A 55499-nucleotide genomic window follows, 5' to 3' on the forward strand; every position below is an offset into this window, starting at 1 on the left:
AGCGTGTCGCGGTCGGCGCAGTTTCGGAGCTGAACAGGCGCTGGAAGAAGTTGGGCTCTTCCTTGCCGGCCTGGTTGGGGTCGGCATAACGCAGGAAGAACAGGCCTTGCTTGCGATCGCGGTCTTCGATGGTGAAGCCATGGCGATCCAGCGATTGGCCCACACGACGCCATGCGCGCTCAAAGCCCTCGTTGACTTGCAAGCTGTCCGGCACTTCGCTGAGCTTGCGTGCCTGCGGGGCAGCAGCGGCCACGGTGGCAGCACCAGCCTTGGCGCTCGTCGCAGACGGCGTGTTGGCGGCGGCCAGGGCGGCCTTGGCTTGTTCTTCCTTGGCGCCGAGCTTGAGCATCAAGCGCGACAGCATCTCGGCCTCAAGCTCGCGATCGGTGGGGCGCGACTGCCAAGCGGTGTTGTCTTTTTGCGGGCCTGTGTAGACCTCTTGCATGCCGCGGTGGCTGATGGTGATCTCGGTGCCTGTGCCCTTGGTGGAGCGCTCCACACGGGTGCGGAACATGTCCTTCTCGCCGGTGGAGTAGAAGCTGTCAAACACCTTGCCAATGGTGGCGCGCACCACGTCTTGCGGCAGCTTGGCGCGGTTTTCGTTCCAGTTGGTTTCCATCACGCCGACGTCGGCGGCTTCCTTGGTCAGCTCGAAACCGCGCTCTTGCCAGAACTCGCGCAGCTGCGGCCACAGCTGTTCAGGCGTCAGCGAGGTACGCAGCCAGCGATCGGCACCGTCACGCTCCAGTTGCACATCGCCGGCGGCATTCAGCGCCACGCTGGCCTTGGCGGTACCGGCGGCTGCCGTGCTCGCGCCTGCGGCTTGAACTTCGCCCTTCTTTTGGAAGGTGGCTGCGCTCACCACGCCGTCGGCGGTTTGTGTGCGGTTGTTGCGAGCCAACTGAGTCAGGTCGGGCGGCACATCGAGGCCGGCCGTCTGACGGGCGCCGCTGCGGTAGTCCACCTTGTCGGATGAAAAGGTGTTCTCAAACATGCTGCAGCCGGCCAGTGAAGCCACCAAAACCACGCAAGCCAGACGCACCGGAGTGGCCGAGGAAGAAACAAAAGAGGAACGGGTCACGCTAGACATCTCCGAGGGTCGGGCCGCTGCTTAGCGGTCCGCTTTCATGACGGGGCAAAAACTGGATCGGTGGATTAGAGCAGACTGGCGGCCCAAAGACTCAGGCCTGCGTTCAAAGCAGCCCGGCTTCTTGCATGGCTTTGCCCACGAGCACCTGACCGGCTTCTGTCAAGGGGGTGATGGGCAGGCGCATCACGTTCTGGCAACGGCCCAGGCGCGACAGCGCCCATTTGGTTGGCGCCGGGCTCGATTCGCAGAACAAGTTCTTGTGCAGACCGAGCAATTCAAAGTGAATGCGCTTGGCTTCGCTCACATTGCCGGCCAGGGCGGCGCGGCAGAGTTCGCTCATGGCGCGGGGGGCGACGTTGGCGGTCACGCTGACATTGCCATGGCCGCCCAGCAGCATCAAGGCAATCGCGGTGCCGTCGTCACCCGAGTAGATCGAAAAGCCCTTGGGCGCGTGCTTGATCAGATAGGCCGCGCGCTCGATATTGCCGGTCGCTTCCTTGATGCCAAACACGCCCGGCAGTTGCGCGCAGCGCAGCGTGGTTTCGGGCTGCATATCGGCCACAGTGCGGCCGGGCACGTTGTAGAGCATCATGGGGATGTCCACGGCCTCGGCAATCGCCTTGTAGTGCTGGTAGATGCCTTCTTGCGAGGGCTTGTTGTAGTAGGGCACGACGGACAAGGTGCAGTCGGCGCCGACTTCCTTGGCGTAACGGCTCAGTTCGATGGCTTCAGCGGTGCAATTGGCGCCGGTGCCGGCCATGATGGTGACGCGGCCTGCCGCGTGCTCCACCGCAGCGCGGATGACCTCGCGGTTTTCTTCCATGCTGACAGTGGGCGACTCACCGGTGGTGCCGACCACGCAGACGCAGTTGGTGCCTTCGGCGATATGCCAGTCGATCAGTTTGCGCAGCGTGGGGTAATCGATGCTGCCGTCTTCTTGCATCGGTGTCACCAAGGCGACGATGCTGCCAACAAGTCCGTTCATTGCAAGTTCCTATTTATCCGACGATTCTACTCAGGCCAAGGAACTCTCGGTCCGGTCGAGCGTGTAGCGCTGGAAATCCCCATCCGGCGTCTCTCGAACCGCAGCAACGCGCTGCACGAAGCGGGGGTTGACCGCCATCGCTTCAAAACCGTCTTCAAAGGCCACGATGCTGAGCCCAGCGCAAGCGTCCAGCAATTCGCCGGTCTTCAGCAGGAACTCGGGCCGGGCTGGCCGGCCGATGCTTTGCTGCCCTTGCGCAAAGGTTTCATAGATCAACCAGCCACCCGGTGCCACCGCGGCTTTGATGCGCGGAATGAGCGGGCGCCAGAGATAGTTGGTCACCAGCACCAGATCAAACTGACGCTCGCCCAGCGGCCAGGGGCCGGATTCGATATCGGCGGTGATGATCTCGGCCAGGGTTTCCAGCCCGGCGGTGGCCTGGGCATCGATGTCCACACCGGTGACCCTCATGCCCTGGCCGGCCAGGTATTTCACATGGCGGCCGCTGCCGCAGGCCAGATCCAGCGCAGTGGCGCCGGGGCGCATCGCTTGCGCCCAGCGCAACAGCCAATTGGAGGGGGGAGTTGAGGGACTCATCGAGTTCAAAAAAGATTCAGAAACAAGCCCAGATCTGTTCAGACAGTTGAACCATCAGGCCGGGTTGAAGATAGGCCGTAAACACCAGGGCCAGAGCCAGCAGACAGAGGCTCCAAACCAAAAATCGTAGGCCTTTCCCGCGCATATTGTCGCCCTGGGTTTTTAGAGTCGCCAGCTTACAAGGCGGGCGCAGCGCCGCTGGTGGGCCTGACGATGGCTGTTTCGCGCACCGGCAAGTTCACCAGAGCTGCCATCACGCCCAGCGCCACGGCCAGCCACCAGACCAGGTCGTAGCTGCCGGTCGTATCGTAGAGCCGCCCGCCCAACCAGACGCCCAAGAAGCTGCCAATCTGGTGGCTCAAGAACACAAAGCCGCTCAGCATGGACATGTGCTGCAGGCCAAACATCTGGGCCAGCACCGCATTGGTGGGCGGAATGGTGGAGAGCCACAGCAGGCCCATCACGCTGGAGAACACATAGACCGAGGCCGGTGTCAGCGGCAAAACCAAAAACAGCACGATGGCGACCGAGCGCAGGGCGTAGATGCAAGACAGGATGTAGCGCTTTGGAAAGCGTTGTCCTAGAGCGCCGGCGGCATAAGTGCCGAAAACATTGAAGAGGCCGATCAAGGCCAGGGCATAGGTGGCCACCTGCGGGCTTAAACCGTGGTCCTTCAGGTAACTGGGCATGTGCACGCCAATGAAAACGACCTGAAAGCCGCAGACAAAATAGCCCGCCATCAAGAGCTGAAAGCTGCGGTAGCCAAAGGCCTCGCGCAGGGCCTGCATGATGCTTTGCGAATGGCCCTGCGGCGCTGCTGTGCGCGCCGGCTCGCGCAAGCCAAAGGCCAGCGGCACGATGATCAAGGCCGCGCAGGCCAGGATGAACAAGGCGTTTTGCCAGCCGCTGCTGGCGATCAGCCAGTTTTCCACCGGCACCATCAAGAATTGCCCAAAAGAGCCAGCTGCGGCCGCCACCCCCATGGCCCAGCTGCGCTTCTCGGCTGCCACATTGCGGCCGATGACGCCGTAAATCACGGCATAGGTGGTGCCTGATTGCGCAATACCGATCAAGAGCCCGGCGCTGCCGGTGAAGGCCAGGCCCGAGGTCGAGAGCGCCATCAAGACCAGGCCCAGGGCATACAAGACGCCCCCGACCATCAAGACGCGGAAGGGCCCGAAACGGTCCGCCAGCATGCCGGTGAAGGGGCCGGCAATGCCCCAGGCGATGTTTTGAATGGCCAGCGCAAAGGCGAAGGTCTCGCGCGTCCAGCCCCGGTCCATGGTGATGGGTTGCAGCCATAGGCCAAAGCCGTGGCGTATGCCCATGGAGACCGTCACGATCAAGGCGCCGCAGAGCAGCACTTGCACCATGGACAGCCGAGTGCCGCTTGGGTCTGCAGTGTTCTTCATAGGCAGCAATGTAGTCCTGTTCGGATGGGCTTGGCGCGGCGCGGGGCTTAGCTATGGCTGATGACGCGGCCCTGCTTGACTCGCAACTGAATGCGGGTCAAGACCTCCAAATCGTTCAGCGGGTTGGCCGGCAGCAGCAAAAAGCTGGCTTCGCAGCCGGGCTCAAAGCAGCCCAGGCGGCGCTTGGGGAAGAGGGCGTGCGGCGTATCGATGCTGGCAATGCGCAGCAAGGAGGCGCGGTCCAACGCGCCGAGTCCGTCCAGATGCTTCAACTCCGCCAGGGCCGTGCCATTGAACAGATCAGACCCCAGCAGCAGCGGCGTGCCGGCGGCTTTCAGGGTTTGCAGATTTTCAATTTGAAGGCGCCGCACGGCGGCTTGGGTCTCCACCGGCATGCGGAACAAGGTGCTGGCCACGGTGGCGGTGATCACGGCGGTCTTGCGCTTGCTGGCCTCGGCGGCGGCCTCGGGGCTGATGCGATAGGCCTCGGCACTCAGCCCCTCATGGAAGTAGTAGCCGGGCAGATGGGCCAACCAGTCGGCGCCCGATTGCACCGCCAGGCTGAAGTCGGCGGCGGTGTCCACATGGGCCAGCACGCGCAGACCGTCATGGTGGGCACGCTTGGCAATGGCTGGAACCAGCTCGGGCTTCAAGCCCAGGCGTCCGAGTTGCTTGGGGTCGTTGCGCAACTCGGGGCTTTCGCTGCGGCTGATCATCAGCTTGAGCAGATCGGTCTTGCGCGGCGCCACCAGCGGCCATTTCTGGTTCAGCTGTTCGGGCGTGTCGATCAGCAGCAAGGCCTTGTCGGCGAAGTCCTCTAGCTTGGGCTTGGGCGCGCCGGCGCCGGGGTCTTCAGCCAGCAGCTGGGCCAAGGGCATGCCGTCGGAGGATGTGATGCAAGCCGATGTGAACAAAACATCCGGGCCGGGCGCTTGCGCAGCCAAGCTGCGCGCCGCGGCCACACCTTTGGGCTCACCGCACTGCATGGCGGCGTAGAACACGCCGTCGCGCAAGTAGTTGTTGGCGTAGCGCCCCCAGCCCCAGGCGTTTTGCAGATTGTGGTTGTGCGCCTCGGCCAAGGGCGGCAGCAGGAACTGGCCCTGCAAGTCCATGCGCCGCTGTGGCTTGGGGATTTTTTGATTCGTGAACTTGCCGTCTTTGACGTAGAGCGTGCCTTTGCGAAAGCCCTTGCCGTCAAACCACTGGGCGTTTTTCAGCTCCATGGTCAGGGCCGGGCCTGCGGTGTAGCGGCTGGCGTCGCTTTGAGCGTTGGCTGGCGTGGACGCCAGGGTCGTGATGACAAAGACGGCCAAGATGCCGGAGATGCCAAGGAGGTCAAAGAGGCCCGCCCTAGGGCTTCTGGGCACTGGAAATTGTTCAAAAGCAAGGCTCATAAGCTCGTCATGCTAGCGGGTGTTGGGGAGGGGGCCCGGAGCAGCCGCCTAGAATCCCGCCCCATGGCGACCAGCAAAGCATCCTCTTCCTCCTCCAGCAATAGCCCGACCCTCGGCTCCTATGGCGAGGGCTCGATCCGCGTGCTCAAGGGCTTGGAGCCCGTCAAGCAGCGGCCGGGCATGTACACCCGCACCGACAACCCGCTGCACACGATCCAGGAAGTGATCGATAACGCGGCCGACGAGGCCTTGGCCGGTTTCGGCAAGCGCATCGACCTGATCCAGCACAGTGACGGCTCGGTGTCGATTGCCGACGATGGCCGGGGCATTCCCTTCGGCCTGCACCCCGAAGAAGGCGTGCCGGTGGTCGAGATCGTCTTCACCCGTCTGCATGCCGGCGGCAAGTTCGACAAGGGCTCGGGCGGCGCCTACAGCTTCTCGGGCGGCCTGCACGGCGTCGGCGTCAGCGTCACCAATGCCTTGGCTAAGCGTCTGGAAGTGACCGTCTGGCGCGGCGGCGAGGTGGCCACGCTGGCGTTTGAGAACGGCGATGTGGTCGAGGCCGTGGCGGTGCGCAAGGCAGAGCGCGGCGACCGCAAGCAGGGCACGACGGTGCGCGTCTGGCCCGATGCCAAATATTTTGAGAGCGCCGACCTGCCCAAGAACGAGCTGGTGCACCTGCTGCGCAGCAAGGCAGTGCTGATGCCGGGCGTCATCGTCACGCTGACGAATGAGAAGTCCGGTGATGTACAGACTTGGTCCTACAAGGGCGGCCTGCGCGACTATCTGCAGCAAACCCTGATGGCCGAGCCGCTGATCCCGCTGTTTGAAGGCGAGCAATACGCCGGCCGCAGCGAGACCGAGAACTTTGCCGAGGGCGAGGGCGCCGCCTGGTGCGTGGCCTTCACCGAAGAGGGTCAGACCATGCGCGAAAGCTATGTCAACCTGATCCCCACGGTGGCGGGTGGCACGCATGAGTCCGGCCTGAAGGACGGCTTGTTCGGCGCCATCAAGAGCTTTATCGAGCTGCACAGCCTCTTGCCCAAGGGCGTCAAGCTGATGCCCGACGATGTGTTCTCGCGCGCTTCTTTTGTGCTCTCGGCCAAGGTGTTGGATCCGCAATTCCAGGGCCAGACCAAGGAGCGCCTGAACAGCCGCGACGCGCTGCGTCTGGTGTCCACCTATGTGAAGCCGGGCCTGGAGCTGTGGCTGAACCAGCATGTGGAGTTCGGCAAAAAGCTGGCCGAGCTGGTCATCAAGCAGGCGCAAACCCGCCAGCGCGCCTCGCAAAAGGTTGAGAAGCGCAAAGGCTCAGGTGTTGCCGTTTTGCCGGGCAAGCTGACCGATTGCGAAAGCCGCGATCTGCTGCACAACGAAATCTTCCTGGTCGAGGGTGACTCGGCCGGTGGCAGCGCCAAGATGGGCCGCAACAAAGAAACCCAGGCCATCCTGCCGCTGCGCGGCAAGGTGCTCAACACCTGGGAAGTGGAGCGTGACCGTCTGTTCGCCAATAACGAAATCCACGACATCTCGGTGGCCCTGGGTGTGGACCCGCATGGCAAGAACGACTCGCCCGACCTGAGCGGTCTGCGCTACGGCAAGGTTTGCATCCTCTCGGACGCGGACGTGGACGGCTCGCACATCCAGGTCTTGCTCTTGACCCTGTTCTTCCGGCACTTCCCCAAGCTGGTGGAAGCTGGCCACATCTTTGTGGCCCGTCCGCCGCTGTACCGGGTGGATGCGCCGGCTCGCGGCAAAAAGCCAGCCGCCAAGATCTATGCGCTGGACGAGGGCGAACTGACCGCCACGCTGGACAAGCTGCGCAAGGAAGGCGCCCGTGAAGGCTCCTGGAGCATCAGCCGCTTCAAAGGCTTGGGCGAGATGAGCGCCACGCAGTTGTGGGACACCACGCTGAACCCCGAGACCCGGCGCCTGAGCACGATTGCCTACGGTCAGCTCGATTTGGCCGAGACCGAGGTGGCCATCAACAAGCTGATGGGCAAGGGCGAGGCCTCTTCCCGCCGCGAGTTGATGGAGATTCACGGCGACTCGGTGGAAGTCGATATATGAGCACGCCGCGGGTCCATCTGCGTCCGACCATGTTGTCGGACCTGGACTTTGTGGTCTCGGTGGAGCAAGACGGCAGCAACCGCCCCTTCATCACGCCTTGGGAGCGCACGCAACATGAAGGCGCGGTGCGTTTCCCGGACTTTCGCCACTTCATCATCGAGGCGGGACCGGACTTGGCGCGTGCCGGTTTTGTGATCTTTCAAGGCTGCCGCAATCCGCATGGCTCGGTGGAGCTCAAGCGCATCGTCCTGGCACCCAAAGGCCAGGGCCTGGGTCGGGCCTGCGTACGTTTGCTGAAAAAGCTGGCCTTCACGCAGCTGCATGCCCATCGCTTTTGGCTGGATGTGAAGGCGCTCAACACCCGTGCCTTGAAGCTCTACGCCAGCGAAGGCTTTGTGGAAGAGGGCCGTTTGCGCGAAAGCGTGCGGGTCAATTTGGACGGCGCCGATGGCTATGACAGCCTGATCGTCATGTCCATGTTGGACCGCGAATATCAAGCCCGCCTGGCCTTGGGCGAGGAGGGCGAGTGATGTCGGCCCGACTTGCGATCGGTGCTGCGGTGCTGGCTCTCGCCTTGCCGGCGCAAGCTGAGCTTTGGGGTTATGTCGACGCCCAAGGCATGGCGCACTTGGCCACACGCCAGATTGATGGGGCCTACAACCTGGTGCTGGGTGCAGCGAATGCCTCCCAGGGCCGGGTGCCGGGCAAGCAAGACAGCAGCCAGCATTTGCTGACCTGGCTGGAGATCGCCCCTGAGGTCAAGTCGGTGCAGCCCTATCTGCGCGAAGCCGCTGCGCAAACCGGCGTGGACATGGCCTTGCTGAAGGCGGTGATCACCGTCGAGTCGGGCTACAAGCGCAACGCCGTGTCGCCGCGCGGTGCTCTTGGCCTGATGCAAATCACCCCCGTTGCGGCGGCCCGTTATGCCAGCTTGACCGAGCGACTGCGCCCGGCCGAGCAGCGCTTGCTGGACCCGCGCATCAATGTCCTGACCGGCGCGCGCATGCTCGCCGATCTGATCAAACGATTTGGCCGCATCGACGCGGCCTTGGCGGCCTGGAACGCCGGTGAAAGCGCGGTGCGCCGCGCCGGCGGCGTGGTGCCGCCGATTGACGAAACCCAAGCCCATGTTCATCTGGTGCTGGAGCTGTATTGGGCTTTGCTGCAACACGGCATGCCCGCTCAAGCCCAGCATCTGACGATTCACTCTGACAAACCATGACTCAGCAGACCTCGATTTTTGACGCCCCGCCGCCCAGCGATGACCCCGATGCTTTGACCCTGGGTCACTACGCCGAGCGGGCCTATCTGGAGTACGCCCTCAGCGTGGTCAAGGGCCGCGCCTTGCCCGATGTCTGCGACGGCCAAAAGCCGGTGCAGCGCCGCATTCTGTATTCGATGGAGCGCATGGGCCTGGCTTTTACCGGCACGGCTGGCGCCAAGCCGGTCAAGGGTGCCCGCGTGGTCGGTGACGTCTTGGGCCGCTTTCACCCGCACGGCGACCAGTCGGTCTACGACGCCTTGGTGCGCATGGCGCAGGACTTCTCGCAGCGCTACCCGCTGATCGACGGCCAGGGTAATTTCGGTAGCCGCGATGGCGACGGCGCTGCGGCCATGCGTTACACCGAAGCGCGCTTGGCTCCGATTGCGCGCCTGCTGCTCGATGAAATCGACGAAGGCACGGTGGACTTTGCGCCCAACTACGACGGCTCCACCGAAGAGCCGCGCCAGCTGCCGGCGCGCCTGCCTTTTGTGCTCTTGAACGGCGCCAGCGGCATTGCCGTGGGCATGGCCACCGAGGTGCCCAGCCACAATCTGCGCGAAGTGGCGGCAGCCGCCGTGGCGCTGCTGAAGAACGAGAACCTCAGCGACGAAGACTTGTTCAGCTTGCTGCCCGGCCCGGACTATCCCGGCGGTGGTCAGCTGATCAGCTCGGCGGACGACATTCGCGCCGCCTACCAAAGCGGCCGCGGCAGCATGAAGCTGCGCGCGCGCTGGAAGATCGAAGACCTGGCCCGCGGTCAGTGGCAATTGATCGTCACCGAATTGCCGCATGGCACCAGCAGCCAAAAGGTGCTGGAAGAGATCGAAGAGCTGTCCAATCCCAAGGTCAAGGCCGGCAAGAAGGCGCTCAGCCAAGAGCAGTTGCAGCTCAAGGCCAGCCTCTTGGCCGTCTTGGACGGCGTGCGCGATGAGTCCAGCAAGGACGCGCCGGTGCGCTTGGTCTTCGAGCCCAAGAGCCGCACGGTGGAGCAGCAAGACCTGATCACCACGCTCTTGGCACACACCAGCCTGGAGACCTCGGCCTCGATCAATATGACCATGATCGGCGCCGACGGCCGGCCCACGCTGAAGAGCATGCGCCAGATCCTCAGCGAGTGGCTGGGCTATCGCCAGCAAACGGTGCAGCGCCGCACCCAGCATCGCCTGGCCAAGGTGCTGGACCGCATCCATGTGCTGGAAGGCCGGCAGCTGGTGCTGCTCAATATCGACGAAGTCATCCGCATCATCCGCAACAGCGATGAGCCCAAGGCGGCGCTGATCGAGCGCTTCAAGCTCAGCGATCGCCAGGCCGAGGACATTCTTGAAATCCGCCTGCGCCAATTGGCGCGGCTGGAAGCGATCAAGATTGAGCAGGAGTTGAAGACCCTGCGCGAGGAGCAAGCCAAGCTGGAAGACATTCTGGCCAACCCCGGCGTTTTGAAGCGCACCGTCATCAAGGAAATCGAGGCCGACGCCAAGCAGTTTGGCGATGATCGCCGCACCTTGATTCAGGAAGAAAAGAAGGCGATTGCCGAGGTCCGTATCGTGGACGAGCCGGTGACCGTGGTGGTCAGCATCAAGGGCTGGGTGCGTGCGCTCAAGGGCCATGAGATCGACCCCGCGGCCCTGGCCTTCAAGAGTGGCGACCAACTCTATGGCACCTTCCCTTGCCGCAGCGTCGACCCTCTGATCGTCTTTGGCAACAACGGCCGGGTCTACTCGGTGCCGGTCTCGGTTTTGCCGGGCGGGCGTGGTGATGGCCAACCGATTACCACTTTGATCGAGCTGGAAAGTGGCAGCCAGATTGCGCATTACTTCGCCGGTAGCGCCACGCAGCGCCTGGTCTTGGCCGGCACCGGCGGCTTTGGCTTGATTGCCCAGGTGGGCGACTTGGTTGGCCGCCAAAAGGCCGGCAAAACCTTCCTGAGCCTGGAAGGGCAGGAGCAACCGCTGCCGCCGGCCACCGTGCCTGTGGGCGAGGTGGCGGGTGTGCAACTCGCTTGCTTGAGCCTGAACGGCCGCTTGCTGACCTATGCGCTGGATGAGTTGAAGCATCAGCCCAAGGGCGGCCGCGGCCTGACCTTGGTGGATCTGGAAGACAAGGACGCGCTGCTGAGCGTGGCGGCCTTCACCCAGAGCCTCTTGGTGGTGGGCACCGGGCGCGGCGCCAAGCCCAAGGAAGAAGTGCTCAAGGGTGTGGGTCTGGCCAGTTATGCCGGCAAGCGTGCGCGCAAGGGCAAGGCGGTGGAAGCCTTCCAAAAGGTCTTGCGAGTGCTGGCGCCTTGAGCTCGGCTTTTGTGGGGCTGCGCCGGCGTTCGCTGCTGCAAACCGGCTTGGGGCTGAGCCTGCCGCTGGTTTTGACACAGCCCTCGTGGGCTGCGGAAACCTTGGCGGAGCAATGTCTGCGCCTGGAGCAGCAAAGCGGCGGGCAAGTCGGTGTGTTTGCCCTGCACACCGGCAGTCGGCGGCAGTTTGCCTACCGGGCCGAGCAGCGCTTTGCCATGTGTTCGACCTTCAAGCTGCTCTTGGCTGGGGCGGTGCTGGCGCGTATTGATGCGGGCCAGCTGCGCCATGATCAGCGAGTGAGGTTTAGCCCGCGCGATCTGGTGCCGCATGCGCCGGTGACCGGCGCCCTGTTGGAATCAGGCACCTTGTCTGCCTCGCTGACGGTCTTGGAGCTGTGCGCCGCCATCCTGCTGGAGAGCGATAACCCGGCCGCCAACCTCTTGCTGCCGCTGGTGGGCGGCCCGCCGGGCTTGACGCGCTTCTTCCGCGAATTGGGCGATATGGAGACCCGGCTGGACCGCATCGAGCCCGCGCTCAATAGCAATCTGCCCGAGGACCCACGCGACACCAGCACGCCGGCGAGTTTTGTGGGCTTGATGGAGCGCTTGCTATGCAGCGACTTCCTCTCCGAGGCCTCGCGTCAGCAGCTTTTGGTCTGGATGAACGAGACCGAGACGGGCTTGGGGCGCTTGCGCGCCGGCGCGCCGCAAGACTGGCCGGCGGGGGACAAGACTGGCACCGGCGCGAACGGCGCCGTCAACGATGCGGCGATCTTTTTCCCGCCCAAGCAGGCGCCGATTCTGATGGTGGTTTTCATGCGCGGGTCCAGCCGGTCGGTGGCTGAGCTGAATGCGGCGCATGTCGAAGTGGCCAGCCGGGTGTTGGCGAGCTTAATCGCCGCGACTTAGTGCAACAGATGCGATTGCGGTGAGTGAAACACCGCTCGCACTTCACTCAGTCGATAACGACCAGGTCGAGAACGGCCGCGCAGCCAGCTGTGAGTTGAAGTAACGCGCATCGTCGGTGACTTCTTGGCCCAGCCAGGACGGCGACTCGAAGGCCTGAGACTCCTCGCTCAACTCAATTTCGGCCACCACCAGGCCGGCATTGGCGCCGAGGAATTCATCCACTTCCCAGTTCATGCCGGCATGCGGCACGACGCGGCGGACCTTCTCAACGCAAGGGCCGTCGGCCAATTTCAGCAGTGCTTGCGCATCGCTGAGCGGAATGGCGTATTCAAACTCGGCCCGGGTGGCGCCGACACTGGCGCCCTTGATGGTCAGCCAGGCCGATTCTCCGGCGATGCGAACCCGCACCGTGCGGGCCGGATCGCGGCTCAAATAGCCTTGGTTCAGGTACTGGCCGCTGCCTTGCTTCCAAGCTTCGCCTTGCACCAAGAATTTGCGCTCGATCTCGACAGCCATGCTCAGCCAGCCTTCAATCAAGCGCGCGCCATCGCGGCCGCGCATTCGCTGACCAGGGCCGGGCCTTTGTAGATCAGGCCGGTGTAAACCTGCACCAGATCGGCGCCGGCTTGCAGCTTGGCGCGCGCATCGGCGCCGCTCATCACGCCGCCGACGCCGATGATGGGGTAGTTGCTGCCGAGCGCGGCGCGCAGCAAGCGAATCACACGGTTGCTGGCTTCAAATACCGGCCGGCCCGAAAGACCGCCGGCCTCTTCGGCATGCGGTAGGCCCTTGACGGCCTCGCGTGAGATGGTGGTGTTGGTGGCAATCACGCCGTCGATGCCGTTGGCTTTGAGCGTTTGGGCGATGACGCTGACTTGGTCTTCGTCCAGGTCGGGCGCAATCTTCACAAACATCGGCACGCGGCGTTTGGCGCCCGCTTCCAGCTTGAGCTTTTTCTCTTGCAAGGTGCTCAGCAAAGCGTCCAGCGCCTCATCGCTTTGCAGCGCGCGCAGATTTTTGGTGTTAGGGCTGGAGATATTGACGGTGATGTAGTCGGCATGCGGGAACACGCCCCCCAGGCCGATCAAATAGTCGTCGGCGGCGTTCTCGATCGGTGTGGCGGCGTTCTTGCCGATATTCAGGCCAACCAAGCCGCCGGCGGCGCGGAAGCTGTGGGCGCGCTGCACATTGGCCAAAAAGCTGGCCAGACCTTCGTTGTTGAAGCCCAGGCGATTGATCAAGGCATCGGCCTGCGGCAGGCGGAACATGCGCGGCTTGTCATTGCCCGGCTGACCCTTGGGCGTGACGGTGCCGACTTCGATGAAGCCAAAACCCATGGCGCCCAGGCCGTCGATGCAGCGGCCGTTTTTGTCCAGGCCGGCGGCCAGACCGATGCGGTTGGGGAACTTCAGCCCGGCCAATAGCAGCGGGTCTTGCACCCGGGTTTGCGACCACAGGCATTGCGCCGGTGTGTTTTGCAACTTGGCGATGGCGCCGAGTGTCAATTCATGGGCATGCTCGGGATCAAGGCCGAACAAGAAAGGGCGGGTGAGGGCGTAAGGGATCAGAGGCATGGCGGAATTGTCGCATCGCCGGTGGCTGGGGTCTTCCGTGGCGCGGCAGCGACCCATGAGGGCTAGCGTTGATAATCGCGGCAACCCAGGAAAGCCGTGATGAAAAACCTCGACAACCCCGCCCAAGACCGCGAAGTGGGCTCTCGTGATTCGACCCAGGACAGCACCCGCACCGACGACACCCGCATCGGCGCGGTGCGCCCGCTGATCTCTCCAGCGCTTTTGTTTGACGAGTTGCCCGCGCCCGACGCCTCGCTGGCCCTGGTCGAGCAAGCGCGCCGCGACATCAGCCGTGTGCTGCATGGCCAGGACGACCGCTTGCTGGTGGTGGTGGGCCCATGCTCCATTCACGACCATGACCAGGCCATGGACTACGCCCGGCTTTTGAAAGAGCTGCGCGATGAGCTGAGCCAAGACCTCTTGCTGGTGATGCGGGTCTATTTTGAGAAGCCGCGCACCACGGTTGGATGGAAGGGCTATATCAATGATCCGCGCCTGGACGGCAGCTTCCACATGAACGAAGGCCTGCGTTTGGCGCGCAAGCTGCTGCTGGATGTGACGGCCCTGGGCCTGCCGGCAGGCACCGAGTTCTTGGACCTGCTCTCGCCGCAGTACATCAGCGACTTGATCGCCTGGGGTGCGATTGGCGCCCGCACCACCGAGAGCCAAAGCCACCGGCAGCTGGCCTCGGGTTTGAGTTGCCCGGTCGGCTTCAAGAACGGTACCGACGGCGGCATCAAGGTGGCCAGCGATGCGGTCTTGGCGGCCAAGGCCAGCCATGCCTTCATGGGCATGACCAAGATGGGCGCCGCAGCGATCTTTGAAACTCGCGGCAATGACGACTGCCACATCATCTTGCGCGGCGGCAAGACGCCCAATTACGACGCGGCTTCGGTGGCCGCCGCCTGCGAGGCCATGGCAGCGGCCGGCTTGCGCGAGCAGGTGATGGTGGACTTCTCTCATGCCAATTCAAGCAAGAAGTTCGAGCGCCAAATCGATGTGGGCCGCGATGTGGCGGCGCAAATCGCCGGCGGCGATGCGCGCATTACTGGGGTGATGATCGAGTCGCATCTGCAGCCGGGTCGTCAGGACTTGGCCGAAGGTAAGAACAAGGCCGATCTCTTGCCCGGCGTGTCCATCACCGACGCTTGCCTGGGTTGGAGCCAGACCGAGCCCTTGCTGCGCGAATTGGCCGCCGCTGTGCGTGCTCGCCGCAAGGCCTGATCGATTGCACTTGGGGCAGGCCTTTCGAGCCTGCCTGCCCCGGTCTTTCATGCGCGCCCACCATTGGCGCCGCAGTCTGGCAGTTGGCGCTGCCTGCGCCCCGCTTGTCGCATCGCGCTGTTTTGCGCGCTTGCAGGTCCCTAGAGTTCAGTCATCTCAACACTGAAGCCAAGGGACCTCGCGATGAAAGCAAACACCAAGACCGCGTCTGCAAGCCGAGCAGGCAAGCCCGGCCCGATGAAGCAAAGCCTCTTGAGCGCCGGCTTTGGCACGCTGGCGATGGCTTTGTGTGCCGCCGCCGGTTCGGCCCAGGCCATGGACCTGGAACTGGAGGTCAGCGGCCTGACGCAAAGCGAAGGCCGGGTAATGGTGGCCGTGTATACCGACGCCAACAACTGGTTGAAGAAGCCGCTGACGGGCAATAGCGTCGAGGCCAGCACCCAGAAAGACGGCCGGGTGCTGATCAAGCTGCTGGATCTGCCGGAGGGGCTTTTGGCTCTGAGCATCTTTCATGATGTGAACGGCAACGGCAAGCTGGACAGCAATGCCATGGGCATGCCCAAAGAACCCTATGGCTTTTCAAACAATGCGGCCGGCAGTTTTGGCCCGCCCAAGTTCGAAAAAGCGCAGTTCGAGGCCAAGCCCGGCGCTCGAGTTTCAGTCCAGTTGAACTGAGCAGGGGCGGACCATGATGCAAAGACGTGATCTGCTCAAAGCCGGATTCTCTGGGCTCGCCGGGCTGGGCAGCCTGAGTCTGATTCAAGAAGCGCTGGCCCTCGGCGTGGCTTCGCCAAGCTTCAAGACCCTGGCGCCGGAGTTGGCGCCCTTGCAGGGCTTCACTGGCAATGAAGTCTTCGATGCCCGCGACTTGCGCATCGAAGGTCGCCTGCCACAGGGCTTGAAAGGGGTCTATTACCGGAATGGCCCGGGCGTGATGAGCCGCGGCCAAGAGCGCTACAAGCATTGGTTTGACGGCGACGGTTTGGTGCAGGCTTGGACTTTTGGTGAAGGGCGCGTGCATCACAAGGCCCGCTTTGTGCAGACCAAGAAGCTGCGCCTTGAAACAGCGGCCGGTCGTTTCATGGTGCCGGGCTTTGGCACCAGCTTTGCCGACCAAGACGCGCGCGCCGCCGTGCGCAGCGCTGATGATGTGAACACCGCCAATACCAGCGTGATGCTCAATCAAGGCCGCTTGTATGCGCTGTGGGAGGGCGGCAGCGCCTATGAGTTGGACCCGCTCAGCCTGACCACCAAGGGGCCTCGGACGTGGTCGGCGGACATGGCCGGCATGCCTTTTTCGGCCCACCCCAAGGTGGAAGCCGATGGCACGGTCTGGAACTTTGGCAGCCAGGCCGGGCACATGGCGATCTACCAAATCTCTTCCCAGGGCCAGCTACGCAACAGCCGGGTTTTCAAGATGCCGGTGGACTCGGCCATGGTGCATGACTTTGCCGTGTCACAGCGCTTCTTGGTCTTTTTGCTTGCGCCCTTGACCCTGGACATGGAGGCGGTTCGTGCGGGCTCCAGCATGCTCGACGCCATGCGCTGGCAGGCACGTGAGGCCTGCACCGTGCTGGTGGTTGATAAATCAGATTTGGACCGACGCTGGGTTCTTGAGATGCCGGCCGCCATGGTTTTTCACTTTGGCAACGCCTGGGATGATGGTTCGCAGATCCATCTGGACTATGTGGAGGCCCAGGCTTTCCCCCTGATCAATGAGGCCCTGGGTGACATCATGAAAGGCACGCGGCCCAAGGACAAAGTGTCCAGTCCGCGCTTTTTGCGCATTACTTTGGGTGCCGGAGCACTTGGATCGGGGCAAGGCTCGGGCGTCAATGCCGGTCGCATCGAGCTGAGCTCACGTGATGAGTCGGTGGAGTTTCCAGTGGTGGACCCGCGTGTGGTGGCCCAGCGCTACCGGCATGTCTACTACCCGACTGCCATCGACAACGGAGAGCGCTGGGGCTTCAACGGCTTGATGCACCTGGACATCGAGACCGGCCGCCGCGAGCGCTTTTCTTTTGGTGATGAGGTGGTGCTGGAAGAGCATGTGTTGGTGCCCAAACCGGGCAGCAGCCAGGAGGGCGAGGGCTGGCTTTTGGGCCTGGGCTATGACCTCCAAGCCAAGCGCTCCTTTGCCTCGGTGTTTGATGCCCAGGCGCTCAGCGCCGGTCCCTTGGCGCGGGTGTGGCTGCCTTACTGGGTGACCTACGGCTTTCACGGCAAGTTCTATCCCAGCTGAGCCTTGCGCGCGGCCACGGCGGCGCGCTCAGAGTTTTTGCAAATCCAGGCTGGCGACTTGTTCGCCGGCTTGGGGCCAGCGATGCCGCGCTGACTCGGCTTCTTGCTCCTGTGCCGCAGCCAGTTCAGTCGAGGCCGCAGGCTCGAAACTGCCGGTGCCCAAGCCCAGCAGGGTGATCAGGGCCAAGCCGGCAATCCAGGCTTGGGGATCGCGGCTCCAATGAAGCAGCTTGGGCAGCAGATTGGGCAATAGCGCGGGCTGTGGCTTGGCTTGGGGCATCACTTTCCTTGGCTTCGTCGGCATCATCGTCAGCACTCCTTGAGGCTTGCGCGCTCATCGCGTTGGGATGCGAGAACTGTATAAGCATACAGCTGTAAATGCAAACAGTATTTTGATGGCTTGCCGCGAGGGGCCAACACTTCTCTCTGGCCGATAATGGCGGCCGGCCTCGCTAGGCCGCCCCTCATCCCTCAACAGAAGTCCCTTCAGCATGACCCAAGACGAACTCAAGACCCTGGTTGGCCAAGCCGCTTTGCAATACGTGAAGCCTGGCAGCATTGTTGGCGTGGGCACCGGCTCGACCGTGGACAAGTTCATTGACGCCTTGGCCGCCAGCGGCATCAAGGTGGCGGGCGCGGTGTCCAGTTCGGTGCGTTCGACCGAACGCATGAAGGCCTTGGGCATTCCGGTGCTGGACGCGTCTGAGGTCGAAGACCTGGGTGTTTATATCGACGGCGCCGATGAGATCGACCATGCCGGCCACATGATCAAGGGCGGCGGTGCTGCCTTGACCCGCGAGAAGATCGTGGCCGATCTGGCCGAGCGCTTCATCTGCATCGCCGACGAGTCCAAGCTGGTGCAGATGCTGGGCAAGTTCCCGTTGCCCGTGGAAGTGATCCCGATGGCTGCCGCTCAAATCGCACGTGCCTTTGCTGCGCAAGGCGGCGTGGCCACTTTGCGTGCCGGCGTGGTGACCGACAACGGCTGCCAGATTCTCGACGTGACCGGCCTGCAGGTCCGCGACCCGATGGCTTTTGAGCGCGAAGTCAATCAATGGCCGGGCGTGGTCACGGTGGGCGTGTTTGCCCGCAACCGCGCCCAGGTTTGCCTGCTCGGTACCTCCGAAGGGGTGAAGACGCTCAAGTTCGTTTGAGCGTTCCCCGCACTCAGCGCTGCAAGCGGAACACGCCGATGGCCTCGGACAGTCGGGACGACTGATCGCGCAGGCTTTCGGCCGCCGCGGCCGACTCCTCCACCAGGGCGGCGTTTTGCTGGGTCATCTGGTCCAGGTGGGTGACGGCGGCATTGACTTGCTGAATGCCGTCGCTTTGCTCGCGGGCCGAGGCGCTGATCTCACCAATGATGTCCGAGACCCGCTGCACGCTGGCCACGATCTCACCCATGGTGCTGCCGGCGTCTTGCACCAGACGTGTACCCGACTCCACTCGTTCGACGCTGGCGCCGATCAGGCTCTTGATCTCGCGCGCCGCCTCGGCCGAGCGTTGCGCCAACGAGCGCACCTCGGAGGCCACCACCGCAAAGCCGCGACCTTGTTCACCGGCTCGTGCGGCTTCCACTGCCGCATTCAGCGCCAGGATATTGGTCTGGAAGGCGATGCCGTCAATGGTGCCGATGATGTCGCCAATGCGGCGCGAACTGGCGCTGATCTCATCCATGGTGCTGACCACCTGGCCCACCACGGCGCCACCGCGCTGTGCCACCTCGGCGGCTGAGCTGGCCAGTTGATTGGCGGTCATGGCCGAGTCGGAGGTTTGGCGCACGGTGCTGGTCAGTTGCATCATGGAGGCCGCAGCTTGCTGCAGATTGGAGGCGGTTTGCTCGGTGCGGCCGGACAAGTCATGGTTGCCCACCGCGATTTCGGCGCTGGCGGTGCCGATGCTGTCGGTCGAGCCGCGCACCTGACCGATCAAGTGCAGCAAGGCGGTTTGCATGGTTTGCAAAGAGTTCAGCAACTGACCGGTTTCGTCGGCGCCGCCTTGAGGGATGGGGTGGCTGAGGTCGAAGTGCGCGATGGCATCGGCCACGCCAACCGCTTGGCGCAGCGGGGCGGTGATGGAGCGGGTCAGCCAAAAGGCGGCAGCCACGCCCAGCGCAATCGCGCTCAACTCGAACAAGATCAGCCCGGTTTGAGCCGCCTGATTGCTGGCTTCCACGCGCTTGACTGACACATCCAGCTCTTCGCGTTGCTGTTTGACGATGTTCTGAATGGCGTTTTGAAAGCTGCTGGCCGCGGGCTGGAAGTCTTGCTCAAACAGGCTGCGAGCCCGTTCGGCATCGCCGGATTTCTTGGCGGCCGTGACTGCATCTCGGGCGGCCAGATAACGCTTGCGAGCAGCGGACAGGGCTTCGAAGCCTTCGCGCTCTTCTTTGTCGACCAGCAAATGTTCCAGGGTCTTTTGCAGCTCACCGGAGGCCTTGGTGGACTCGGCCGCGCTGGCGGCAAAGAACTCGGCCAGGCTGGGGTCGGTGCTGACGGCGATGGCGGTCGTGCGGTTCACGCCATTGGTGATGTTGCGGTACCAGTCCGAAGCGGCACGCTCCGTCACCAAGGTGTGCTCATACATTTGGCGGGTCTCTTGCGCCACGCCACGCAAACACCACAGGCCGTAGCCCGCGCCAACAAAAGAGATCAGCAGCACCAGGCCGAGCACCAAAGACAAACGTTGGCCAATGCTGCGGCCGGAGAAGGATGAAAACAACATGCAGACGAACCTTTCAGGGGAGGGAAGTCGCTCAAGCCCAGCTTGAAGCGAGGGGTCCCGTTTGGCTTGTCGGCATGAAGGGCTCGTACTTCAGCGCTGCTGTGCGCACTGCAAGCCCGGCGTGTGGGTGGTGCGCTCTGCGCCCGCAAGACAAGTCCGCTACCTGAGGAATTTCGCTTCTAAGCCTGTGGTTGCGCAAGTCCTTGGCGATAGGCACGCACAGCAAAGCGGGCTGGATCGATGGCATCCAGCAAGCTCGCTTCCAAAGGAATCGGCGCGCCGCTAACCTGGGCTGCGAGCACTTGCGCGCACAAGCTCGCCCAGCCGATGCCGCGTGAACCCATGGCCATGCACAGGGCCAAACCGGCTTGTCGTGGCAGAAAGCGGGGCTGGTCTCGCCGACCCTCAGATCTGGCCATGGGCAAGCCGCCGACCAAGGGCAGGCGGTCCGGCGTGGCCAGACGCCAGCCGACGCGTCCGAGGGGCGGCGCAAGTGAAGGATCGAAAGCTGGTCTGAGATCCTCCAGATGGGCAAGCTCCGCCCATTGCGCCAGATTGGCGGCATGGTCGCTGGCGCGCAGCGTCGGGTCTGTGTCGCCGACTTGGTTGGTGGCGCCGCACCACAGACCTTGGCCCTGATCGGCAATCGCATAGCCCAGCCCCGCCACGGGCAGACGCGGTCGCGCGGAGCTTGCGGCCAGATGGCTGATTTGCCCGCGCTGCTGCAGCAGCAAGCCAGCCAAATCGGGGGCCAGGTCTTGCAGCAAGACCTGTGCTTCATGCCCGCCGGCCAAGACCACCAAGGGGGCTTGCGCCAACACTTGGCCGTCGGCGCCGAGGGCTTGCCATTGCCCATCAAGCCAATGCAGGCGCTCTACACCCACGGAGTACATCGTCTCGGCCTTTGACTTGCGCAAAAGTGCCGCCACAAAGCCCGCCGGCGGCAAGGCGCCCCCGCCGGGGTAGAACCAGGCGGGGTATTGCAGATCCAGGCCGCTGAGTTCGCGGGCCTGGGCCTGACTCATGGCTTGCACATAGTCTCTCGGCAGGCCCAGTCGGCTGAGCTGGGCTTGCATGCCGCCCAGGTCCAGCCTGGTTTCCAGGCGCAGCAGGCCTTGCTGCAGCCAAGGCAACTCGGGCCCGAGCGCTTTCAACAAGCGCTCGGTGGCCAGGGCCGCCGCTCGGTTGAAGCGGGCATGCACGCCGTCATCGGGGTTGAGCGTGCCGTGGAACAAGCCGCCGGGGTTGCCCGAGCTGGCCTGCGCCGGCCCGCTGCGACGGTCGATCACGGTGCTGTGAATGCCTTGCTCGGCCAGGGCCCAGGCGCAGGCCGTACCGGCCAAACCGGCGCCGATGATCAAGGCTTTTTGGGTGCCGGGCGGCGCCAGTGCCAGTCGCCCGGCCGGTTTTTCCAGTACATGGCGTGGTGCATAACGGGCCACGCACATGCCGCCCTTGTTGGCGAAACCACGGTGTCGCTCCACATGAAAGCCGGCCGCTTGCAGTCCTTCTCTCACATGGGGGGCCACGCTCCAAGAGCCGGCCGTGGCATCGGGCGCGGCCAGTCGGCTCAGGGCTTTGAGCAGATAGCTGTCCCACATCTCCGGGTTTTGCCGCGGGTTGAAACCGTCGAGATAAAAGGCATCGACCTCGGCCACCAATTCGCGCAGCCAGTGGCGCGCATCCCCCAGGCAGAGCAGCAGCTGCACTCGGCTGTCGGCAAAGCTCAGGCGATGCAGATTGGCGGTGAGCGGCGGCCAGGCTTCCAGCAATTGAGGGGCCAGATCAGGCAAGGGCGAGTTTTGATGGGCTCGGGCCAGATCCTCGCGACGCAGCGGGTGCTTTTCGATGCTGATGAACACCAGTTGTTCACATCGATCGGGGTCATTCGCCCAGGCATCCCAAGTGGCCAGGAAGTTATTGCCGAGGCCAAAGCCGGTTTCCAAGATCACAAAGCGCGGCCGCGCCGCCCAGCGGCCGGGCAGTTGATTGGCACCTAAAAAGACGTGGCGGGCTTGCGCCAGCGCGCCTGCGCGGCTGTGATACACGTCTTCAAAGGCCGGTGCGCTGGGGGCAGCAGGGTCGCTGAAATCGACGACGGCGGGTGTGATGCTGGGATTTTTCATGCAGGCTCAAGCGAGGGCCGGCAGTATGAACCACAGCATGCCGCTCGCGAGGGCCAGCGATGAAAAAAGTACGCCAGCGACCATGGCCGCAAATTGACGCCCCCCGCTGAGCCAGGCGGTGATGCTGCGGGTGACGCTGTTGCTGGCAATGGCGGCCAGCACGCCACGGCACATCAGCTCGGCATCAATCTGCCCGGCATGGGCCAGGCCGGCCAGCGAAGCCACCGGCGAATGGGCATCGGCAAGGCCTGCCAAGGCCACGGCAGCGAACAGGCCTGAGCTGCCAAACCGACGCTCCGCCCAGCTGACCAGCACCGCCACCACGCTGAGCAAGAGGGCGATGAAGGCTGCCTCTTTCAGCCGCAAGGGGCCGCCCGTTTGGGGTCTGGTTTTTTGCTCGTGTGGAACTTTCGGCGATGCTTGTACATGGGCGGCGAGGGCCGCTTGATGGGCGCGCACGGCCAAAGCCACGCCGGTGCCGCCGGCCACTACCATGCCGACCGCAGCCAGCGGCAAAAAGCGCAGGGCCGCTTCGGGTGCCAAGGCCAGCAGCATCAAAGACGCTTGTAGCCACGTGGCCGCCGTGGACATGACCGCCCCCGAGGTACAGGCCAGCAGCAGGGCGGGCTCGGCCTTGGCTCTTTGGCCCATGGTGGCGATGGTGGCGGTGCTGGACACCAGCCCCGACATCAAGCCGGACAGCGCCAAGCCCGTCTGGGCGCCGAGCAGACGCAGCGCCACATAACCAAAAGCCTGCAGACCCAGCAACAGCAAGAGCAAGCCCATCAAGGAATGGGCCTTCATGCCCGCCAGCCAAGGCAGTGGCTCGGTGGGCATGATGGGCAACACCACCAAGGCCAGGGCGGCCAAGAGCAAACCGTCGTGCAGCTCTCGCTCTTTCAACCAGCGGGTGGCAAAGCGGTGCAGACCGGTGCGGGCACTCAGCAAGGCGGTCAGGGTGACGGCGGCCGGCGCCCCCAACATCGGCGCTTGTACGCACAAGACGCCGATCAAATAAGTGGCCAGCAAGGCCATCTCGGTGGTCAGGCCGGGGTCATGTTCGCTGCTGCGGAAGTAGGCCATGGCCGCCAGCACCGTGATGGCCAGCGCGCCTACGGCCACAAGACCTGTGACGTCCAAGCCATAGGCCAAGGCGCCGGCCAAAGCGGCAATGGTGAAAGTGCGCAAGCCCGCCGGTTCAGTTTGGCGGCCACCGTCGTGGCCGCGTCCTTTGTGGCGTTCGCGCTCCAGTCCGATCAATAGGCCGCTGCCGAGGGCGGCCAGCAGTCCCATCGCCAGTTCGGCGTAGCTGCCAAAGGCTTGTTCCAGCAAGTTCACGAGGCGAGAGTTTTTCCGGCTTGGGACGCGCAGCCGCGCAAGCAAGTCTTCATTCGAGGGCCCCCAGGGTTTGCAATTGCTGTGATTCAAGCACTTGAACCGCCGGGCCGGCTTGACGCAAGGCAAGGCAGAGTGCGCGAGCGACCACGGCGGCGTCGATAGGGCGCCAACGCAAGGGGATCAAGGGCTGCAGCGGTCGCGTCAGCGTCAAGGCCCAGCGTTCACCGGGTCGATCGGGCTGGCCGAGTGCGGCACGTGCGCCGCGCGCCCCTCGCAGCAGCGAGGGGCGCGCAATTACCAAACGGTCAAATTGCAGGGCCACTAAAGCCTGCTCCATCTCCCCTTTGACCTGGTTGTAGAAGACCTTGGAGTTGGCGTCGGCACCGAGGGCGGAAACCACGGCGCAACGGCTGGCGCCGGCCCGTTTGGCGGCTTGCGCAACGTGCAACACCGCCTCGAAATCAACCGCTCGAAAGGCCTCGGCCGAACCCGCCTGAGCCATGGTGCTGCCTAGACTGATCAGCACGGCCTGCGGAGGCGGCAGCGGGGCGCCGCCCAGGTCCTCGCGAGAAAAATCCACCAGATGCGGGTGGACGCGCGGACTGGCCGGCAGATCGGTGGCCGGGCGTCGCAAGAGCAGTTCCAGTTGAAGCGCTTGAGGCAGCAAGCCCTCCAGCAGGGCCCTTCCGATCAATCCTGTCGCGCCGGCCAGCCACAAGGTTTGCGGCATGTGGCTCATGGTTGGACCGACTTGGCATCCAGCACGCGGGGCAAACAGGCCGACTTCAGCTCGGCCAAAGCGCCGACCTGGGTGGCGTTGTTGCGCTGGGTGCCGCAGAAGTCATCTTTCACCAAGGGGTGGGAGGGCACCGCTTCAACGCTGCGGCGCCAGTTCAGGCGCAAGGCATCGGCGTCTTCCAGCGTGATACCGAGGTCGAGAACCTCATTCATGCTCGCCTTGATTTGCGCGCCGTCGCGTTCGCGGATGCGGCCGTCCAACAAATTGCCATAGACCGTGCCATTGGATTTGGCCCCGCGCATGTCGATGCCTGCGGTGTTGACCAAGGTGTTGTGCGCAATCAGCATGGAGGCCGAACGGTTCACATCAATGCCAAAGTCATTGCAATGGGCCACCACATTGTTGGCCGCCACCGCGGCGCGTTGCTCGAATTCACATTGCTGGTCGCGGCAGAAGCGGGGCTCTGAGGCCGAGCCCCCAAAGGAAATGCCGGTGCGAATGCCCGGTTGTGTGATCTGCTGGGGCGTGCAGATCAGCAGATTGCGCTCGATCCGGGTGCCGTGTCCGGCGCCGCGCACCAGCATCCCGAAGGACGATTGCCCACCGCCTCGTTTGACGAAATGGCTGATGTGGTTGTCCAGCAGCCGCCATTTGCTGGCGCCAATGATGTTGATTGGGGCGACCACGGCAGCCGTGTCGCGGGCCCGGCTATTGCTAAAGGTGTTGAACTGCACCAAGCCCTCATCCGGCCATTCGTCCTCATCGCCATTGACCTGCAAATGGGCGTTGAAGTCTTCCATCAAATTATTGCGAATCACCGTGCTGCGGGCGCCACCTTGCACCAAGAACGCATGTTTGCAGTCGCTTTGAACCGGGCAGCTGCCGCGCATTTGCAGGTTTTCAAAGACCCAAAAGCCGTGGCTCACCTTGAATACATCGGCTGTCATCGACTCCAAACGAACTTGGCCGACCTGTCGGGCTTTGACGGAGATGGGTAAGTCTTTCTGGCCAGTGGCGCCAGTGCTCAAGGTCTCGGTGATGCGATAGCGGCCCGGATTTAGCACAATGGTCTGGCCGGGTTTGGCCGATTGCATAGCCCTTGCTAACTCTGCTGCCGTACTGACACGCAGCTCCGACCAGCTGCTATCGGCTGGACCTGCCCCCGCTTGGGGCTCTTCGGCCAAGGGCAACCCTTGGGCGTCATAGCGCTGCTTGGGCAAGGGCTGCGGCTGCTGCCCTTTGGCCAAGCTGGGTAGCTTGAGCTGTGGGGGGCTTCGCTGGGCTTGCGTTTCAGCATAGGCCAAGGCCGGCAGCAAGAGGGGTTCCAGAATCTGGTGGCCCATCAGCCGAATCCGGGCGTAACGAATCAGCTCACCGGTTGTGCGTTGATTGAAGTCAGTGCCGAGCTTGCTGGCATCAAACTGTCGCAGCAGCAGGAAAAGGATGCCGATCACCGCGGCAACAGCGGCGAAAAGTAGCCAAAGAAAGAGACGGCGAACAGTAAGACGCATATTGAGTTTCTGCAGCAAACCAAGGATCGACAACAGCGGCGCTGGGCTGCGTTGGATCACCGCAGCCTTGGGACGGGCCGAGTATGCGTGCGGAAACAAAAAAGCCCAACCGGGTTTTGGCTGGGCTTTTGATCAAAATATGCGCTGACTGTTGCTGAAACAGCATCCGCACAGATGACGAGTCAGGTCTTTCTGTTCAGTCGGCGCCTTGATTAACGCTTGGGGCTGGTCAGACGAGCGCCAGGGCTGCGTCCGCCACCACCGCCACCGCCGGCCGGACGGCCACCGCCACCACCGCTACTGCCGCCACCCGGACGACCGCCGCCACCCGAACGCTGGCCTTGCGGCGCAGCTTGGCGCGGTGCGCCACCGTCACGCGAACCCTCGCGCGAACCGTGAGGCGCATGGCCCGAGCCGCCGCGCGGAGCCGAGCGACCACCGCCGCCGCCACCGCCACCACCGCCGCCAGGGCGACCGCCGCGGCCACCGCCACCGGAGCGGCTGCCGTTGTTGTTCAGAATCATGCGGCCCAGCACGATGGGCTCAGGCTTTTCGCTCGGATCGGGCGCGAAGCCCTGAACGATGTCCTTGGGAATCTCGCGCTTGATCAGCTTTTCGATCTCGCGCAGGAAACCGTTCTCGTCCACGCAGACCAAGGACACCGCCTCGCCTTGCGCGCCGGCGCGGCCAGTACGGCCGATGCGGTGCACATAGTCTTCCGGCACATTCGGCAACTCGAAGTTGACGACGTGGGGCAGTTGGTCGATGTCGATGCCGCGGGCGGCGATGTCGGTCGCCACCAAGCAGGTCAGATCGCCGCTCTTGAAGTCGGCCAGGGCCTTGGTGCGGGCACCTTGGCTCTTGTTGCCGTGGATGGCCATGGCGCTGATGCCTTGGTCATTCAGGTAGTCGGTCAGGCGGTTCGCGCCATGCTTCATGCGGGTGAACACCAGCACTTGGTGCCAGTCGCCGCTCTTGATCAGATGGACCAGCAGTTCCTTCTTGCGCTCGCGGCCAACCGGGTGGACCTTTTGCGCAATCGACTCATTGGTCTGGTTGCGGCGGGCCACTTCGATCAGGGCGGGCTGGTTCAGCAGGCGGTCGGCCAGGTTCTTGATGTCATCGCTGAAGGTGGCGCTGAACAAGAGCGACTGCTTCTTGGCCGGCAGCAGGGCCAGCACCTTCTTGATATCGTGCACAAAGCCCATGTCCAGCATGCGGTCGGCTTCGTCCAGCACCAGCATTTGCACCTGGCTGAGGTCCAGCGTGCCTTGCTGAGCGTGGTCCAGCAGGCGGCCGGGGGTGGCCACCAGGATGTCGACGCCGTCACGCAGGCGGTTGATTTGCGGCTGCATGCCAACGCCGCCGAACATCACCATGCTCTTCAGGGGCAAGTACTTACCGTAGGTCTTGACGCTTTCCTCGACCTGGGCCGCCAGCTCGCGGGTGGGGGTCAACACCAGAGCGCGGATGGCGGGCTTGCCGCGTTTGTTCAGCACCGGCTGGCCGACGCTCAAACGATGCAGCATGGGCAGGGTGAAACCGGCGGTCTTGCCGGTGCCGGTCTGGGCGCCGGCCAAGAGGTCACCGCCTTGCATGACGGCGGGGATGGCCTGCGATTGAATGGGAGTAGGAGTCGTATAGCCGGCGTCGGCGATGGCCTTCAGCAAAGGCTGGGCAAGGCCCAAAGATTCAAAGCTCATTGATTTTTTGTAGAGCACGCATCTTCGGTTGCTGGGCCGCGCTGCAGGGTATGCAACGCCAGTCTGCGAGCCTGCGATAGGAGGCGTACAAGATGTCAAAAAAAGGAACGCCGCGGAAGACTGGTAGCCGCGGCGTAGGCCCGCAGTATAGCTGGGCACCAGGGAAACCCCGGGAAAACTCGGGGCTGTAGGTCCCGGGTCAGGCCTCGCCAAGGCTTGGCTTGTGAACTTGTGACGCTAGCGCGCCGAGTCGGGGCGGCGAAGCTGCGACAATACGCCGTTTCGCGTCGTGCCAAATTGGCATTCGCGGCGGGCCGGCACCGATCTCGGCTGCCCACAAGGTCCCGCAGCCCCGCAAAAACTCTCGAAAACTCCAGGACAGGAACCCTCCGCCATGGCGCAATACGTCTATTCCATGAACCGTCTGAACAAGACGGTGCCTCCGAAACGCCACATTCTGAAGGACATCTCGCTGTCTTTCTTCCCCGGCGCCAAGATCGGCGTGCTGGGCGTGAACGGCTCGGGCAAGTCCACCGTGCTGAAGATCATGGCCGGTGTCGACAAGGAGTACGAAGGCGAGGCCATGGCCATGCCGGGCATCAAGATCGGCTATTTGCCGCAAGAGCCTGAGCTGAATCCTGAGCAAACCGTGCGCGAAGCGGTGGAAGAGGGCATTGGCGGCGTTTTGGCGGCCAAGAAGCGCCTGGACGAGGTCTATGCCGCTTATGCCGAAGAGGATGCTGACTTTGACGCCCTGGCTGCCGAGCAGGGCGAGCTGGAGGCCATCATTGCCGCCGCGGGCTCCGAAAACACCGATCTGCAGCTGGAGCTGGCAGCCGACGCGCTGAACCTACCACCCTGGGACGCCAAGATTGGCGTGCTGTCCGGTGGTGAAAAGCGCCGCGTGGCTCTGTGCCGCTTGCTGCTGAGCAAGCCCGACATGTTGCTGCTTGACGAACCCACCAACCACTTGGACGCCGAATCGGTCGAGTGGCTGGAGCAGTTCCTGCAGCGCTTCCCCGGCACCGTGGTGGCCATCACCCACGATCGCTACTTCCTGGACAACGCCGCCGAGTGGATCTTGGAACTGGACCGCGGTCACGGCATCCCATGGAAGGGCAACTATTCCGACTGGTTGGACCAAAAGGAAAAGCGCCTGGAAGGCGAGCAGAAATCCGAAGACGCCCGCATGAAGGCGATGAAGGAAGAACTGAAGTGGGTGCGCTCGAACGCCAAGGGCCGTCAGGCCAAGAGCAAGGCGCGTCTGGCCCGCTTCGAGGAGTTGTCGGACGTCGAATACCAACAGCGCAACGTCACCAACGAAATCTTCATTCCCGTGGCCGAGCGTCTGGGCAATGAAGTCATCGAGTTCGAGAACGTCAGCAAGAGCTTCGGCGACCGCGTGCTGATCGACAACCTGAGCTTCAAGGTGCCGGCCGGCGCCATCGTCGGCATCATCGGCCCCAACGGCGCCGGTAAATCGACGCTGTTCCGCATGCTGCAAGGCACCGAGACCCCGGACAGCGGCACCGTCAAGATCGGCAAGACCGCCAAGATGGCCTTCGTCGACCAAAGTCGCGCCAGCCTGGAAGCCGACAAGACTGTCTGGCAAGACGTGTCGGGTGGTCTGGACAACATCACGGTGGGCAAGTTCGTGATGCCCAGCCGCGCTTATTTGGGCCGCTTTAACTTTAAGGGCAATGACCAGCAAAAGCTGGTGGGCAGCCTCTCGGGTGGTGAGCGCGGCCGCTTGCATCTGGCCAAAACTCTGGCGCAAGGCGGCAACGTCTTGATGTTGGACGAACCGTCGAACGACTTGGACGTTGAAACCCTGCGTGCGCTGGAAGAAGCGCTGCTGGAGTTCGCCGGCAGTGCGATGGTAATCTCCCATGACCGCTGGTTCCTGGACCGCATCTGCACCCACATCCTAGCTTGCGAAGGCAATTCGCAGTGGTTCTTCTTCGATGGCAACTTCCACGAGTACGAAGCCGACAAGAAAAAGCGTCTGGGTGAAGAGGGTGCGCGTCCTAAGCGTATGCGTTTCAAGCCCATCAAGTAAGCGGATCAAGTCGGCCGAAAGATCGGAAAAAGTCCGCAGCAAGCTGCTGCGGCAACCAAGAAAAAGGACCTTCGGGTCCTTTTTTCATGCCTTCACAGATCTTTACCGCGCCTGCATGGATGGCTTACGTGCGACTCAGAAGATAGCGACATCGCAAACACAGATGGAGCTGTCGATGAACAAGTTTTCCTTCGCAAACCTGGGCAAGAAGTGCGCGGTTGTGGCGGCCATTGCCGTGGTGGCCGTGTCTGCCCAGGCGATGGGCCCCGGAGGTCCGATGGAGCCTGGGGGGCATCGCGGCGGTCCGGACATGATGATGGGCCGCTCCATGGAGCATATGTTGGACAACGTGGACGCCAGCGATGCCCAGCGCGCCCAGGTCAAGCAGATCATGCAAGCGGCGATGAACGACTTGAAACCTCAGCGCGAGTCCGGCCGCAAGCTGCATATGCAGATGATGGACTTGCTGAGTGCGCCAATGATTGATGCCGGTGCCGTTGAGAACCTGCGTCAGCAGGTCCAGTCCCAACAAGAGTTGAGCAGCAAGCGCATGAGCCAGGCCATGGTGGACGCGGCGCGGGTGTTGACGCCTGAGCAACGCGCCAAGCTGGCTGAGCGTATGAAGAAGATGCAGGCTCGCATGGCCGAGCACCGTGGCGGCAAGCCGGGCGGTCAGTGATCTGCCGCCTCGCTTGACTGAATCGCCCCTCGCTTATGCTTGAGACTTTGATCCACCGGCCGCAGCAGCGGCCCCGCCTCGCAAGACCCTTGGCCAGACCCCAGATGATGCAAAGACTGTTGCTGATTGATGATGATGCGCGGCTCACCGCGATGCTGAGTGACTACTTGGGGGGCGCGGGCTTTGAGGTGGTGTTGGCTGGAAGCTTGAGCGAGGCGCGCGAAGCCTTGGCGGGTCAGCCCTTTGACCTGCTGGTGCTGGACCTGATGCTGCCCGATGGCGATGGCCTGGATTTCTGCCGTGAGCTGCGCGCGGCGGCGCATACAAGGCGCTTGCCGGTCTTGATGTTGTCGGCGCGCGGCGAACCCATGGACCGCATTCTCGGCTTGGAATTGGGGGCCGATGACTATCTGGCCAAGCCTTTTGAGCCGCGCGAATTGCAGGCTCGCATCAAGGCCTTGCTGCGCCGCACCGAGCCAGAACCGGGTGCCGAAGATGTGCTGCGCTTTGGTCGCCTGGAGATTGACCTGGCCGCGCGCCTGGCGCGGCTGGACGGTCGGCCGCTGGATTTCACCGGGCATCAATTCGATTTGTTGGTGGTTTTGGCGCAAAGCCCGGGCCGGGTTTTGTCGCGCGACCAGATCATGGACTCGCTCAAGGGCCATCCGCTGGATGCGTTCGACCGTTCCATCGATGTGCACATCTCGCGCATCCGCGCCCTGATCGAAGACGACCCGAAAGCGCCACGCCGAGTGTTGACGGTGCGTGGAGCGGGTTATGTATTCGCCCGCAAGCAAGACGCGGACTCGGTCTGAGCGGCCGCGGCCGAGCCTTGCATGAAGTCGCTCTATCTACGCATTTATCTGACCCTGGTGGTCTTGCTGCTGGCCTTTGCTTTCGGCTCGGCTTGGTTGTTTCAACGTCATATTGAAAGCGAGCGAGGTGGTTTTGAGGCGACAGCCAATGAGCGCATGTTGGCCATGGCCGACTTGCTGTATCAGGCCTTGCCCAGCGCCGATGCGCCCAGAGAAGAGCAAGCCTTGGCGGTGGAGGCTTGGGGGCGCCGGCTGCGCATGGCGATTGCGCTCAACGATGCCAGTGGTAAGCGCATTGAGGCCTCAGAAGTGTTTGAGCGCCGCCAAGAAATCGATGCGGCCGCGCCGACGCTGCGAATTCCACTCAAGGACGGACGCAGCCTGGAGTTGATGCGACCCCCTCGCCAACAGCCGGGCATGCCCGGTGGCGGCGGTTTCGGCAAGGGACACGCCCAAGGGCTTGGGGGCGGCTTTGGTGGAGGTCTCGGGGGTGGGCCAGGAGCCGGTCCAGGTGGGTCTCGGATGGATGCGCCGATGATGCCCTTGCCCCTGATCGGGCCGAGGCCTAATGGGCAGGTGCTGGTGATTTTGCTGGTGCTCTTGTTCATCGGTGTGGCCCTGGGGGCTTATCCGGTGATTCGTCGCCTGACTCGGCGTCTGGAGAACTTGCGGGCTGGCGTGGAGCAGTTTGGCCGTGGCAACTTCTCTCACCGCGTGGAGGACAGTGGCAAGGATGAGGTGGCGGTGCTGGCGGCGAGCTTCAACCGATCGGCCGAGCAAATTGAGGCGCTGCTGCGTTCGCAAAAGTCACTGTTGGCCAATGCCAGTCATGAACTGCGCTCGCCCTTGGCGCGGCTGAAGATGGCTTTTTCGATGCTGGGTGAGAGTGCCGAGGGCGCGTCCATGCAGTCGGCCCAGGGCCAGCGTTTGAGCCAGGAGATTCACGCCAATATCCGCGAGTTGGATGCCCTGGTAGAAGAGGTTTTATTGGCCAGCCGACTGGAAGCTCGAGATTCGCCGCTGCAAGGCCAGGGGGTCGACCTGATGGGGCTGGCCGCTGAAGAGGCGGCGCGAGTAGGGGCTGAGTTTGTGCCCTCGCCAGGTTTGCAACATCTGTCGGCGCAGGGCGACGAGCGCTTATTGCGCCGTGCTTTGCGCAATTTGCTGGAAAACGCGCGCCGCTATGGCGGGGACGAAATCCTCTTGCAGCTTGAGCGCAGCAAGGATGGCGCCGCCGAATTCCGTGTTTGCGACCGCGGGCCGGGTGTTCCGCCTGCCATGCGCGAGCGAATTTTCGAGGCCTTTTTCCGCATGCCGGGGCATGCTGAGCAGGCTGGCGGCGTGGGTCTGGGCCTGAGCCTGGTCAAGCAGATCATTCAGCGCCATGGTGGCGATGTGCATTGCGAAGACCGAGAAGGCGGCGGCAGCGTTTTTGTGCTGAGCTTACCGAAGGCGGCCTGAGTTGTCGGTGCCCCCTGAAGCGGCCGCTTCGCGTTCTTCGAGTTTGTGCACCCAGGCCAAAAAGGCACTCAGGGCCAGGGCTGCAATCACCAGACCGGCGGTGGCTGCGGACCAAAAACCTCGCGCACCATGAAGGCTTGCTAACCAGCCGTCTGCATGGCCAAAGGCCAGCCAGTAGCCGCCGCCCAGGCCCACACCCCAGATCGCCAAGGCATAGATGACCATGGGCGCGGTGGCGATGTGGTGGGCGCGCAGCACGAAAGCGGCCAAGGTCTGGCCGGCGTCCGCCACATGAAAAAGCCAGACCCACAGCAGCAGGGGCATGGCCGCCGCGATGATGAGCGGGTCATGGGTGTAAAGACTCAGCACCTGCTCGCGAGCCACAAACACCAAGGCTCCGACCAGGAAGGAGAGCCCCAGGCCAATCTCCAGGCCGTGCCAGCCCAAACGCCGCGCGCCTGCGGCATCATGGGCACCCACGCTCTGCGCCACCAAGGTGCCGGTGGCATTGGCCAAGGCCAGCGGCAACATGAACATCAGCGCGATCAGATTGGCCGCCAGTTGATGGCCAGCCACGGCTGTTGCGCCCAAACGCGCAATGAAGATCGCCATGAAGGTGAAACCCGTCACCTCGATCAAGATGGAGCCGCCCATGGGCACACCCAGCTTGAGCAAGGCCTTGATGGACGGCCAGTGCGGGCGACGCCACAGCGCCCCGTGCAGGCCGAAGGGTCGGTAAAACGCATCTTTGCGCATCAGCGCAAAAGCGATCAGGGCCTGCGACCACATGGCAATCGCAGTCGCCAGGCCGCAGCCCGGCGCGCCCATGGGGCTCACTTGCCAAGGGCCGAGACTGAAGCCCTGGATGAAAGCCATGCTCAGTGGCACCTTCACCAGTAAGCCGCTGATCTGCAGCAGCATGATTGCCTTGGGGCGTGAAACCGCGACAGTAAAGCCGCGAAAGGCCGTGAAGAACAGTGTGGCTGGCAGGCTCAGTGCCAGCGCCCACAAATAGGCTCGGACCTTGGTCTCTACCTCCGGGCTGGTTTGCGAGATGGCCAAGAAGGGCTGCGGAAACAAGAGGATCAAGTCGCCAAGTACCATCAAGCCCAGGCATAGCCAGAGCATTTGATGCAACTGATCACCCGCTTGCTGCATTTGCCCAGCCCCGAACAAGCGACCCACCACCGGAGAGATAGCCATGACCACGCCCATCAGGCCGACAAAAATGGTGATGTAGATGGCGCTACCAACCGCCAGTGCCGCCAAGTCGATAGCGGAAAAGCGCGCGATCAATAGCGTATCCACCGTGCTGAAACCCAGCACCGCCAACTGCCCGACCAACACCGGCCACGCCAAGGGGGCGATTTGGCGCAGACTGTCGATGCGAGTCGTGCCGGTCGGCTGAAGATGGCTCAAGGCTTGCGCCCTTCGGGCGATTGGGGGTGGTCAATGCCCTTGAACTCCCGGGCCCGCTCGGCGTAGCGATTGAAGCGCCAGGCGGTGGCCTCCATCGAGATGCGCCGCCAGGTGACGCGCTTCTCGGCTGGGCTCATGACGGGCCAGTGTTGCACCTCATCAAAGCTGCGGCCGCAGCCTTTGCAGATCTCATCGCCTTGGCTGGTGGAACAGATGGCGATGCAAGGCGCATCGGGCGTGCTGGCGTACCAAGCCAGCCAAGCCTGTTTGGCTTCAGCCGGCATGCTGTCTTCATCGCATTCGACTTCGCGGTAATAGACCAGCAGGCCGTAAACCTCAGCTAATGCACGAACCTCCGGGCAGGCGCTCAGCCCGTCTGGGGATGGCTGCTGCTCGCGCCACCAGTTGATGGCGGCTTCGATGTCGGTGATGTGAATGCCCGCCATGCTGTGCGCCTTGGGCTCAGTGGCTCAGGCCGATAGCGGCACGCACTTCGCGCAGTGTCTTGCGGGCGACGGCGCGAGCGCGCTCGGTGCCCACTTCGACAATCCACTGCACCTGCTTGGGCTTGGCCAGGTATTCGTTGGCGCGCTCACGCCAGGGCGCTTGTTCTTTGTGAATGGCTTCTATCAGGGGCTGCTTGCAGTCCAGGCAGCCGATGCCGGCCGAAGTGCAGCCTTCTTGAACCCAGGCGCGGGTGTCGCTGTCCGAGTAAATCTGGTGCAAGGGCCACACCGGGCAGCGGGCTGGGTCACCGGCATCACTGCGGCGCACACGTTGTGGATCGGTGGGCATGGTGCGAATCTTCTCGCTCACCACCTCGGGCTCATCGCGCATGGCGATGGCATTGCCGGCGCTCTTGCTCATTTTCTGGCCGTCCAGGCCTGTCAGGCGCGAGGTGTCGGTCAACAGGGCCTGCGGCTCCGGCAGGATGGCCTGCTCCGGGCTGTAGATGCGGTTGAAGCGCCGCGCCACCTCACGGGTGACTTCAACATGCGCCGTTTGGTCTTCGCCGACCGGCACAAAGGCGGCCTTGTAGATCAGGATGTCGGCCGCCTGCAGCAGTGGGTAGCCCAGAAAGCCGTAGGTGGCCAGCTCGCGATTCTTCTCGACTTGGTCTTTGTAGCTGGGGATGCGCTCCAACCAAGAGGAGGGCGTACTCATGGCCAAGAGCGTGAACAGCTCGGCGTGCTCCGGCATGCGGCTTTGGATGAAAAGCGTGGCTTGCTCGGGGTCGATGCCCGCGGCCAGCCAGTCCACCACCATGTCGTAGACATTGCGTTCGATCGCTTCGCGGTCTTGGAAATGCGTGGTCAAGGCATGCCAGTCGGCCACGAAGAAAAAGCAGTCGTGGCTGCGTTGCAGCTGCACCCAGTTCTTCAGCGCACCGTGGTAGTGGCCAAGGTGCAAGGCCCCAGTGGGGCGCATGCCGGAGAGCACACGTTGGCGGGTGGTCGGTGCGGGGCTGATGTCGGAGCTCATGAATGGTCTTCGGATAGGGGCGCGGCAAAGGCGCCTTAGAAGCTTTAGGCGCATTAGGCACATTAGCGCCGGTCGGCGATTGTAGGCAGCTACACTGCCGCCCCATGAAAAGCATTGTCATTCTGATCTCCGGCCGTGGCAGCAATATGGAGGCCATCGTGCGCGCCTGTGCCACTGAAGGCTGGCCGGCCCGCATTGCGGCGGTCATCAGCAATCGGCCCGGCGCGGCGGGGCTGGCTTTTGCTGATCAGCATGGCATTGCTACCGCCGTGGTCGATCACAAGGCTTTTGCGAATCGCGAAGCTTTTGATGCCGAGCTGCAAAAAGTCATCGACGGCTACGCGCCTGATTTGTTGGTGCTGGCGGGCTTTATGCGCATCTTGACGCCGGCCTTCACCGCGCATTACGCCGAGCGCATGCTGAACATCCACCCCTCCTTGTTACCCGCGTTCACGGGCTTGCACACGCATGCGCGTGCCTTGGAGATGGGTTGCAAATTCGTCGGTGCGACGGTGCATTTCGTCACCGCAGAGTTGGACCATGGCGCGATCGTGGCGCAGGCGGTGGTGCCTGTTCAAGTGGGCGATGATGAAGACAGCTTGTCTGCTCGGGTACTGAAACTGGAGCACCGCATGTATCCGCAAGCGGTGCGCTGGTTTGTGCAAGATCAGCTGCAGATTGAGGGCGGCGTGGTCCGCCAAACGGCTGGAGAAAGCCAGTCCTTTATTTGATCAAGCCAGCCAGGATGTTGATGGCCAAGGCCAGCACACCGGTATTGAACAAAAAGGACAGCATCGCGTGCAGCAGCACCAGGCGGCGCATCGGGCGGGCGCTGACGGCCACATCGGAAGTTTGCGAGGTGGCGGCCAGAGTGACCGAGAAATACATGAAGTCGATGTAGCCCGGATGCTGTTCACCCTTGGGGAACGCGCCCGGAAACTCAAGCCCGTGCGGTCGGTCCGCACCGGTGTGATAAAGGCTGGCATAGGCCAGCGCAAACTCTACCGGCAGCAAGAGCCATGAACCTGCCACGGTCGCAAGCGCCAAAAGCAGATAGGGCCAGGTTTGCTCGGTCATCAGGCCGCGCTGCAGTTGATTCAGCTCCAGAGTGATGGCGCCCAAGCTGGCCAGCGCACCAAACACGGCCAGCAAGAGCACCGTGCCAATGCCATCGGCTTGGGCGCGGGCGTTGGTCTGGACATGCTGTTGGTCGGCCACCTGCATCATGCGAAACACCATCGCGAGATAAAGCCACACGCCCAGATTCCAGCTCACAAGGCCTCGGGTCATGGGCGACCAATGCGCAGGCCAAAACCAAGCTGCGCCCAGCCCGGCGCCCACGGCCAGCAGCAAACGGGGTCGAACTCTCAGCTGGTTCCAGATCTTCATGCCTTCTTTGCTGCTGACATCGGAGTGAAGCGGGGGACGCGCTGTCCTTCAAACTCCAGCGACTCAAAAAACATGGCGTGCGGTCGCACCCAGAGTCCGGTCGCGTTGTAGAGCGGCCGGTAGACCACCAAGGGCTCGAGCGTTTCGCTGTGGCGCGCCGCACCGATCACTTCGTACTCACCGCCTTTGTAATGGCGATACAGGCCGGTGGGCGTGAGGGGCAGGGCGGGAAGATCGTCGTTCATGGCTTGTGTTCGTGGCGTGTTTGTGAACATGTGTCACAAGCAGGGATAATCGGGGCATGCATCCTAATGCCCTTCTTGATCTGAGCTGCGAGCTTCTGCGCGCCGTGCTCCAACTGGACAGCCCCGCCGACAGCGTGGTGTCCGCTTTTTTCCGTAAACACAAGGCCTTGGGCCAACGTGAGCGTCACGCCCTGGCCGAAACGGCCTATGCGGTGCTGCGTCAGCGTCCCTTGCTGCAGCATTTTGCGCAGTCCGGCAGTGGGCCGACCGAGCGTCGCTTGGCCATCTTGGCCTGGCAAGGCAACAGCACTTTCTTGCGCGGCGCCCTGAGCGAGCAAGAAAAGCAGTGGCTGGAGCAGGTGCAAGCCATGGACAAGAGCGGCTTGCCCGCCAAGCTGCGCCATTGCTTGCCCGAGTGGCTGGCCAAGCCTTTGTTGGAGCGCTTGGGTGAAGAGCAGTTCTGGCTCTTGGCCGAGAGCATGAATGAGCAGGCGCCGCTGGACCTGCGCGTCAACACCTTGAAGATCAAGCGTGAGGAAGCGCAAGAGATTCTCAAGGCCGCCAATATCGACGCCCAACTGACGCCGTTTTCCCCGCTGGGCCTGCGTGTGCATGGCAAGCCGGCTTTGAATAAGCTGGACATTTTCACGGGCGGCAGCATCGAAGTCCAAGATGAAGGCAGCCAGTTGCTGGCTCTGATGTTGGACGCCAAGCGCGGCGAGATGGTGGTGGACTTTTGCGCCGGCGCTGGCGGCAAGACCCTCGCCTTGGGCGCGGCCATGCGCAATACCGGCCGGCTCTATGCTTTCGATGTGTCGGGCCATCGCTTGGCCTCATTGAAGCCGCGTCTGGCGCGCAGCGGCTTGTCGAACGTCTACCCGGCGCAAATCTCCCATGAGCGCGACGAGCGCATCAAGCGCTTGAGCGGCAAGATCGACCGTGTGCTGGTGGATGCGCCTTGCTCCGGCTTGGGTACCTTGCGTCGCAACCCTGACTTGAAGTGGCGGCAGTCTTTGCATGCCATTCAAGAGTTGCAAGCCAAACAAACAGCGATCTTGGCCAGTGCGGCGCGTTTGCTGAAGTCGGGCGGCCGCTTGGTTTATGCCACTTGCAGCCTGCTGGATGCCGAGAACGAGGAGATTGCTCAGGCCTTTGAGGCGGCGCATCCCCAGTTCAAGCGACTGGCCGCCGATGAAGTTTTGGCCAAAGCCCATGTGGAAGGCGCGCAGTCTTTGACCGAAAACGGCTATCTGCGTCTGTGGCCGCATCGGCACCAGACCGACGGCTTCTTTGCCGCGGTGTGGGAGCGGCAATAAGGATTCCGTAAAAGTTCTGAGTTTGGCCTTGAGGTCAAGCCCGCAGATACGGCTTCAGTAAATTAGGGGGTGTCGCCTACAATCGGGCGACTTATTCCATTTTGGTGCTCAATCGTTTGGGCAGGGTTAGGAACTGATGAACTTCTTGATGACGATACATGATGCCGTGGTGCAGTGGCTGGCCAACGGACTGCTGGATGCGTCCGCATGGCAGATGGTGGCCTATACCCTGGTCATTACGCACTTCACTATCTTGTCGGTGACGATCTTCTTGCACCGTGCGCAAGCGCACCGTGCGCTCGATCTGGGGCCCATCCCTTCGCACTTTTTCCGTCTGTGCCTGTGGTTGACCACTGGCATGGTGACCAAGGAATTCGTGGCGGTGCACCGCAAGCACCACGCCAAGTGCGAGACCGAAGAAGATCCGCACAGCCCGCAGACCCGCGGTTTGAAGGCCTTGCTGCTGACTGGCGTGGAGCTCTACCGCGCGGAAGCCAAGAGCAGCGAGACCATCAAGAAATACGGTCTGGGCACGCCCGACGACTGGATTGAGCGCAATCTCTACACCCGCTACAGCTGGCAAGGTGTGGGCCTGATGCTCATCATCAACCTGGCTTTGTTTGGTGCAATTGGCGCCACGATCTGGGCGATTCAGATGGTGTGGATTCCTGTCTGGGCAACTGGCGTGATCAATGGTCTCGGCCACTGGTGGGGGTATCGCAATTTCGAGGCGCCCGATGCATCGACCAATGTGTCGCCCTGGGGCATCTTGATCGGTGGCGAAGAGCTGCACAACAACCACCACACCTACCCGACTTCGGCCAAGTTCTCGGTCAAGCCTTATGAGTTTGATATCGGCTGGGGCTATATCCGTGCATTCGAAATGCTGGGCTGGGCCAAGGTTCGCAAGACCGCGCCCAAGCTGCGCCATGGCGAGATTAAGCAGGCTGACAAAGATACGCTTGAAGCTGTGATCGCCAATCGTTATGAGGTGATGGCCAGTTATGGCCGCGGCCTGAAGTTGGCATGCGCGGCCGAGTTGGCCAAGCTGAAGGCTCAGGGCCAGGAGCAAAGCGCTCAGTGGGCGCAGTTCAAGGCGGCCAGCCGTTGGCTGCATCGTGATGAGGCGCGCATTCCTCAAGCGGTGTTGACTCAGATCGCCACTTTGCGTGCCGCCAGCCCGTCGCTCGATCAATTGGTGGTGATGCGCGAAGAGTTGCGTCAGTTGTGGACCCGTACCAATGTGTCGGCCGAACAGCTGGTGGCTGATCTGCAGGCTTGGTGCCGCCGTGCTGAGGAAAGCGGCATTGCTGAGTTGCGCAACTTCTCCATGAGCTTGCGCGCTGCCCGTGTGTAAAAGCTAGCGAGAGTTTGTCTGAGCGCTCTGTGTGAGCGCGATTTAAAAAAGGCGCCTGACGAAGGCGCCTTTTGCTTTGTCTGGGCAACTAAAGCTGGGCATCTGCTTGTTGCTGTGATGGCGATTCTTGGTTATGTCGCGCCAGGGGTCTTGCCGAGCTATCCGCCGTTGGGCTGGTGATTGTGTGTGGGTTCTGATGTCTTTGCGGAAGATGCAAGGGGCTCTCGCTTGTCTGGGCTATCTTTGTGGCCGACCGGGTTGATTCGCAGACATTGTGGAGTGGCCATGAAAAAACCCCGGCAGCTCGCGCTGGCGGGGTTTTTAGACTCCGGCCCTAAGGTCGGTGCTGACTTATCTCAGCTTGGTCTCTTTGTACAGAACATGCTTACGAGCCTTAGGATCGAATTTCATGAATTCGAGCTTGCCGGTCGTAGTCTTCTTGTTCTTGTCGGTGGTGTAGAAGTGACCCGTACCTGCGGTCGACTCCAACTTGATCTTTTCGCGTGCGCCTTTAGCCATGATTGTGCTCCTTCAGTCTCAGTTCTAGATCAGAGCTCGCCCTTGGCGCGCAGATCGGCGACGACCTGGTCGATACCGACCTTGTCGATCAAACGCAGTGCAGCATTGCTGATGCGCAGACGGATCCAGCGGTTCTCTGACTCCAGGAAAAAGCGGCGGTACTGCAGATTGGGCAGAAAGCGACGCTTGGTTTTGTTATTGGCGTGAGAAACATTGTTTCCCACCATGGGCTTCTTGCCCGTGACTTGACAGACGCGTGCCATTGACGCTTCTCCTGTTTGAATTGATGACCGATTGCCTCGGCAGGTGTTTTTGGCGAACTGCTAAAACCCTGAGGCAATCATTTGACCGCTTTATGCAAGCTAAACCCAAAGAATCACTTCCTTAGGGCGCGGTCCATCCGGCAAGCAAGCCGAGGAGTATAGCCGATTTTCAGGCTCGACGATAGGCGGGCCGAAAATCGGCCGCCTATAGGCCTGAACAAGTCCTGCGAACCACAGGTCTGCGCTGCCTTCAGACGGGGCGCTTGGCTGATGACTCGCGCTCTGCACTCAGCCCGAATCATCGCCAGGGCTGGGCATTTGTTGCAGCTTTAGGCTTGTTCTTGCTCGAGGAAGCGTTGCGCATCCAGAGCAGCCATGCAGCCGGTACCGGCGCTGGTGATGGCTTGGCGGTAGATGTGATCTTGCACATCGCCGGCCGCGAAGACTCCGGGCACGCTGGTCATGGTGGCAAAACCGTTCGAGCCACTGCGGGTCAGGATGTAGCCATCCTTCATTTCCAGCTGACCCTTGAAGATGTCGGTATTAGGTTGGTGGCCAATCGCGATAAAGCAGCCGTGCAGGGTCAGGTCTTGCGTGCTGCCGTCTTGGGTGCTCTTGATGCGCACGCCGGTCACGCCGCTTTGATCGCCCAGGACTTCATCCAGGGTGTTCCACAGGTGCAGGACCACATTGCCTGACTCGGCCTTGGCCATCAGCTTGTCGATCAGGATGGGTTCAGCGCGGAACTTGTCGCGGCGGTGAATCACATGAACCTTGCTGGCGATATTGCTCAGGTAAAGCGCTTCTTCCACGGCAGTGTTGCCGCCGCCGACCACGCAAACCTCTTGGCCGCGGTAGAAGAAACCGTCACAAGTGGCGCAGGCGCTGACGCCGCGGCCAGAGAAGGCTTCTTCAGAGGGTAGGCCCAGGTACTTGGCCGAGGCGCCAGTGGCGATGATCAGCGCATCGCAGGTGTAGGTTGCGCTGTCGCCCTTGAGCGTGAAAGGGCGCTGCGAGAAGTCCACCGCATTGATGTGGTCGAAGACGATTTGGGTCTGGAAGCGCTCGGCGTGCTTTTGAAATCGCTCCATCAACTCAGGCCCTTGCACGCCCATCACATCGGCGGGCCAGTTGTCGACCTCGGTGGTGGTCATCAACTGACCGCCTTGGGCCATGCCGGTCAGCAGGGTCGGCTTCAGGTTGGCGCGGGCCGCGTAAATGGCCGCGGTGTAGCCGGCTGGGCCCGAGCCCAGAATCAGCAGCGAATGGTGTTGGGTGGCTTGGTTCATGACGGAAATATGAGGTTGGGGCTGCGTCAATCAAGAAGACTGGCCGGTTTTATCCGGCCTAGACCCTATTTGAAAGCCGGGCTGGGTTGGCACAATGCGCCCATTCTAGGCATCGCCACACATAGATGTTGGCCTGCCAATTCAAACCTTAGTCAATGGAGGCTGTTTATGGCGATGCTGTCCAATCTGGACCTGATCCGCAGGGTGCCCTTGTTTTCCTTGCTCACCACCGATCAGGCGCAGTCCATTGCGGACAGCGTGGTCAAACGGCGTTTCAAGCGCGGCGAGCTGATCGTTGAGCAGGGCACCAAGTCGAATGCCTTGTTTATTTTGCTGAACGGCCGGGCTCGAGTTTTGACGGCGGACACGCGTGGCCGAGAGGTGATTCTTGCCGTGCTGCAGCCGGGAGACTATGTCGGTGAAATGAGCCTGATCGACCACGAGCCTCATTCAGCTACCGTGCGTGCCGAAGTTCAGACCGATATGTTGGTGCTGGGTCGGAATGAATTCGCGCGCTGCCTGCCGGAAAGCAGCAGCTTGTCTTATGCAATTCTGCGTGGCTTGGTGGCACGCCTGCGCAATGCCGATCGTCAGATTGAGTCGCTGGCCCTGTTGGATGTGTATGGCCGTGTGGCGCGTACGCTCTTGGATATGTCTGAAGACGAAAAGGGTCTGAAGATCATCCGCGGCAAGGTGTCTCGTCAAGACATGGCCAAGGTGGTCGGGGCTTCGCGCGAAATGGTCAGCCGCGTGATGAAGGACCTAGAAGAGCGCGGCGTGATTGAAACGCTGGAAAACGGCTCGGTGGTGATCAAAGAGCGTTTCCCCGGCTGAAGGCCCTAAGCCCGCTTCAAGCGATTCGCTCGGCCGGTCCGCCTTGAGTTTGATCGGCTGTTAGGTAAGGGCGATTGCGGGCATTTCTAAGGCACGGTTGATTGGGTTCTAGGGAAGCTCTTGCCCGAGAGTGATGCTTGCATAGGTCACAATGGCGGCATGAGTTTTCCCCTGGCATCCCTGCTGCGCGGCGATCAGCCCGGCGCAAGCGACAAAGTCTATAAACGCCAAGGCAAGAAGGCGGCGGCGCCGCCGCCGGCCAAACCCAACCCCTTGCGAACCCCGCTCTGGCTCTTGCTGAGTGGGCTGCTTTGGTGTCTGGTCGTTTTGGCGCTGATTTCTCATGACCGCTCAGACGCTGCATTCTCGATTTCGGGAGGCCGCGATATGTACGCCAATCGATTTGGCGCGGTGGGTGCCTGGATCTCTGATCTCCTCTTGTTCACCTTCGGCTATTCGGCCTGGTGGCTGCTGCTGATTGGGCTGCGGTCTTGGTTGAGCAGCTTGGCTGGCCTGCTGCGGGCCGACGCCGAGCAGGCGCCGGCCACGAACTCAGCCCGCTCAACCGCCCTTTGTTTCTTGGGCGTGATCTTGCTGATGTGCGCCAGTTGCTCCTTGGAGTGGAGCCGGCTCTACCTTTGGGAGCCGCGCCTGCCCGGTCATGCCGGCGGCGTACTGGGTTATTCGCTCGGCCCCTGGGGCATGCGAGCCTTTGGTTTTGCCGGCTCGGGCGTGGTCAGCATCGTGCTGGCACTGGTCGGTGCGGCCTTGGCCTTGAATTTTTCTTGGCTGAAGTTAGCCGAGCAACTGGGCAGTCGCATCGACCGGCTGCGTGAGCAACGCCTTGAGCGCCGCGAGATCGCCGAAGACCAGCGCGTGGGCGAGCAAGCGGCGCAAGAGCGCTTGCATGAGCACGTGGTCGAGGTTGAGCGCCAGGTCGTCGCTGAGCATGTGCCCATCGTCATCGAGGCGCCCGTGTTCGAGGTGCCCAAGTCCACTCGCGTCGCCAAGGAGCGTCAGTCGACCTTGTTCGTTGATGCCAGCGATACCAAGCTGCCGCAGGTCGATCTTTTGGACTCGGCGCCGGTGCAGGTGGTCACGGTTACGCCCGAGTCCCTGGAGATGACTTCGCGCATGATCGAGAAGAAGCTGCGCGACTTCGGCGTCGAGGTGCGCGTGGTGGCGGCTTCGCCAGGCCCGGTGATCACCCGTTATGAGATCGAACCTGCCACGGGCGTCAAGGGCTCGCAAATCGTTGGCCTAGCCAAGGATTTGGCGCGTTCGCTGAGCCTGGTGTCCATTCGCGTGGTCGAGACCATTCCGGGCAAGAACTTCATGGCCCTGGAGCTGCCGAATGCGCGGCGCCAAACCATTCGGCTCTCTGAGATCTTGGGTTCGCAGGTTTATGCCGATGCCAGCTCGCAGCTGACCATGGGTTTGGGCAAGGACATCGTCGGCCTGCCGGTGGTGGCCGATCTGGCCAAGATGCCGCACTGCCTGGTGGCTGGTACCACCGGTTCGGGCAAGTCGGTCGGTATCAACGCCATGATTCTGTCCTTGCTCTACAAGGCCGAGGCGCGCGATGTGCGCCTGATTCTCATCGACCCCAAGATGCTGGAAATGAGCGTCTACGAAGGCATCCCGCATCTGCTGGCGCCCGTGGTGACGGACATGAAGCAGGCCAGTAACGCGCTCAACTGGTGCGTGGGCGAGATGGAGCGCCGCTACAAGCTGATGAGCAAGATGGGCGTGCGCAATCTGGCCGGCTACAACAAGAAGATCGACGAGGCCACCGAGCGCGGCGAGAAGATCGGCAACCCCTTCAGTCTCACGCCCGAGCAGCCGGAACCGCTGGAACGCTTGCCCTTCATCGTCGTTGTCATCGACGAGTTGGCTGACCTGATGATGGTGGTCGGCAAGAAGATCGAAGAGCTGATCGCTCGCTTGGCGCAGAAGGCTCGCGCCGCCGGTATCCACCTGATTCTGGCCACCCAGCGGCCTTCGGTCGATGTGATCACCGGCCTGATCAAGGCCAATATTCCGACCCGTCTGTCCTTCCAGGTCAGCTCCAAGATCGACAGCCGCACCATCCTCGACCAAATGGGCGCCGAGGCGCTCTTGGGCATGGGCGACATGCTCTATATGCCCTCGGGCACCGGCCTGCCCATTCGCGTTCACGGCGCCTTTGTCAGTGACGACGAGGTTCATCGGGTCGTGACTTATCTGAAAGAGCAGGGCGGCGAGCCCAACTACATCGAAGGCATCCTGGAGGGCGGGGTGCTTGATGGTGACGCGGGTGGAGAAGGCGGCGGAGCCGGTGGTGGCGACGGCGAGGCCGACCCCATGTACGACCAGGCCGTGGCCATCGTCTTGCAGCATCGCCGCGCCTCGATTTCCTTGGTGCAACGTCATCTGCGCATTGGTTACAACCGGGCGGCGCGACTGCTGGAGCAAATGGAGAAATCCGGCTTGGTGTCCAGCATGGGCAGCAATGGCAACCGCGATCTCTTGTTGCCCAAGCGGGAGGAGTGAGAAGAATGAAGTTTGGATTCAAGATGGGCGCGATCGCAGCCTTGATGGGGCTGCTGGGCCAGGCTCAGGCGGATGCTGTGGCAACCCTGCGAGACTTTGTGCGCGAGGTCAAAGGCGCGCGTGCGCAGTTCAGCCAAACGGTGTACTCCCCCGATGGCGCGCGCAAAAAGAGCTCTTCAGGCCAGTTTGAGTTCCAGCGCCCCAACCAGTTTCGATTCGCCTACACCAAGCCGTTTGAGCAGTTGATTGTGGGTGACGGGCAAAAGGTCTGGATCTATGACGCGGACTTGAATCAAGCCAGTTCGCGCCGCATGACGCAAGCCTTGGGCGCCACGCCAGCGGCCTTGCTGGCCGGCGGCAATTTGGAGCGCGACTTCACCCTCAAGGCCTTGAGCTCCGAGGGCGGCTTGGAATGGGTGCAGGCCTTGCCGCGTCAAACCGAGTCGGGCGTTCAGTCTTTGAAAGTGGGCTTCAAGGGCCGCGACTTGGCCGCCTTGGAGATCATCGATGGCTTTGGTCAACGTTCCCGTCTGGACTTCAGCGGCGTGGTCACCAATCCGGCGCTGAACCCTGAAGCCTTCAAGTTCGTGTTGCCGGCTGGGGCTGATCTGCTTGAGCAATAGCCTGCGAGTGTTTGGGGCGGATCACCATGACTGATTTGTTTTCTCAAGAGCCAGTTGCCCCGCTGGCTGAAATGTTGCGGCCCCAAACTCTGGATGAAGTCGTCGGCCAATCGCATCTGCTGGGCGAGGGCAAGCCACTGCGCCTAGCGTTCCAGTCCGGCAAAGCCCATTCGATGATTTTTTGGGGCCCGCCCGGTGTCGGCAAGACCACGCTGGCTCGGCTCACCGCCCATGCCTTTGGCAGTGAGTTCATCGCCTTGTCGGCGGTGTTCTCTGGCGTCAAAGACATTCGTGGGGCCATGGAGCAGGCCCAGCAATACCTGTCCCAGGGCAAGCACACGATTTTGTTTGTGGACGAGATCCACCGCTTCAACAAGGCGCAGCAAGATGCATTGCTGCCGCATGTGGAGTCCGGCTTGTTCACCTTCATCGGTGCGACCACCGAGAACCCGTCCTTCGAGGTGAACTCGGCCTTGTTGTCGCGTGCCCAGGTTTATGTGCTGAAGTCCTTGACCGAGGCTGAACTCAAGCAGTTATTGAAACGAGCGCAGAGCCAGGCCATCGCCAATTTGCAGTTTGACGAGGCCGCCGTCGACACCTTGGTGGGCTACGCCGACGGGGATGCGCGGCGCTTTTTGAATCTGCTGGAGCAATGCAATACCGCTGCAGGAGCCGCCGGTCGGGTCAAGATCGATGCTGAGTTCATCAGCAATGCCTTGAGCCTGAATGCGCGGCGCTTCGATAAAGGCGGCGACAACTTCTACGACCAGATCTCGGCGCTGCACAAGTCGGTCAGAGGCTCGAACCCCGATGGCGCCTTGTATTGGCTCTGCCGCATGTTGGATGGGGGCGCCGATCCGCGCTATTTGTCGCGCCGCATCGTTCGCATGGCCTGGGAAGACATCGGCCTGGCCGACCCGCGCGCGATGCAAATCGCCAACGATGCGGCCCTGACTTTTGAGCGCTTGGGCAGCCCCGAGGGCGAGCTGGCTTTGGGACAGGCAGTGATTTACCTCGCGGTGGCCGCCAAGAGCAATGCGGGCTACAAGGCCTATAACGAGGCACGTGCCTTTGTGAAGCAAGACAAGAGCCGCGAGGTGCCGGTCCATCTGCGTAACGCGCCAACTCGGCTGATGAAGGAACTCGGCTATGGGCATGAGTACCGCTATGCCCATGATGAGCCGCATGCCTATGCCGCAGGGGAAAGCTATCTGCCCGAAGGCATGGGCGATCCCGCTTGGTATCAGCCCGTTCCGCGAGGCCTGGAGCTGAAGATTGGGGAGAAGCTGAGCTTTCTTCGCAAGCTGGATGCCGATGCCCTGAGTGAAGCAAAAGGCGAGGCAAAAGCTGATGAAAAAGGCAGGGCCTGAGCGGGTGTGAGCGTCAGGACTTTGATGCTTGCTTGGCACCGTTTTCGCTCTCTGGCGCTACGGGTAAACACCTTCAAATAGCAGGGCAAGCCGCCTCCTACAATCCTCAGCAGCCTGCAGGAAAAGAGGGCCGCTTGGCAGCTGCAAGAAGGCAATCTCAAAGGCCTGCCGATTCAGCGGTAGGCCTTTTTTTTGGCTTTGCGTCGTGCCAGCCCGTGCCTTCACCCTGCACAATGAAAAAGGTGCCTGGTCTACCCGTCCAGCCCACCCAACCGGAGACGCATCATGGAAACTTTTTTCCAGCAAATCATCAACGGCCTCGTGCTCGGCAGCATGTATGCGCTGGTGGCGCTGGGTTACACGATGGTGTACGGCATCATCAACTTGATCAACTTCGCGCATGGCGAGATCTTGATGGTGGGGGCGCTGGTCAGCTGGACGGTGGTCAGCGCATTGGCTGATAGCGGCCTGCCAGGCTGGTCTTTGATGCTGATCGCCTTGGCCTGCGCCGTGGTGGTCTGCGTTACCCTGAACTTCCTGGTCGAGAAAATTGCCTACCGGCCGCTGCGCAATGCGCCGCGCTTGGCGCCACTGATCACCGCCATGGGCATGTCGCTGCTCTTGCAGACCTTGGCCATGATCATCTGGAAGCCGAACCCCAAGCCTTTCCCCTTGCTGCTGCCGACCACGCCGATTGACCTGGGTGGCCCGGTGATCACCGTCACGCAATGCGTGATCTTGGGCTCCACCGTGATGATCCTGGCCACGCTGATGTGGCTGGTCAATCACACCAAGCTGGGCCGCGCGATGCGAGCTACCGCGGAGAATCCACGGGTTGCGGGCCTGATGGGTGTGAAGCCCGACTTCATTATCTCCACCACCTTTGTGATCGGTGCCGCCTTGGCAGCTGTGGCCGGCCTGATGTGGGCCGCGAACTACGGCACGGTGCAGCACACCATGGGCTTTATGCCCGGCTTGAAGGCTTTCACTGCAGCCGTGCTGGGCGGCATCGGCAATTTGGCCGGTGCGATGGTGGGTGGCATCTTGTTGGGCTTGATCGAAGCAATCGGAGCCGGCTATTTGGGCGAACTGACGGGAGGCATCTTGGGCAGCCATTACGCCGACATCTTTGCCTTTGTGGCCTTGATCTTGGTGCTGACCTTGCGGCCTTCGGGCTTGCTGGGCGAGCGTGTCGCTGATCGTGCTTGATTGCGCTTGATCGTCCAAGGAGACTGATATGCAACAACAGCAAAACAAACTCTTCGTCTTCCTGCTGGCGGCACTGGGCCTCTTGGTCGTGCCCTTGATCGCCCAGCAGTTCGGCAATGGCCCGGTCCGCATCATCGACCTGGCGCTGCTCTATGTGATGTTGGCCCTGGGCCTGAACATTGTGGTCGGCTATGCGGGTCTGCTGGATCTGGGTTATGTCGCTTTCTATGCCGTCGGCTCGTACATGTTCGCCTTGCTGGCCAGCCCACATTTGAGCGAGAACTTCGAAGCCATACGAAATACCTTCCCCGAAGGATTGCATTCGCCTATCTGGTTGGTGATTCCGCTGGGCGCTGGTCTGGCGGGGTTTTTCGGCGTGATGTTGGGCGCGCCAACCTTGAAACTGCGCGGTGACTATCTAGCCATCGTGACTCTGGGTTTTGGCGAAATCATCCGGGTGTTCCTGAATAATTTGGAGTACCCGATCAACATCACCAATGGCCCGCGCGGCATCGGTCAAATTGATTCCCTGCATTTCTTTGGCTTGAACCTGGGCCAAGGTGTCGAGGTCTTGGGTTTCAAGCTGCCTTCGGTGACGCTGTATTACTACCTCTTCCTCGTGCTCGTGGTGTTCAGCGTGATCATTTGCTATCGCCTCGAAAACAGCCGCATCGGCCGTGCCTGGATGGCGATTCGCGAAGACGAAATCGCCGCCAAGGCCATGGGCATCAATACCCGCAATATGAAGCTCTTGGCCTTCGGCATGGGCGCCACATTTGGCGGTGTGGCTGGCTCAATGTTTGCGTCCTTTCAGGGTTTTGTCAGCCCCGAGTCTTTCAGCCTGCAAGAGTCGGTAATGATTGTGGCGATGGTGGTCTTGGGCGGCATTGGCCATATTCCGGGTGTGATCTTGGGAGCACTGCTGCTGTCGGCCTTGCCTGAAGTGCTGCGTTATGTCGCCGGCCCCTTGCAAGAGATGACGGGTGGCCGTTTGGATGCGTCCATCTTGCGTCAGTTGCTGGTGGCCTTGGCCATGATTGGCATCATGCTGGTGCGTCCGCGCGGACTTTGGCCTTCGCCTGAACATGGCAAAGCCGCGCCTCAGCCGGTCAGCAAGTGAGCACAGGAGCACAAGCGATGAGCGAACAACAAGTGATTCTGAAAGTGGCCGGTGTCTCCAAGCGATTCGGCGGCCTGCAAGCCTTGTCCGATGTGGGCATCCAAATCAACAAGGGTCAGGTCTACGGCCTGATCGGCCCCAACGGCGCCGGCAAGACCACCTTTTTCAATGTGATCACCGGGCTTTACACCCCGGATGCAGGGAGCTTTGAGTTAGGTGGAGCGCCCTATGCGCCGACTGCGGTGCACGAAGTTGCTAAGACGGGCATTGCCCGAACCTTCCAGAACATCCGGCTGTTTGCCGAGATGACCGCGCTGGAGAACGTGATGGTCGGTCGCCACATCCGCACAGGCTCTGGATTGCTCGGTGCGGTGTTCCGCACGCCAGGGTTCAAGGCCGAAGAAGCAGCGATCGCCAAGCGCGCTCAAGAGCTGCTGGACTATGTGGGCATTGGGAAGTACGCGGAATACAAAGCCCGTACGCTGAGCTACGGCGACCAGCGCCGCCTGGAGATTGCACGCGCCCTGGCTACCGACCCCAAGCTGATTGCCTTGGACGAGCCGGCTGCCGGTATGAACGCCACCGAGAAAGTGGTACTGCGTGAGCTGATCGATCGCATCCGCAAAGATGGCCGCACGATTTTGCTGATCGAGCACGACGTCAAGCTGGTGATGGGCTTGTGCGACCGCGTCACGGTGCTGGACTACGGCAAGCAAATCGCTGAGGGCACGCCTTACGACGTGCAGCGCAATGAAAAGGTGATCGAGGCCTATTTGGGCGCAGGCCACACCAATCACTGAAAGAACCATCACATGTCAGCAACTACATTGCTTCAGGTCAGCGGACTCAAGGTGGCTTATGGCGGCATTCAGGCCGTCAAGGGCGTGAGCTTCGAAGTGCGTCAAGGGGAGTTGGTCAGCTTGATTGGCGCCAATGGTGCCGGCAAGACCACGACGCTCAAGGCCATCACCGGCATTCAGCCGGTGGCCGAGGGCGACATCCAGTTCATGGGTAAATCCATCAAGGGCCAGGGCGCTTGGGATTTGGTCAAGCAAGGTCTGGTGATGGTGCCAGAAGGGCGGGGCACTTTCACCCGCATGACCATCACCGAGAACTTGCAGATGGGCGCCTACATCCGCAATGACAAGGCACAGATCGAGGCCGATATCGAAAAGGTCTTCACCATCTTCCCGCGTTTGAAAGAGCGCCGCGCTCAGTTGGCCGGCACCATGTCGGGCGGCGAACAACAGATGTTGGCCATGGGGCGCGCCTTGATGACACAGCCCAAGGTCTTGTTGCTGGATGAGCCCTCGATGGGCTTGTCGCCCATCATGGTGGACAAGATCTTTGAGGTCGTGAATGACATCCACGCGCAGGGCGTGACGATTTTATTGGTGGAGCAGAACGCCAGCCGCGCCTTGCAAATCGCCAGCCGGGGTTATGTGATGGAGTCCGGCGAGGTGACGATGACCGGTGAGGGCAAGGCCTTGCTGAGCGATCCCAAGGTTCGGGCTGCGTATTTGGGTGAGTAAGTCCACCGCCTAGCACGCAGCAAAATGAGAAATGGGCGCCGAGGCGCCCATTTTGTTTGGTGCTTTACGTGCTTTGCGATCAGACCGGCTTGACTAGCTTGGAGCGCGCCCATTCGTCGGCCACGCGGCCCGGGGTGGTGCCGGCAGACTTGACGCGGTCCAGCAACTCGGCCACGCGCTCGCCGATGCGGCTCACTTCGGTCATCACGGCGGTTTCTTCGCCTTCATTGCGGTACTCGCGTGCCACGCTGATGATGCCGCCGGCATTGACCAGATAGTCGGGCAGATAGCAGATGCCGCGCTGTTGCAGGGCGTCGCCGTCCTCGACGGTGGCCAATTGGTTGTTGGCCGCACCGGCGATCAGTTGGGCGCGTATGCCAGGGATGCTGTGCGCGTTCAGCGATGCGCCCAGGGCGCAAGGGGCCAGCACATCGACATCGGCGCTCAGGATGGCATCGATGCCCACGGCTTGGGCGCCGAGTTGTTCTTGGGCGCGAGCCACCTTGGCGGCGTCCACATCGGCCACCACCAGTTTGGCGCCAGCCTTGTGCAAGAACTCAGCCAAATGCCAACCCACGGCACCCAGGCCTTGCAATGCCACACGCACACCGGCCAGCGATTCGCGCTTCAGATGCAGGCGCACGCCGGCTTCGATTGAGACGAACACACCCCAGGCGGTCTTGGGGCTGGGGTCGCCGCCGAAGGCACCGGCGCGAGGAATGCCGCTGACGAATTGGGTTTGGGCTTGCATGCCCAGCATATCGGCCGTGGTGGTGCCCACGTCTTCTGCAGTGATGTAGGCGCCGTTCAAGGACTGCACGGCGCGACCGAAGGCTGCGAACAGGGCAGGGCGGTCAAAGTTGCCGGCCGGCTTGATGATCACGGCCTTGCCGCCGCCGAAGGGCAGATCGGCCAGCGCATTCTTCAAGCTCATGCCTTGTGACAAACGCAGGGCGTCGTTCAGGGCGGCCAATTCGTTGTCGTAGGTCCAAAGGCGGCAGCCACCGAAGGCCGGGCCACGGGCGGTGCTGTGCACAGCCAAGATGCCCTTCAGGCCGGTTTGCTCGTCGGCGACAAGCAACACGCGCTCATGCGGGGCTTGGCCGGGCAGACCGAACAAAGAGGAGGGGATGGAGGATGCAGGAGCGGCCGCAATGGCGCTTGCGAGATCGGAGATCGCGTTCATAGGATTTGGCACTCGTGATGCTGAAAAAAGAGCCGGTGGCTCGTGGACCTGGCCGCTTTTGGCGGCCGAGTCGCTAAGTGTAATTGGCAAGGGTGCGGCCCCGCTAGCGCTGTGGACCGCCGGCTTGCCCCTCTGGGCTTCAAATTGCCTGAAAGCCGTCCCGGCGCAGGGTGACGACCAAGGTGTCACGGTGGCCATGTTCGGCCGCCGGCTGGATGGGCGTGGTCTCGTGAATCACTCGCTCATCGTCCAGCAACAACAGGGTCCATGGCTGGCTGAGCGTGAAGCGCTGGCCGTTCGGGCCTTGGGCTTCGAAGACACGCGACTCTCCGCCCTTGATGCCATGGCGACCCAGCAAAAACACCGCGACCAGATCGACGCCGTCGCGATGCGCCCCTTCGGGCGTGGGTCGGCCAATGCCGTCGGTGGTGTCAATGCGGAACTGGTGGGCCTCAATGAACCATGCGCGTTCCCCCTTGAGACGGGAGGTGATGCCGGCCAGGCCGAGCAGCAATTGGCGCCACGCCGGGTTTGCCACCGCCGCATCGGCCATAGGTTCGAACCAGCGTTCGATGCCGCCGTGCAAGGCGTTGTAGTCCAGCGGCTGCCAATGTGCGCGATGCGGCACTTGGCTCAGGTTCGTGCCCTCAGCCACAAAGCAGCTGTGGCGACGGAAGCGATAGCGGCCGCCGTCACGCAAATAGGTGTCGGGCGGTAAGTCGTTCCAAAAAGGCTGTAGGGCTGATAGTTCGTCCGCGCTGCAGCCCAAAGCGGACGGCAAGGTGGCCGGGGCAATCACGCTGTGCCCTAGGGCCTTGAGGCGCGCTTCAAAGCTATCGGCGGAGTCGTATGGCGGTTCAAAGATCAAGACCTGGCCCTCGGCAAAACAGAGTCAATGGATTGTGTTTCAAGCGCTCAGCTTGTCGGCCTCGGACGTGAAGCTGTCTGCAAAGAACTCATCGGCCGGCAATCCGCACTGGGCCACGAAGTCGGCCTTGGCTGAGTCCACCATCACCGGCGCGCCGCAGGCATAGACCTGATGGCCCGACAAGTCGGCTTGGTCGGCCATGACCACTTGGTGGACAAAGCCGGTGCGGCCCGTCCATTGATCTTCGGGCTTGGGCTCAGACAAGACGGGCACATATCGCAGCCAACTCGACTGAGCCGCCGCTTGCACCGCCCATTCATGCAGATAGAGATCGGCCTTGCTGCGGCAGCCCCAGTACAGCGTGGTCGGGCGGGTCAGGCCCAAGTGCTGCATGCGTTCGATGATGGCCTTGATGGGGGCAAAACCGGTGCCGCTGGCCAGCAAGACGATGGGCTTGTCGCTGTCCTCACGCAGGAAGAAACTGCCGAACGGGCCTTCCATGCGCAGGATGTCTTTTTCCTTCATGGCGCTGAAAACATGGTCAGTGAATTTGCCGCCCGGCATATGGCGGATGTGCAACTCCACCGCCGCAGGTGTGCCCAAGTTGTGCGGCGCATTCGCCATGCTGTAGCTGCGGCGAGCGCCGTCGCGCAGGATGAACTCCACATACTGGCCGGCGCGGAATTGGAAGTTCTGAGTCGCCGGCAACTGCAGGCGCAGTACTGCGACGTCCGCGCTGGGTTTCTCAATGCTGATGACGCGGCTGGGCAGCTTCAGAACCGGGAATTCACCAGCGCCGGGCACGGTGCGCGCTTCCAGGGTGCAGTCGGTCTGCGGTGTGGCGCAGCAGGTCAGCACAAAGCCTGCGGCTTCTTCTTCTGGCGTCAAGGTCTTGGCTTGATGCGCGCCGTGAATCACCCGACCGTCCAGCAGCTTGCTCTTGCAGGAACCGCATGCGCCGTCTTTGCAGCCGTAGGGCAGGCCAATGCCACCGCGTATGGCTGCGCCAAGCAAGGTTTCATCACGTTCGACGGAAAAAACACGGCCGCTGGGCTGGACAGTAATCTGAAAGTTCATGGGCTTGGTTTCAAAGCAAAAGGCGAGGCATTTAGAAGGTACTGCGGCCCGGGAATGCCGGGCCGTACACTGATATCCCATTTTGCCTGAGCTTGTCACATGCCCTTGAATTCGTCTGCGCGCCGCCGTTCGGCGGCGCCTTTGCTAAGACCTCAAAGCAAGGCCAAGCCACGTTTGTTGATTGTGGGTTGCGGCGACGTCGGCATGCGAGTGCTGAGTGTGTTGGCGGGGCGCTGGCAAGTGATGGCTTTGACCTCAAGCCCACAGCGCATGGACGAGTTGCGAGCTGCCGGGGCCCTGCCTATCTTGGGCAATTTGGATCAGGCGAAGACTCTGTCGCGTTTGAGCGGCTGGGCCGATAGGGTCTTGCACTTGGCTCCACCCAAGACCGAGGGATTGCAGGATTCCAGAACCACTCATTTATTGCAGGCCTTGAAGCGTGCAAGGCTGCCGCAGCGCCTTGTTTATGCCAGCACCACAGGCGTCTATGGCAACTGCCAGGGGGCGCGTTTTGATGAATCTCGGCCGGTGGCGCCGGCTTCCGATCGGGCGCGCCGGCGAGTGGATGCCGAGTCGCAACTGCGACGCTTTGGCGCGGCGCACGCGGTGAGCGTGACGATTCTGCGGGTGCCTGGCATCTACGCTTCAGACCGCGCTGGCGGGCACCCGCGCGAGCGTTTGGCAAGGGGTGCACCTGTTTTAAATCGTGCGGACGATGTCTTTACCAATCACATCCATGCCGATGATTTGGCGCGCGCTTGCGTCTTGGCGCTGAGCAGAGGAGCGCCGCAGCGTGTCATCCATGTCTGCGATGACAGCGAACTGTTGATGGGAGACTACTTCGATCTGGCGGCCGATCTTTGCGGGCTCGCGCGGCCACCGCGTATCAACCGGCAGCAAGCCCAAACGCTGATGACGCCGATGCAGCTGAGCTTTATGAGCGAATCCAGGCGCTTGATCAATGAGCGCCTGAAGCGTGAACTAAGGCTGAAGCTTCGCTACCCGTATCCCCAACAGGGTTTGTCGGCCTGAGCGTTTGATGGACTGTCGCTTTTAGCGGCGGCGTGCCGTGCGCCAGTAGCGAATCAGCAGATATGCGCCCAGCATGCCGCCCAGGTGGGCGAAATGGGCGACACCGCTGTTGTTATTCATGCCCAGCAGCAACTCCAGCGTGCCGAAGATGGCGACGAAGTACTTGGCCTTCATGGGGATGGGCGGAAATAGCGGCACGATGATGCGGTCGGGGAACAACATGCCGAACGAGAGCAGCAATCCAAACAATGCGCCTGATGCGCCGACCGTTGGTGCCGATGAGCCCGACAGATAGGTGACGATCAACTGCACCACTGCGGCGCTGAGCGTACTGGCCACCAGAATCTGTGTGTAGCGCTTGGCGCCCCAAACTCGCTCCAGCTCCGAGCCGAACATCCACAGGCCCAGCATATTGAAGAAGAGATGGAACTCGCCGCCATGCATGAAGGCGTAGGTGATGGGCTGCCAGGGCAAGAAATAGCCCGTCTGCAAGGGCCATAACTCAAACCATGGGCGCAGCCCTGGCACCAAGTAAAACAGGCAGTACAGGCCCACGCAGGCCAGCATGAACGCTTTAGTAACCGATGGAATCGGGGGCATGTCTGTCGATGCTTTCTAGTTGCCGCAAGGGTGTGCAG

General features: G+C 62.1%; 51 protein-coding genes (1 of these 51 only partly in view). 25 read left to right on the top strand and 26 right to left on the bottom strand.

The features are described 5' to 3' along the window. The 5 genes from bamC to LNV06_RS20495 form a co-directional block, all read right to left on the bottom strand. Positions 1-1081 carry the 5' portion of an NlpB/DapX family lipoprotein gene (gene bamC, locus LNV06_RS20475; protein ID WP_318013544.1) on the bottom strand. Its footprint begins 125 nt before the window's first position, so only the first 1081 of its 1206 coding nucleotides appear in the window; it begins with the start codon at positions 1079-1081; its stop codon lies beyond the left edge, outside the window. A 112-nt stretch (positions 1082-1193) separates the two neighbouring features. Then, positions 1194-2075 carry a 4-hydroxy-tetrahydrodipicolinate synthase gene (gene dapA, locus LNV06_RS20480; protein WP_263540138.1) on the bottom strand — a complete coding sequence of 294 codons (882 nt, stop codon included), beginning with the start codon at positions 2073-2075 and terminating at the stop codon, positions 1194-1196. Positions 2076-2105: 30 nt separating this feature from the next. After that, a complete protein-coding gene (locus LNV06_RS20485) occupies positions 2106-2672 on the bottom strand; it encodes a class I SAM-dependent methyltransferase (RefSeq protein ID WP_263540139.1) in 567 nt (188 codons plus the stop codon). A 176-nt stretch (positions 2673-2848) separates the two neighbouring features. After that, complete coding sequence (locus tag LNV06_RS20490) at positions 2849-4084, bottom strand: MFS transporter (protein WP_263540140.1); 1236 nt, start codon at positions 4082-4084, stop codon at positions 2849-2851. 47 nt (positions 4085-4131) lie between these two features. Then, a complete protein-coding gene (locus LNV06_RS20495; protein ID WP_263540141.1) occupies positions 4132-5451 on the bottom strand; it encodes an amidohydrolase family protein in 1320 nt (439 codons plus the stop codon). A gap of 90 nt (positions 5452-5541) precedes the next feature. Between LNV06_RS20495 and LNV06_RS20500 the strand changes: the two genes are divergently transcribed. From LNV06_RS20500 to bla, 5 genes are read left to right on the top strand one after another with little or no spacing between them, the layout of a single operon-like run. Continuing rightward, the gene (locus LNV06_RS20500) at positions 5542-7548 is read left to right on the top strand and encodes a DNA topoisomerase IV subunit B (RefSeq protein WP_263540142.1); all 2007 of its coding nucleotides are present in this window, start codon (positions 5542-5544) and stop codon (positions 7546-7548) included. Continuing rightward, the gene (locus tag LNV06_RS20505; protein ID WP_263540143.1) at positions 7545-8078 is read left to right on the top strand and encodes a GNAT family N-acetyltransferase; all 534 of its coding nucleotides are present in this window, start codon (positions 7545-7547) and stop codon (positions 8076-8078) included. Before LNV06_RS20500 ends, LNV06_RS20505 begins: the two co-directional genes overlap by 4 nt. Then, positions 8078-8770: a lytic transglycosylase domain-containing protein gene (locus LNV06_RS20510; protein WP_263540144.1), complete on the top strand. Its 693-nt coding sequence runs from the start codon at positions 8078-8080 to the stop codon at positions 8768-8770. Before LNV06_RS20505 ends, LNV06_RS20510 begins: the two co-directional genes overlap by 1 nt. After that, positions 8767-11097 carry a DNA topoisomerase IV subunit A gene (parC, locus tag LNV06_RS20515; RefSeq protein WP_263540145.1) on the top strand — a complete coding sequence of 777 codons (2331 nt, stop codon included), beginning with the start codon at positions 8767-8769 and terminating at the stop codon, positions 11095-11097. The genes LNV06_RS20510 and parC overlap by 4 nt, the downstream gene beginning before the upstream one ends. After that, on the top strand, positions 11094-12005 hold the full coding sequence (bla, locus tag LNV06_RS20520) for a class A beta-lactamase (RefSeq protein ID WP_263540146.1): 912 nt from the start codon (positions 11094-11096) through the stop codon (positions 12003-12005). Before parC ends, bla begins: the two co-directional genes overlap by 4 nt. 42 nt (positions 12006-12047) lie before the next feature. On the opposite strand, the gene LNV06_RS20525 is transcribed toward bla, so the two are convergent. Then, the gene (locus LNV06_RS20525; protein WP_263540147.1) at positions 12048-12521 is read right to left on the bottom strand and encodes a CYTH domain-containing protein; all 474 of its coding nucleotides are present in this window, start codon (positions 12519-12521) and stop codon (positions 12048-12050) included. Positions 12522-12538: 17 nt separating this feature from the next. Further along, positions 12539-13579: a quinone-dependent dihydroorotate dehydrogenase gene (locus LNV06_RS20530; protein WP_263540148.1), complete on the bottom strand. Its 1041-nt coding sequence runs from the start codon at positions 13577-13579 to the stop codon at positions 12539-12541. A gap of 99 nt (positions 13580-13678) precedes the next feature. Between LNV06_RS20530 and LNV06_RS20535 the strand changes: the two genes are divergently transcribed. The 3 genes from LNV06_RS20535 to LNV06_RS20545 all read left to right on the top strand — a co-directional run bounded on the left by LNV06_RS20535 (position 13679) and on the right by LNV06_RS20545 (position 17045). Then, on the top strand, positions 13679-14803 hold the full coding sequence (locus tag LNV06_RS20535) for a 3-deoxy-7-phosphoheptulonate synthase (RefSeq protein WP_263540149.1): 1125 nt from the start codon (positions 13679-13681) through the stop codon (positions 14801-14803). Between the two features lie 183 nt (positions 14804-14986). Beyond that, positions 14987-15478 (top strand): DUF2141 domain-containing protein, encoded by a 492-nt coding sequence (locus LNV06_RS20540; protein WP_263540150.1) that lies wholly within the window; start codon positions 14987-14989, stop codon positions 15476-15478. A 13-nt stretch (positions 15479-15491) separates the two neighbouring features. After that, positions 15492-17045: a carotenoid oxygenase family protein gene (locus tag LNV06_RS20545; protein ID WP_263540151.1), complete on the top strand. Its 1554-nt coding sequence runs from the start codon at positions 15492-15494 to the stop codon at positions 17043-17045. A 27-nt stretch (positions 17046-17072) separates the two neighbouring features. On the opposite strand, the gene LNV06_RS20550 is transcribed toward LNV06_RS20545, so the two are convergent. Beyond that, the gene (locus LNV06_RS20550) at positions 17073-17324 is read right to left on the bottom strand and encodes a hypothetical protein (protein ID WP_263540152.1); all 252 of its coding nucleotides are present in this window, start codon (positions 17322-17324) and stop codon (positions 17073-17075) included. A 211-nt stretch (positions 17325-17535) separates the two neighbouring features. On the opposite strand from LNV06_RS20550, the gene rpiA reads away from it, so the two are divergent. Further along, on the top strand, positions 17536-18198 hold the full coding sequence (gene rpiA / locus LNV06_RS20555) for a ribose-5-phosphate isomerase RpiA (RefSeq protein WP_263540153.1): 663 nt from the start codon (positions 17536-17538) through the stop codon (positions 18196-18198). A 13-nt stretch (positions 18199-18211) separates the two neighbouring features. On the opposite strand, the gene LNV06_RS20560 is transcribed toward rpiA, so the two are convergent. The 6 genes from LNV06_RS20560 to LNV06_RS20585 all read right to left on the bottom strand — a co-directional run bounded on the left by LNV06_RS20560 (position 18212) and on the right by LNV06_RS20585 (position 27185). Then, complete coding sequence (locus LNV06_RS20560; RefSeq protein ID WP_263540154.1) at positions 18212-19768, bottom strand: methyl-accepting chemotaxis protein; 1557 nt, start codon at positions 19766-19768, stop codon at positions 18212-18214. A 179-nt stretch (positions 19769-19947) separates the two neighbouring features. Then, positions 19948-21894, bottom strand: a complete 1947-nt coding sequence (gene mnmC / locus LNV06_RS20565; protein WP_263540155.1) for a bifunctional tRNA (5-methylaminomethyl-2-thiouridine)(34)-methyltransferase MnmC2/FAD-dependent 5-carboxymethylaminomethyl-2-thiouridine(34) oxidoreductase MnmC1 — start codon at positions 21892-21894, stop codon at positions 19948-19950. A 6-nt stretch (positions 21895-21900) separates the two neighbouring features. Continuing rightward, the gene (locus LNV06_RS20570) at positions 21901-23232 is read right to left on the bottom strand and encodes an MgtC/SapB family protein (RefSeq protein WP_263540156.1); all 1332 of its coding nucleotides are present in this window, start codon (positions 23230-23232) and stop codon (positions 21901-21903) included. A 49-nt stretch (positions 23233-23281) separates the two neighbouring features. Continuing rightward, positions 23282-23971 (bottom strand): NAD(P)H-binding protein, encoded by a 690-nt coding sequence (locus tag LNV06_RS20575; protein WP_263540157.1) that lies wholly within the window; start codon positions 23969-23971, stop codon positions 23282-23284. After that, on the bottom strand, positions 23968-25482 hold the full coding sequence (locus tag LNV06_RS20580) for a polysaccharide lyase domain-containing protein (RefSeq protein ID WP_263540158.1): 1515 nt from the start codon (positions 25480-25482) through the stop codon (positions 23968-23970). The genes LNV06_RS20575 and LNV06_RS20580 overlap by 4 nt, the downstream gene beginning before the upstream one ends. 212 nt (positions 25483-25694) lie before the next feature. After that, a complete protein-coding gene (locus LNV06_RS20585; RefSeq protein ID WP_263540159.1) occupies positions 25695-27185 on the bottom strand; it encodes a DEAD/DEAH box helicase in 1491 nt (496 codons plus the stop codon). Between the two features lie 394 nt (positions 27186-27579). Between LNV06_RS20585 and ettA the strand changes: the two genes are divergently transcribed. The 4 genes from ettA (at position 27580) to LNV06_RS20605 (ending at position 32199) form a co-directional block, all read left to right on the top strand. After that, positions 27580-29244, top strand: coding sequence for an energy-dependent translational throttle protein EttA (ettA, locus tag LNV06_RS20590; RefSeq protein WP_263540160.1), 1665 nt, complete (start codon positions 27580-27582; stop codon positions 29242-29244). 175 nt (positions 29245-29419) lie between these two features. Then, a complete protein-coding gene (locus tag LNV06_RS20595; protein WP_263540161.1) occupies positions 29420-29923 on the top strand; it encodes a Spy/CpxP family protein refolding chaperone in 504 nt (167 codons plus the stop codon). Between the two features lie 104 nt (positions 29924-30027). After that, positions 30028-30738 (top strand): response regulator, encoded by a 711-nt coding sequence (locus LNV06_RS20600; protein WP_263540162.1) that lies wholly within the window; start codon positions 30028-30030, stop codon positions 30736-30738. A 21-nt stretch (positions 30739-30759) separates the two neighbouring features. Further along, positions 30760-32199, top strand: coding sequence for a sensor histidine kinase (locus LNV06_RS20605; protein ID WP_263540163.1), 1440 nt, complete (start codon positions 30760-30762; stop codon positions 32197-32199). Here the strand turns inward: LNV06_RS20605 and LNV06_RS20610 are convergent. Genes LNV06_RS20610 through trpS form a run of 3 tightly spaced genes read right to left on the bottom strand, consistent with a single transcriptional unit; the run spans position 32182 to position 35100 of the window. Next, complete coding sequence (locus LNV06_RS20610) at positions 32182-33618, bottom strand: MATE family efflux transporter (RefSeq protein ID WP_263540164.1); 1437 nt, start codon at positions 33616-33618, stop codon at positions 32182-32184. The genes LNV06_RS20605 and LNV06_RS20610 overlap by 18 nt on opposite strands. Then, the gene (locus LNV06_RS20615) at positions 33615-34064 is read right to left on the bottom strand and encodes a DUF3717 domain-containing protein (protein WP_263540165.1); all 450 of its coding nucleotides are present in this window, start codon (positions 34062-34064) and stop codon (positions 33615-33617) included. Before LNV06_RS20615 ends, LNV06_RS20610 begins: the two co-directional genes overlap by 4 nt. A 16-nt stretch (positions 34065-34080) precedes the next feature. After that, positions 34081-35100 carry a tryptophan--tRNA ligase gene (gene trpS, locus LNV06_RS20620; protein ID WP_263540166.1) on the bottom strand — a complete coding sequence of 340 codons (1020 nt, stop codon included), beginning with the start codon at positions 35098-35100 and terminating at the stop codon, positions 34081-34083. Positions 35101-35204: 104 nt separating this feature from the next. Between trpS and purN the strand changes: the two genes are divergently transcribed. Next, positions 35205-35831, top strand: coding sequence for a phosphoribosylglycinamide formyltransferase (purN, locus tag LNV06_RS20625; RefSeq protein WP_263540167.1), 627 nt, complete (start codon positions 35205-35207; stop codon positions 35829-35831). Here purN and LNV06_RS20630 read toward each other — a convergent pair. After that, positions 35824-36489: a DUF1345 domain-containing protein gene (locus tag LNV06_RS20630; protein WP_263540168.1), complete on the bottom strand. Its 666-nt coding sequence runs from the start codon at positions 36487-36489 to the stop codon at positions 35824-35826. The two genes, purN and LNV06_RS20630, sit on opposite strands and share 8 nt — an antisense overlap. Further along, on the bottom strand, positions 36486-36734 hold the full coding sequence (locus tag LNV06_RS20635; RefSeq protein WP_263540169.1) for a DUF1653 domain-containing protein: 249 nt from the start codon (positions 36732-36734) through the stop codon (positions 36486-36488). Before LNV06_RS20635 ends, LNV06_RS20630 begins: the two co-directional genes overlap by 4 nt. A 56-nt stretch (positions 36735-36790) precedes the next feature. Between LNV06_RS20635 and LNV06_RS20640 the strand changes: the two genes are divergently transcribed. After that, on the top strand, positions 36791-38050 hold the full coding sequence (locus tag LNV06_RS20640; RefSeq protein ID WP_263540170.1) for an RsmB/NOP family class I SAM-dependent RNA methyltransferase: 1260 nt from the start codon (positions 36791-36793) through the stop codon (positions 38048-38050). Positions 38051-38186: 136 nt separating this feature from the next. Continuing rightward, positions 38187-39407 carry a DesA family fatty acid desaturase gene (locus LNV06_RS20645; protein ID WP_263540171.1) on the top strand — a complete coding sequence of 407 codons (1221 nt, stop codon included), beginning with the start codon at positions 38187-38189 and terminating at the stop codon, positions 39405-39407. 351 nt (positions 39408-39758) lie between these two features. Here LNV06_RS20645 and rpmG read toward each other — a convergent pair whose 3' ends face one another. From rpmG to trxB, 3 genes are all read right to left on the bottom strand, one after another. Next, positions 39759-39926 carry a 50S ribosomal protein L33 gene (gene rpmG, locus LNV06_RS20650; protein ID WP_263532261.1) on the bottom strand — a complete coding sequence of 56 codons (168 nt, stop codon included), beginning with the start codon at positions 39924-39926 and terminating at the stop codon, positions 39759-39761. 29 nt (positions 39927-39955) lie between these two features. Continuing rightward, a complete protein-coding gene (gene rpmB, locus LNV06_RS20655; protein ID WP_263540172.1) occupies positions 39956-40189 on the bottom strand; it encodes a 50S ribosomal protein L28 in 234 nt (77 codons plus the stop codon). A 329-nt stretch (positions 40190-40518) separates the two neighbouring features. Further along, positions 40519-41478, bottom strand: a complete 960-nt coding sequence (gene trxB / locus LNV06_RS20660; RefSeq protein ID WP_263540173.1) for a thioredoxin-disulfide reductase — start codon at positions 41476-41478, stop codon at positions 40519-40521. A gap of 168 nt (positions 41479-41646) precedes the next feature. Between trxB and LNV06_RS20665 the strand changes: the two genes are divergently transcribed. From LNV06_RS20665 to LNV06_RS20700, 8 genes are all read left to right on the top strand, one after another. Further along, the gene (locus LNV06_RS20665; protein ID WP_263540174.1) at positions 41647-42312 is read left to right on the top strand and encodes a Crp/Fnr family transcriptional regulator; all 666 of its coding nucleotides are present in this window, start codon (positions 41647-41649) and stop codon (positions 42310-42312) included. Positions 42313-42471: 159 nt separating this feature from the next. Beyond that, on the top strand, positions 42472-44844 hold the full coding sequence (locus LNV06_RS20670; protein WP_263540175.1) for a DNA translocase FtsK: 2373 nt from the start codon (positions 42472-42474) through the stop codon (positions 44842-44844). 5 nt (positions 44845-44849) lie between these two features. Then, a complete protein-coding gene (lolA, locus tag LNV06_RS20675; protein WP_263540176.1) occupies positions 44850-45467 on the top strand; it encodes an outer membrane lipoprotein periplasmic chaperone LolA in 618 nt (205 codons plus the stop codon). A gap of 26 nt (positions 45468-45493) precedes the next feature. Further along, positions 45494-46837 carry a replication-associated recombination protein A gene (locus tag LNV06_RS20680; protein WP_263540177.1) on the top strand — a complete coding sequence of 448 codons (1344 nt, stop codon included), beginning with the start codon at positions 45494-45496 and terminating at the stop codon, positions 46835-46837. Between the two features lie 285 nt (positions 46838-47122). Next, entirely contained in the window at positions 47123-48046 is a 924-nt protein-coding gene (locus LNV06_RS20685; RefSeq protein WP_263540178.1) for a branched-chain amino acid ABC transporter permease, read from the top strand. Positions 48047-48074: 28 nt separating this feature from the next. After that, positions 48075-49166: a branched-chain amino acid ABC transporter permease gene (locus LNV06_RS20690; RefSeq protein ID WP_263540179.1), complete on the top strand. Its 1092-nt coding sequence runs from the start codon at positions 48075-48077 to the stop codon at positions 49164-49166. 17 nt (positions 49167-49183) lie between these two features. Next, a complete protein-coding gene (locus LNV06_RS20695; RefSeq protein ID WP_263540180.1) occupies positions 49184-49966 on the top strand; it encodes an ABC transporter ATP-binding protein in 783 nt (260 codons plus the stop codon). Between the two features lie 12 nt (positions 49967-49978). Next, positions 49979-50698 (top strand): ABC transporter ATP-binding protein, encoded by a 720-nt coding sequence (locus tag LNV06_RS20700; protein WP_263540181.1) that lies wholly within the window; start codon positions 49979-49981, stop codon positions 50696-50698. A 79-nt stretch (positions 50699-50777) separates the two neighbouring features. On the opposite strand, the gene LNV06_RS20705 is transcribed toward LNV06_RS20700, so the two are convergent. From LNV06_RS20705 to LNV06_RS20715, 3 genes are all read right to left on the bottom strand, one after another. Further along, complete coding sequence (locus LNV06_RS20705; RefSeq protein ID WP_263540182.1) at positions 50778-51884, bottom strand: Leu/Phe/Val dehydrogenase; 1107 nt, start codon at positions 51882-51884, stop codon at positions 50778-50780. 139 nt (positions 51885-52023) lie between these two features. Further along, positions 52024-52752 carry a 2OG-Fe dioxygenase family protein gene (locus LNV06_RS20710; protein ID WP_263540183.1) on the bottom strand — a complete coding sequence of 243 codons (729 nt, stop codon included), beginning with the start codon at positions 52750-52752 and terminating at the stop codon, positions 52024-52026. 39 nt (positions 52753-52791) lie between these two features. Then, positions 52792-53829: a CDP-6-deoxy-delta-3,4-glucoseen reductase gene (locus LNV06_RS20715; RefSeq protein ID WP_263540184.1), complete on the bottom strand. Its 1038-nt coding sequence runs from the start codon at positions 53827-53829 to the stop codon at positions 52792-52794. Between the two features lie 99 nt (positions 53830-53928). Here LNV06_RS20715 and LNV06_RS20720 point away from each other — a divergent pair, with 99 nt between their 5' ends. Beyond that, positions 53929-54861 carry an SDR family oxidoreductase gene (locus LNV06_RS20720; RefSeq protein ID WP_263540185.1) on the top strand — a complete coding sequence of 311 codons (933 nt, stop codon included), beginning with the start codon at positions 53929-53931 and terminating at the stop codon, positions 54859-54861. A gap of 21 nt (positions 54862-54882) precedes the next feature. Here LNV06_RS20720 and LNV06_RS20725 read toward each other — a convergent pair whose 3' ends face one another. After that, positions 54883-55461, bottom strand: coding sequence for a rhomboid family intramembrane serine protease (locus tag LNV06_RS20725; RefSeq protein WP_263540186.1), 579 nt, complete (start codon positions 55459-55461; stop codon positions 54883-54885). Positions 55462-55499 lie beyond the last annotated feature (38 nt).

Source organism: Paucibacter sp. Y2R2-4 (genome assembly GCF_025717535.1).
GTDB lineage: Bacteria > Pseudomonadota > Gammaproteobacteria > Burkholderiales > Burkholderiaceae_C > Paucibacter_A.

Excerpts from the sequence above, each read along its gene's own strand:
- dapA (WP_263540138.1), bottom strand. The coding sequence starts at position 2,075 with ATGAACGGACTTGTTGGCAGCATCGTCGCCTTGGTGACACCGATGCAA.
- LNV06_RS20485 (WP_263540139.1), bottom strand. The coding sequence starts at position 2,672 with ATGAGTCCCTCAACTCCCCCCTCCAATTGGCTGTTGCGCTGGGCGCAA.
- LNV06_RS20490 (WP_263540140.1), bottom strand. The coding sequence starts at position 4,084 with ATGAAGAACACTGCAGACCCAAGCGGCACTCGGCTGTCCATGGTGCAA.
- LNV06_RS20500 (WP_263540142.1), top strand. The coding sequence starts at position 5,542 with ATGGCGACCAGCAAAGCATCCTCTTCCTCCTCCAGCAATAGCCCGACC.
- LNV06_RS20505 (WP_263540143.1), top strand. The coding sequence starts at position 7,545 with ATGAGCACGCCGCGGGTCCATCTGCGTCCGACCATGTTGTCGGACCTG.
- LNV06_RS20510 (WP_263540144.1), top strand. The coding sequence starts at position 8,078 with ATGTCGGCCCGACTTGCGATCGGTGCTGCGGTGCTGGCTCTCGCCTTG.
- parC (WP_263540145.1), top strand. The coding sequence starts at position 8,767 with ATGACTCAGCAGACCTCGATTTTTGACGCCCCGCCGCCCAGCGATGAC.
- LNV06_RS20525 (WP_263540147.1), bottom strand. The coding sequence starts at position 12,521 with ATGGCTGTCGAGATCGAGCGCAAATTCTTGGTGCAAGGCGAAGCTTGG.
- LNV06_RS20530 (WP_263540148.1), bottom strand. The coding sequence starts at position 13,579 with ATGCCTCTGATCCCTTACGCCCTCACCCGCCCTTTCTTGTTCGGCCTT.
- LNV06_RS20535 (WP_263540149.1), top strand. The coding sequence starts at position 13,679 with ATGAAAAACCTCGACAACCCCGCCCAAGACCGCGAAGTGGGCTCTCGT.
- LNV06_RS20540 (WP_263540150.1), top strand. The coding sequence starts at position 14,987 with ATGAAAGCAAACACCAAGACCGCGTCTGCAAGCCGAGCAGGCAAGCCC.
- LNV06_RS20545 (WP_263540151.1), top strand. The coding sequence starts at position 15,492 with ATGATGCAAAGACGTGATCTGCTCAAAGCCGGATTCTCTGGGCTCGCC.
- LNV06_RS20550 (WP_263540152.1), bottom strand. The coding sequence starts at position 17,324 with ATGCCCCAAGCCAAGCCACAGCCCGCGCTATTGCCCAATCTGCTGCCC.
- rpiA (WP_263540153.1), top strand. The coding sequence starts at position 17,536 with ATGACCCAAGACGAACTCAAGACCCTGGTTGGCCAAGCCGCTTTGCAA.
- LNV06_RS20560 (WP_263540154.1), bottom strand. The coding sequence starts at position 19,768 with ATGTTGTTTTCATCCTTCTCCGGCCGCAGCATTGGCCAACGTTTGTCT.
- mnmC (WP_263540155.1), bottom strand. The coding sequence starts at position 21,894 with ATGAAAAATCCCAGCATCACACCCGCCGTCGTCGATTTCAGCGACCCT.
- LNV06_RS20575 (WP_263540157.1), bottom strand. The coding sequence starts at position 23,971 with ATGAGCCACATGCCGCAAACCTTGTGGCTGGCCGGCGCGACAGGATTG.
- LNV06_RS20580 (WP_263540158.1), bottom strand. The coding sequence starts at position 25,482 with ATGCGTCTTACTGTTCGCCGTCTCTTTCTTTGGCTACTTTTCGCCGCT.
- LNV06_RS20585 (WP_263540159.1), bottom strand. The coding sequence starts at position 27,185 with ATGAGCTTTGAATCTTTGGGCCTTGCCCAGCCTTTGCTGAAGGCCATC.
- ettA (WP_263540160.1), top strand. The coding sequence starts at position 27,580 with ATGGCGCAATACGTCTATTCCATGAACCGTCTGAACAAGACGGTGCCT.
- LNV06_RS20595 (WP_263540161.1), top strand. The coding sequence starts at position 29,420 with ATGAACAAGTTTTCCTTCGCAAACCTGGGCAAGAAGTGCGCGGTTGTG.
- LNV06_RS20600 (WP_263540162.1), top strand. The coding sequence starts at position 30,028 with ATGATGCAAAGACTGTTGCTGATTGATGATGATGCGCGGCTCACCGCG.
- LNV06_RS20605 (WP_263540163.1), top strand. The coding sequence starts at position 30,760 with ATGAAGTCGCTCTATCTACGCATTTATCTGACCCTGGTGGTCTTGCTG.
- LNV06_RS20615 (WP_263540165.1), bottom strand. The coding sequence starts at position 34,064 with ATGGCGGGCATTCACATCACCGACATCGAAGCCGCCATCAACTGGTGG.
- trpS (WP_263540166.1), bottom strand. The coding sequence starts at position 35,100 with ATGAGCTCCGACATCAGCCCCGCACCGACCACCCGCCAACGTGTGCTC.
- purN (WP_263540167.1), top strand. The coding sequence starts at position 35,205 with ATGAAAAGCATTGTCATTCTGATCTCCGGCCGTGGCAGCAATATGGAG.
- LNV06_RS20630 (WP_263540168.1), bottom strand. The coding sequence starts at position 36,489 with ATGAAGATCTGGAACCAGCTGAGAGTTCGACCCCGTTTGCTGCTGGCC.
- LNV06_RS20635 (WP_263540169.1), bottom strand. The coding sequence starts at position 36,734 with ATGAACGACGATCTTCCCGCCCTGCCCCTCACGCCCACCGGCCTGTAT.
- LNV06_RS20640 (WP_263540170.1), top strand. The coding sequence starts at position 36,791 with ATGCATCCTAATGCCCTTCTTGATCTGAGCTGCGAGCTTCTGCGCGCC.
- LNV06_RS20645 (WP_263540171.1), top strand. The coding sequence starts at position 38,187 with ATGAACTTCTTGATGACGATACATGATGCCGTGGTGCAGTGGCTGGCC.
- rpmG (WP_263532261.1), bottom strand. The coding sequence starts at position 39,926 with ATGGCTAAAGGCGCACGCGAAAAGATCAAGTTGGAGTCGACCGCAGGT.
- rpmB (WP_263540172.1), bottom strand. The coding sequence starts at position 40,189 with ATGGCACGCGTCTGTCAAGTCACGGGCAAGAAGCCCATGGTGGGAAAC.
- trxB (WP_263540173.1), bottom strand. The coding sequence starts at position 41,478 with ATGAACCAAGCCACCCAACACCATTCGCTGCTGATTCTGGGCTCGGGC.
- LNV06_RS20665 (WP_263540174.1), top strand. The coding sequence starts at position 41,647 with ATGGCGATGCTGTCCAATCTGGACCTGATCCGCAGGGTGCCCTTGTTT.
- LNV06_RS20670 (WP_263540175.1), top strand. The coding sequence starts at position 42,472 with ATGAGTTTTCCCCTGGCATCCCTGCTGCGCGGCGATCAGCCCGGCGCA.
- lolA (WP_263540176.1), top strand. The coding sequence starts at position 44,850 with ATGAAGTTTGGATTCAAGATGGGCGCGATCGCAGCCTTGATGGGGCTG.
- LNV06_RS20680 (WP_263540177.1), top strand. The coding sequence starts at position 45,494 with ATGACTGATTTGTTTTCTCAAGAGCCAGTTGCCCCGCTGGCTGAAATG.
- LNV06_RS20685 (WP_263540178.1), top strand. The coding sequence starts at position 47,123 with ATGGAAACTTTTTTCCAGCAAATCATCAACGGCCTCGTGCTCGGCAGC.
- LNV06_RS20690 (WP_263540179.1), top strand. The coding sequence starts at position 48,075 with ATGCAACAACAGCAAAACAAACTCTTCGTCTTCCTGCTGGCGGCACTG.
- LNV06_RS20695 (WP_263540180.1), top strand. The coding sequence starts at position 49,184 with ATGAGCGAACAACAAGTGATTCTGAAAGTGGCCGGTGTCTCCAAGCGA.
- LNV06_RS20700 (WP_263540181.1), top strand. The coding sequence starts at position 49,979 with ATGTCAGCAACTACATTGCTTCAGGTCAGCGGACTCAAGGTGGCTTAT.
- LNV06_RS20705 (WP_263540182.1), bottom strand. The coding sequence starts at position 51,884 with ATGAACGCGATCTCCGATCTCGCAAGCGCCATTGCGGCCGCTCCTGCA.
- LNV06_RS20715 (WP_263540184.1), bottom strand. The coding sequence starts at position 53,829 with ATGAACTTTCAGATTACTGTCCAGCCCAGCGGCCGTGTTTTTTCCGTC.
- LNV06_RS20720 (WP_263540185.1), top strand. The coding sequence starts at position 53,929 with ATGCCCTTGAATTCGTCTGCGCGCCGCCGTTCGGCGGCGCCTTTGCTA.
- LNV06_RS20725 (WP_263540186.1), bottom strand. The coding sequence starts at position 55,461 with ATGCCCCCGATTCCATCGGTTACTAAAGCGTTCATGCTGGCCTGCGTG.